The organism is Tardiphaga sp. 866_E4_N1_4 (genome assembly GCF_052076075.1).
Classification (GTDB): domain Bacteria; phylum Pseudomonadota; class Alphaproteobacteria; order Rhizobiales; family Xanthobacteraceae; genus Tardiphaga; species Tardiphaga robiniae.
In genome coordinates this window covers 2645614-2701612 of sequence record NZ_CP197242.1, presented here as the reverse complement: position 1 = coordinate 2701612, position 55999 = coordinate 2645614, and the positions used below count along the sequence as shown (strand labels likewise).

Annotated in this window: 55 protein-coding genes and 2 pseudogenes (1 of these 57 cut by a window edge); 33 read left to right on the top strand and 24 right to left on the bottom strand. The window is 58.1% G+C overall.

The window, feature by feature from the left end:
- Window positions 1-43: 43 nt before the first annotated feature.
- The 3 genes from AB8B20_RS13280 (at window position 44) to AB8B20_RS13270 (ending at window position 4353) form a co-directional block, all read left to right on the top strand.
- The gene (locus AB8B20_RS13280; RefSeq protein ID WP_439072840.1) at window positions 44-1849 is read left to right on the top strand and encodes a serine aminopeptidase domain-containing protein; all 1806 of its coding nucleotides are present in this window, start codon (window positions 44-46) and stop codon (window positions 1847-1849) included.
- A gap of 121 nt (window positions 1850-1970) precedes the next feature.
- Complete coding sequence (locus tag AB8B20_RS13275; RefSeq protein WP_439072839.1) at window positions 1971-3152, top strand: acyltransferase family protein; 1182 nt, start codon at window positions 1971-1973, stop codon at window positions 3150-3152.
- A gap of 319 nt (window positions 3153-3471) precedes the next feature.
- Window positions 3472-4353 (top strand): FkbM family methyltransferase, encoded by an 882-nt coding sequence (locus tag AB8B20_RS13270; protein WP_439072838.1) that lies wholly within the window; start codon window positions 3472-3474, stop codon window positions 4351-4353.
- Between the two features lie 223 nt (window positions 4354-4576).
- Here the strand turns inward: AB8B20_RS13270 and AB8B20_RS13265 are convergent, their stop codons facing one another.
- Together AB8B20_RS13265 and AB8B20_RS13260 are read right to left on the bottom strand one after the other, a co-directional pair.
- Entirely contained in the window at window positions 4577-7042 is a 2466-nt protein-coding gene (locus tag AB8B20_RS13265; RefSeq protein WP_439072837.1) for an autotransporter family protein, read from the bottom strand.
- Between the two features lie 554 nt (window positions 7043-7596).
- Window positions 7597-7941, bottom strand: coding sequence for a hypothetical protein (locus AB8B20_RS13260; RefSeq protein ID WP_439072836.1), 345 nt, complete (start codon window positions 7939-7941; stop codon window positions 7597-7599).
- Window positions 7942-8739: 798 nt separating this feature from the next.
- Between AB8B20_RS13260 and AB8B20_RS13255 the strand changes: the two genes are divergently transcribed.
- On the top strand, window positions 8740-8985 hold the full coding sequence (locus AB8B20_RS13255) for a ribbon-helix-helix domain-containing protein (protein WP_439072835.1): 246 nt from the start codon (window positions 8740-8742) through the stop codon (window positions 8983-8985).
- Between the two features lie 367 nt (window positions 8986-9352).
- Here AB8B20_RS13255 and arr read toward each other — a convergent pair whose 3' ends face one another.
- Together arr and AB8B20_RS13245 are read right to left on the bottom strand one after the other, a co-directional pair.
- Window positions 9353-9766 (bottom strand): NAD(+)--rifampin ADP-ribosyltransferase, encoded by a 414-nt coding sequence (arr, locus tag AB8B20_RS13250; protein WP_439072834.1) that lies wholly within the window; start codon window positions 9764-9766, stop codon window positions 9353-9355.
- A 77-nt stretch (window positions 9767-9843) separates the two neighbouring features.
- The gene (locus AB8B20_RS13245) at window positions 9844-10770 is read right to left on the bottom strand and encodes a YiiG family protein (protein ID WP_439072833.1); all 927 of its coding nucleotides are present in this window, start codon (window positions 10768-10770) and stop codon (window positions 9844-9846) included.
- 298 nt (window positions 10771-11068) lie between these two features.
- On the opposite strand from AB8B20_RS13245, the gene AB8B20_RS13240 reads away from it, so the two are divergent.
- The 9 genes and pseudogenes from AB8B20_RS13240 (at window position 11069) to AB8B20_RS13200 (ending at window position 20617) form a co-directional block, all read left to right on the top strand.
- A complete protein-coding gene (locus AB8B20_RS13240) occupies window positions 11069-12283 on the top strand; it encodes a GGDEF domain-containing protein (RefSeq protein WP_439073073.1) in 1215 nt (404 codons plus the stop codon).
- Between the two features lie 401 nt (window positions 12284-12684).
- Window positions 12685-12864: pseudogene (locus tag AB8B20_RS13235) on the top strand (PilZ domain-containing protein); the annotation flags it as partial.
- Between the two features lie 249 nt (window positions 12865-13113).
- Window positions 13114-15657, top strand: coding sequence for an excinuclease ABC subunit UvrA (gene uvrA / locus AB8B20_RS13230; RefSeq protein ID WP_439072832.1), 2544 nt, complete (start codon window positions 13114-13116; stop codon window positions 15655-15657).
- 265 nt (window positions 15658-15922) lie between these two features.
- A complete protein-coding gene (locus tag AB8B20_RS13225) occupies window positions 15923-16330 on the top strand; it encodes a BLUF domain-containing protein (RefSeq protein WP_120286829.1) in 408 nt (135 codons plus the stop codon).
- Window positions 16331-16991: 661 nt separating this feature from the next.
- Complete coding sequence (locus AB8B20_RS13220) at window positions 16992-17240, top strand: hypothetical protein (RefSeq protein WP_120286827.1); 249 nt, start codon at window positions 16992-16994, stop codon at window positions 17238-17240.
- Complete coding sequence (locus AB8B20_RS13215; protein ID WP_120286826.1) at window positions 17240-17854, top strand: cell envelope biogenesis protein TolA; 615 nt, start codon at window positions 17240-17242, stop codon at window positions 17852-17854. Before AB8B20_RS13220 ends, AB8B20_RS13215 begins: the two co-directional genes overlap by 1 nt.
- Window positions 17855-18100: 246 nt before the next feature.
- Window positions 18101-18658: an alpha-ketoglutarate-dependent dioxygenase AlkB gene (locus tag AB8B20_RS13210; RefSeq protein WP_120286825.1), complete on the top strand. Its 558-nt coding sequence runs from the start codon at window positions 18101-18103 to the stop codon at window positions 18656-18658.
- Window positions 18659-18686: 28 nt separating this feature from the next.
- Window positions 18687-19931, top strand: a complete 1245-nt coding sequence (locus AB8B20_RS13205; protein ID WP_120286824.1) for a DUF763 domain-containing protein — start codon at window positions 18687-18689, stop codon at window positions 19929-19931.
- A complete protein-coding gene (locus AB8B20_RS13200) occupies window positions 19928-20617 on the top strand; it encodes an alpha/beta hydrolase family protein (protein WP_439072831.1) in 690 nt (229 codons plus the stop codon). The genes AB8B20_RS13205 and AB8B20_RS13200 overlap by 4 nt, the downstream gene beginning before the upstream one ends.
- A 31-nt stretch (window positions 20618-20648) precedes the next feature.
- On the opposite strand, the gene rpoH is transcribed toward AB8B20_RS13200, so the two are convergent.
- Window positions 20649-21530 (bottom strand): RNA polymerase sigma factor RpoH, encoded by an 882-nt coding sequence (rpoH, locus tag AB8B20_RS13195; protein WP_439059641.1) that lies wholly within the window; start codon window positions 21528-21530, stop codon window positions 20649-20651.
- Between the two features lie 111 nt (window positions 21531-21641).
- A complete protein-coding gene (locus AB8B20_RS13190; RefSeq protein WP_231081045.1) occupies window positions 21642-22094 on the bottom strand; it encodes an Hsp20 family protein in 453 nt (150 codons plus the stop codon).
- A gap of 661 nt (window positions 22095-22755) precedes the next feature.
- On the opposite strand from AB8B20_RS13190, the gene AB8B20_RS13185 reads away from it, so the two are divergent.
- Together AB8B20_RS13185 and AB8B20_RS13180 are read left to right on the top strand one after the other, a co-directional pair.
- Window positions 22756-25938 carry a GAF domain-containing protein gene (locus AB8B20_RS13185; RefSeq protein WP_439064763.1) on the top strand — a complete coding sequence of 1061 codons (3183 nt, stop codon included), beginning with the start codon at window positions 22756-22758 and terminating at the stop codon, window positions 25936-25938.
- Between the two features lie 353 nt (window positions 25939-26291).
- On the top strand, window positions 26292-26630 hold the full coding sequence (locus AB8B20_RS13180; RefSeq protein ID WP_439064762.1) for an integration host factor subunit beta: 339 nt from the start codon (window positions 26292-26294) through the stop codon (window positions 26628-26630).
- 388 nt (window positions 26631-27018) lie between these two features.
- Here the strand turns inward: AB8B20_RS13180 and AB8B20_RS13175 are convergent, their stop codons facing one another.
- The 6 genes from AB8B20_RS13175 to AB8B20_RS13150 form a co-directional block, all read right to left on the bottom strand.
- Window positions 27019-27369, bottom strand: a complete 351-nt coding sequence (locus AB8B20_RS13175) for a hypothetical protein (RefSeq protein ID WP_068738777.1) — start codon at window positions 27367-27369, stop codon at window positions 27019-27021.
- A gap of 69 nt (window positions 27370-27438) precedes the next feature.
- Window positions 27439-27663 (bottom strand): hypothetical protein, encoded by a 225-nt coding sequence (locus AB8B20_RS13170; RefSeq protein ID WP_068738776.1) that lies wholly within the window; start codon window positions 27661-27663, stop codon window positions 27439-27441.
- Between the two features lie 48 nt (window positions 27664-27711).
- On the bottom strand, window positions 27712-27951 hold the full coding sequence (locus tag AB8B20_RS13165; RefSeq protein ID WP_139069979.1) for a hypothetical protein: 240 nt from the start codon (window positions 27949-27951) through the stop codon (window positions 27712-27714).
- A gap of 378 nt (window positions 27952-28329) precedes the next feature.
- A complete protein-coding gene (locus AB8B20_RS13160; RefSeq protein ID WP_439072830.1) occupies window positions 28330-28980 on the bottom strand; it encodes an outer membrane protein in 651 nt (216 codons plus the stop codon).
- A gap of 520 nt (window positions 28981-29500) precedes the next feature.
- Complete coding sequence (locus AB8B20_RS13155) at window positions 29501-29758, bottom strand: hypothetical protein (protein ID WP_120286816.1); 258 nt, start codon at window positions 29756-29758, stop codon at window positions 29501-29503.
- Window positions 29759-30060: 302 nt separating this feature from the next.
- Window positions 30061-30381 (bottom strand): hypothetical protein, encoded by a 321-nt coding sequence (locus AB8B20_RS13150; protein WP_120286815.1) that lies wholly within the window; start codon window positions 30379-30381, stop codon window positions 30061-30063.
- A gap of 1155 nt (window positions 30382-31536) precedes the next feature.
- On the opposite strand from AB8B20_RS13150, the pseudogene AB8B20_RS13145 reads away from it, so the two are divergent.
- A pseudogene (locus tag AB8B20_RS13145) lies at window positions 31537-31715 on the top strand (RlpA-like double-psi beta-barrel domain-containing protein); the annotation flags it as partial.
- Window positions 31716-32976: 1261 nt separating this feature from the next.
- Here AB8B20_RS13145 and AB8B20_RS13140 read toward each other — a convergent pair.
- Window positions 32977-33270 carry a hypothetical protein gene (locus tag AB8B20_RS13140; RefSeq protein ID WP_439072829.1) on the bottom strand — a complete coding sequence of 98 codons (294 nt, stop codon included), beginning with the start codon at window positions 33268-33270 and terminating at the stop codon, window positions 32977-32979.
- A gap of 736 nt (window positions 33271-34006) precedes the next feature.
- Here AB8B20_RS13140 and AB8B20_RS13135 point away from each other — a divergent pair.
- Window positions 34007-34183 (top strand): hypothetical protein, encoded by a 177-nt coding sequence (locus AB8B20_RS13135; protein ID WP_199711949.1) that lies wholly within the window; start codon window positions 34007-34009, stop codon window positions 34181-34183.
- Here AB8B20_RS13135 and AB8B20_RS13130 read toward each other — a convergent pair.
- Complete coding sequence (locus tag AB8B20_RS13130; RefSeq protein WP_439073072.1) at window positions 34143-34301, bottom strand: hypothetical protein; 159 nt, start codon at window positions 34299-34301, stop codon at window positions 34143-34145. The genes AB8B20_RS13135 and AB8B20_RS13130 overlap by 41 nt on opposite strands.
- Between AB8B20_RS13130 and AB8B20_RS13125 the strand changes: the two genes are divergently transcribed.
- The 3 genes from AB8B20_RS13125 to AB8B20_RS13115 all read left to right on the top strand — a co-directional run bounded on the left by AB8B20_RS13125 (window position 34227) and on the right by AB8B20_RS13115 (window position 36431).
- A complete protein-coding gene (locus AB8B20_RS13125; protein WP_439073086.1) occupies window positions 34227-34511 on the top strand; it encodes a hypothetical protein in 285 nt (94 codons plus the stop codon). The genes AB8B20_RS13130 and AB8B20_RS13125 overlap by 75 nt on opposite strands.
- Before the next feature lie 811 nt (window positions 34512-35322).
- Window positions 35323-36018, top strand: a complete 696-nt coding sequence (locus AB8B20_RS13120) for a helix-turn-helix transcriptional regulator (RefSeq protein ID WP_439072828.1) — start codon at window positions 35323-35325, stop codon at window positions 36016-36018.
- A 107-nt stretch (window positions 36019-36125) separates the two neighbouring features.
- Window positions 36126-36431: a ribbon-helix-helix domain-containing protein gene (locus AB8B20_RS13115; protein ID WP_439072827.1), complete on the top strand. Its 306-nt coding sequence runs from the start codon at window positions 36126-36128 to the stop codon at window positions 36429-36431.
- A 9-nt stretch (window positions 36432-36440) separates the two neighbouring features.
- Here AB8B20_RS13115 and AB8B20_RS13110 read toward each other — a convergent pair whose 3' ends face one another.
- Window positions 36441-36626, bottom strand: a complete 186-nt coding sequence (locus tag AB8B20_RS13110) for a hypothetical protein (protein ID WP_068738891.1) — start codon at window positions 36624-36626, stop codon at window positions 36441-36443.
- Between the two features lie 1325 nt (window positions 36627-37951).
- On the opposite strand from AB8B20_RS13110, the gene AB8B20_RS13105 reads away from it, so the two are divergent.
- From AB8B20_RS13105 to AB8B20_RS13085, 5 genes are all read left to right on the top strand, one after another.
- The gene (locus AB8B20_RS13105; RefSeq protein ID WP_120286842.1) at window positions 37952-38179 is read left to right on the top strand and encodes a hypothetical protein; all 228 of its coding nucleotides are present in this window, start codon (window positions 37952-37954) and stop codon (window positions 38177-38179) included.
- On the top strand, window positions 38133-38534 hold the full coding sequence (locus AB8B20_RS13100; protein ID WP_439068591.1) for a hypothetical protein: 402 nt from the start codon (window positions 38133-38135) through the stop codon (window positions 38532-38534). The genes AB8B20_RS13105 and AB8B20_RS13100 overlap by 47 nt, the downstream gene beginning before the upstream one ends.
- A gap of 59 nt (window positions 38535-38593) precedes the next feature.
- Window positions 38594-38857, top strand: coding sequence for a hypothetical protein (locus AB8B20_RS13095; protein ID WP_147421558.1), 264 nt, complete (start codon window positions 38594-38596; stop codon window positions 38855-38857).
- 385 nt (window positions 38858-39242) lie between these two features.
- A complete protein-coding gene (locus tag AB8B20_RS13090) occupies window positions 39243-39452 on the top strand; it encodes a hypothetical protein (protein WP_120286841.1) in 210 nt (69 codons plus the stop codon).
- A 73-nt stretch (window positions 39453-39525) separates the two neighbouring features.
- Window positions 39526-39729, top strand: coding sequence for a cold-shock protein (locus AB8B20_RS13085; RefSeq protein WP_068738889.1), 204 nt, complete (start codon window positions 39526-39528; stop codon window positions 39727-39729).
- Window positions 39730-39793: 64 nt separating this feature from the next.
- Here AB8B20_RS13085 and AB8B20_RS13080 read toward each other — a convergent pair whose 3' ends face one another.
- The gene (locus tag AB8B20_RS13080) at window positions 39794-39946 is read right to left on the bottom strand and encodes a hypothetical protein (RefSeq protein WP_158596709.1); all 153 of its coding nucleotides are present in this window, start codon (window positions 39944-39946) and stop codon (window positions 39794-39796) included.
- 542 nt (window positions 39947-40488) lie between these two features.
- On the opposite strand from AB8B20_RS13080, the gene AB8B20_RS13075 reads away from it, so the two are divergent.
- A complete protein-coding gene (locus AB8B20_RS13075) occupies window positions 40489-41631 on the top strand; it encodes an AI-2E family transporter (protein ID WP_068738762.1) in 1143 nt (380 codons plus the stop codon).
- A gap of 655 nt (window positions 41632-42286) precedes the next feature.
- Here AB8B20_RS13075 and AB8B20_RS13070 read toward each other — a convergent pair.
- A complete protein-coding gene (locus AB8B20_RS13070) occupies window positions 42287-43150 on the bottom strand; it encodes a hypothetical protein (protein ID WP_120286805.1) in 864 nt (287 codons plus the stop codon).
- Window positions 43151-43835: 685 nt separating this feature from the next.
- On the opposite strand from AB8B20_RS13070, the gene AB8B20_RS13065 reads away from it, so the two are divergent.
- Window positions 43836-44045, top strand: coding sequence for a hypothetical protein (locus AB8B20_RS13065; RefSeq protein ID WP_120286804.1), 210 nt, complete (start codon window positions 43836-43838; stop codon window positions 44043-44045).
- Between the two features lie 307 nt (window positions 44046-44352).
- Here AB8B20_RS13065 and AB8B20_RS13060 read toward each other — a convergent pair whose 3' ends face one another.
- The 3 genes from AB8B20_RS13060 to AB8B20_RS13050 all read right to left on the bottom strand — a co-directional run bounded on the left by AB8B20_RS13060 (window position 44353) and on the right by AB8B20_RS13050 (window position 46857).
- On the bottom strand, window positions 44353-44814 hold the full coding sequence (locus AB8B20_RS13060; protein WP_068738758.1) for a low affinity iron permease family protein: 462 nt from the start codon (window positions 44812-44814) through the stop codon (window positions 44353-44355).
- A 703-nt stretch (window positions 44815-45517) separates the two neighbouring features.
- The gene (locus AB8B20_RS13055) at window positions 45518-45757 is read right to left on the bottom strand and encodes a hypothetical protein (protein ID WP_081422159.1); all 240 of its coding nucleotides are present in this window, start codon (window positions 45755-45757) and stop codon (window positions 45518-45520) included.
- Between the two features lie 167 nt (window positions 45758-45924).
- Entirely contained in the window at window positions 45925-46857 is a 933-nt protein-coding gene (locus tag AB8B20_RS13050; RefSeq protein WP_439068589.1) for a DUF1236 domain-containing protein, read from the bottom strand.
- Window positions 46858-47012: 155 nt separating this feature from the next.
- Between AB8B20_RS13050 and AB8B20_RS13045 the strand changes: the two genes are divergently transcribed.
- The gene (locus AB8B20_RS13045; protein ID WP_276511283.1) at window positions 47013-47147 is read left to right on the top strand and encodes a hypothetical protein; all 135 of its coding nucleotides are present in this window, start codon (window positions 47013-47015) and stop codon (window positions 47145-47147) included.
- 245 nt (window positions 47148-47392) lie between these two features.
- On the opposite strand, the gene AB8B20_RS13040 is transcribed toward AB8B20_RS13045, so the two are convergent.
- Window positions 47393-48025 (bottom strand): response regulator transcription factor, encoded by a 633-nt coding sequence (locus AB8B20_RS13040; protein WP_081422136.1) that lies wholly within the window; start codon window positions 48023-48025, stop codon window positions 47393-47395.
- A 71-nt stretch (window positions 48026-48096) separates the two neighbouring features.
- Between AB8B20_RS13040 and AB8B20_RS13035 the strand changes: the two genes are divergently transcribed.
- Entirely contained in the window at window positions 48097-49437 is a 1341-nt protein-coding gene (locus AB8B20_RS13035) for an ATP-binding protein (RefSeq protein ID WP_158596707.1), read from the top strand.
- Here the strand turns inward: AB8B20_RS13035 and AB8B20_RS13030 are convergent.
- From AB8B20_RS13030 to AB8B20_RS13020, 3 genes are all read right to left on the bottom strand, one after another.
- The gene (locus AB8B20_RS13030; protein WP_139069975.1) at window positions 49434-49622 is read right to left on the bottom strand and encodes a hypothetical protein; all 189 of its coding nucleotides are present in this window, start codon (window positions 49620-49622) and stop codon (window positions 49434-49436) included. The two genes, AB8B20_RS13035 and AB8B20_RS13030, sit on opposite strands and share 4 nt — an antisense overlap.
- A 360-nt stretch (window positions 49623-49982) precedes the next feature.
- A complete protein-coding gene (locus tag AB8B20_RS13025; RefSeq protein WP_068738747.1) occupies window positions 49983-50387 on the bottom strand; it encodes a DUF1236 domain-containing protein in 405 nt (134 codons plus the stop codon).
- 1149 nt (window positions 50388-51536) lie between these two features.
- Complete coding sequence (locus tag AB8B20_RS13020; RefSeq protein WP_068738743.1) at window positions 51537-51776, bottom strand: hypothetical protein; 240 nt, start codon at window positions 51774-51776, stop codon at window positions 51537-51539.
- Window positions 51777-52039: 263 nt separating this feature from the next.
- On the opposite strand from AB8B20_RS13020, the gene AB8B20_RS13015 reads away from it, so the two are divergent.
- From AB8B20_RS13015 to mdoH, 4 genes are all read left to right on the top strand, one after another.
- On the top strand, window positions 52040-52354 hold the full coding sequence (locus tag AB8B20_RS13015; RefSeq protein ID WP_068738741.1) for a hypothetical protein: 315 nt from the start codon (window positions 52040-52042) through the stop codon (window positions 52352-52354).
- Between the two features lie 15 nt (window positions 52355-52369).
- On the top strand, window positions 52370-52981 hold the full coding sequence (locus AB8B20_RS13010) for a hypothetical protein (protein WP_068738739.1): 612 nt from the start codon (window positions 52370-52372) through the stop codon (window positions 52979-52981).
- A 581-nt stretch (window positions 52982-53562) separates the two neighbouring features.
- Entirely contained in the window at window positions 53563-55026 is a 1464-nt protein-coding gene (locus AB8B20_RS13005) for a glucan biosynthesis protein G (protein WP_231081050.1), read from the top strand.
- Window positions 55027-55040: 14 nt separating this feature from the next.
- A protein-coding gene (gene mdoH / locus AB8B20_RS13000) for a glucans biosynthesis glucosyltransferase MdoH (protein WP_439073071.1) crosses the window boundary here: on the top strand, window positions 55041-55999 show its 5' end (the start). It continues 1201 nt past the right edge of the window; 959 of the gene's 2160 nt are visible here — the first part of the coding sequence; it begins with the start codon at window positions 55041-55043; its stop codon lies off the right edge, out of view.

Genomic DNA, 55999 nt, shown 5'->3' with positions numbered 1-55999 from the left:
GCCATTCGGTTGACGAACGGAAAGCTGTGATAGTCTCAAGATCATGACATCCCGATATGGCGCACCTGTAACGTTTGATACTTTCGGCGGCTTCTATCACGCCGGCAGCGCTGATCGATGCGGACGCAAGGCGGTGTTGTTGCTCGCGCCGATCGGATATGAGGAATTGTGTGCCCGCGCCACATGGGGGGCTTTGGCCGAGTATATTGCCGCCGCAGGTCATGCATGCCTCAGATTCGATTATCCCGGCACAGCAGATGCTATCGATCTCGTTGGTGAACCCGAAGGCCTCTCCGACTGGTTTGTTGCTGCCCGTCGGTGCGTTGCATTCTTGCGGGAATACAATCCAGGCACTGAACTCGTTCTGGTTGGACAAGGGCTTGGCGCTAGTCTGGCCGCCCAACTCGGAGCCGAATTATCCGACGTTGCAGCAACGGTCCTGATGGCGCCGGTCGTCAAAGGCCGCGTCTATCTTCGTGAACTTCAGGCCTGGTCGCGCATGCTGACCGATCGGATTGGTATCGAACCGGACCCTTCCGACAATGGCTATAGCGTCGCTGGTATTCCTCTGGCGAGCGGGCGTGCCGAAGCCATCAAAACTATCGATCTCACTCGGAAAACTGAGCCTCCCGCCGCACGGGTCCTTTTGGTTGAGCGCAATCAAATGTCCCGCGACAGCTCAATCGGCAACCACCTGAAGACGCTCGGAGCCAATGTTTCGTCCATCGACTACGAGGGGTATGAAAATATCCTGCAAAATCCAAGTTTGGCTGGTCCACAGCTCGGCACGCTGACACGTATCGCGTCATGGATCGACAATCTCGGGCATTCTCCAACCACGGGCACCGACTGCCCTGCCAAAGTGGTAGGTCCCGCGCGGCCAATCGTCGGACCTCACTATGACGAGTTACCGGTTCGGTTTGGGCCAGACGAGCGGCTCTTCGGAGTCCTCTGTCGGCCACTCGGTCGAAGGCCTTCAGCTATCGCAGTGCTCGCCAATTCGGGGCGCGACTATCACATCGGCTGGGGGCGCGCGGCAGTAGAACAAGCTCGCGCCCTCGCGGAGCGCGGGATCGCTTCGTTGAGAATGGACGCCGGCGGTATAGGCGACAGTGCGGCGTCGGCAGGCGCGCCGGCCGAAGTACTTTATTCGGAAGAGCAAACTGCTGACCTGCGTCACGCGATCGACTATGTAGAGAAGCTCGATGCCGGCCCGATCGCCTTGGTCGGACGCTGCAGTGGTGCTTACGCCGCATTCCAGGCTGCGGTGCAAGATGTGCGCGTTCGCAATGTCATCGCCATCAATATCATGCGTTTTGTCTGGGACCCACGGGAAACCGTCGCTGAAGCCTTGTTATCGGCCCATCGCACCATCGGCGGGTCTGTTGCGATGTTGTTTAGCAAGCGAAGCCTGAGACGACTACTGTCAGGCAATTTGCGCGTCAAAGCTCCGGTTATCTTTTTCTCCAAACGCCTTGTTCGAACTGTCTCATTGATAGTGAGCCACATCCCGGGCCGGGCCGGTCAGAAGCTTTACAGCGAGGGTCATCGCCGTTTCCAAATTCTCGAAAGTCGCGGCGTTCGTCTGGCGATGTTATTTTCGGAAGGAGATCACGCACTGGGCGAATTCCGCACGTATATGGGAAGAAGGGGCGCGCGGCTACGCCGCTATCCGAAGGCCTCGGTTTCGATAATCCCTGATGCCGACCACGATTTCACCCACTCGGCAGCGCGCGCGCGACTAACGAACGCCTTGTGCGGTGCGCTTGCGGCGCCTTCGTCACCGCCATCCCGCGAACAGCACCGTCAGGCTTTCAAGTTCCCCTCGAGATCTCTCTTGCGCCACTAATGTTTCTCGAATGCTTCGCAGTATCCTCGGCTCGAGGATCGTCATGGAAACGTGTCCATGTCGTTTGTCTACGTTCAATTGACGAAGCTTAACCCTATCGAACTTGTGGAGGAGGGCCATTATGTCTGACCCAGAGGTCAGCTCAAAACGGCTGGCACAATTTCCGGCGTTTGACGGCTTTCGTGGCGTGGCAGTGCTCGTTGTCGTCTTCAGCCACTTACCGCAAGTGGTTGACAGTGACATGTATAACATGGCCTGGAAGCTCAATCAGGCGCCCCGGGCAGCTTATGTGGTGCTGGACATTTTCTTCGCCGTCAGTGGCTTCTTTATTACCCGGCTATTGCTGCGGGAACGCGCCAAGACCGGCCGCATTTCGTTCTTTAATTTTTACGCTCGCCGCGCACTGCGAATTGTTCCGGTCTATTATATTACCGTGGGCTCTTGCTACTTCGTTTTTCATTTTGGGCCGTGGGATACGCTCAGTCTGCTGACCTACACATTTAATTTTTACCACCCATTTCATCCTGCGCCGCATCCGCTTGAACAAACCTGGTCGCTCTCCGTCGAGGAGCAGTTTTATTTCTTTTGGCCGCTATTGGTCCTGTTGGTGCCGCAGCGCCTGTTGAGCGTTGTTACAGGGCGTGTGGTTCCCGCTCTTGCAATCGTCAGTGGCCTCGTGATCGCTACAGGTTATGGTGGCCGGGATAACGTTTTGTCCGGCGATCTCGTTTACATGTCGATCTTTACACGCATGCTGTCACTATCGCTTGGCGGTTGGTTGGCAGTTCGCGAGTTTGAAAAACGCTCGCTGCGTGGACGGCATTGCGTGCTGTTTCTGGCGGTCGCGATCTTGCTACTGATTGCCGATCGGGTAGGCCGGAGCACTGACATCATCACCTCCCAAGCGGCGTATTGGACATTGGCTCTGGCGGCCTACGCGATGATCAGTGTATCGTTCGTCAGTACGATGGTTTTCGACGATGGTGTCGTGAAGCGTGGGCTGACCACGTTTCTGTCGATGCCGATCTTGCGCGGCTTCGGCCACATCTCCTACGCGATGTACGTTGTCCATCTCCCGGTGTTGTTCTTTTTGGGCCTGAACGATGGTGCGCTAAGCGGCAATAAAGCGCCACTGGCGCAGGTTGTCCTCGCCTTCGCCATTACCCTTGCACTTTCTGTTCTCTCGTATTTTGCTCTCGAGAGCCCGCTATCATCCTTCAAGGAAAACTTTGGCGGAGCGCCGGGCCAGCCTGCGGAGAGCCCCGTCGTCGAAGCGTTACCCACAGGGGCGCCGTCACATTGAAGACTGCGTCCCTGTCTTCGCGCCTGATACAGCAGACTGTCCGCGATCGTTGGGAGGCTCTAGGTGAGAGATGGCGGTCTCCTAGAGACCGTTTACGTTAATCTGAACTCCCCGCGATTGCCGTAGACAAGTACCGATAATAGCTGTTCGGTCCTCGTTGGCGGCTGAGGCAAATGCTGCGGAACTGACGATTAGATTAAAGTTGGAAATACTTCGGGAGTTTTACGGCTTCCGAGGGAGGGGCGTCGCCATTTGCTCCCTCAATATCCTGCACTGCAGTCCATGTTTGGTATCAGGCAATCTTCAGAAGGCATGCTTTATGGGAAATCTGGCCGATCTCTACCATCTTTCACGCTTCGCAAACCGCCATCCGCTGGCGCGCGAGAATAAACGTCGTACGTTCTTAAGGTTCATGCGATGGCAGGTTGCCAGCCGCGCCATTCAGCAGCCCATCGTTTTGCCCTTCGTCGGGGATTCCCGGCTTATTATCTCCAAACAGATGCCAGGTGCTGCGGTGAACTATTACTTCGGCTTGCCTGAGGTCGAAGAAGTCTCGCTCGCGCTTCACTTCCTGGGGGAAGGCGATCTGTTGGGGGACGTCGGCGCCAATATCGGCGCACTTTCGATTGCCGCAAGCAGCGTAGCAAAAGCGCGCGTGATCGCTATGGAGCCGGTGCCGTCGACATTCAAAGCTCTGCGCGACAATGTGGCGATCAATGAGGTGTCGAACCTGGTGACCACGCTCAACATGGGGGCGGGAAGGGAGGCTTCCGATCTGAATTTCTCCACCGACCGCGGGGGAAACGACCGGATCGTCTTGGATGGCTCGGGGCTATCAATTCCCGTCCGGGCACTTGACGACGTGTTCCCGGAGATTCCGAACATGCTGGTTATCGATGTGGAGGGATTTGAACCCGCGGTAATCGCGGGAGCGAAACGGCTTCTTGCTGATCCCAAGCTTGAGATCATCATCGTTGAGACGCTCGGGCTGGCCTCCGACTACAATCTCGACGATCGCGCAATGCACAACACGATTCTCAGCAACGGTTTTGTCACAGCGAAATACGATGGATTTACGCGCGTACTCGAACCGACAACGGGTATGGATAAGTTCAATACAATCTATGTGCGGGACGTGGCGAGGATAAGTGAGAAGGTCCGCAAGGCAAATGCGTTCCGGGTTGGCGATCGCCTTATCTGAAGGTCGCCTGGATCCGGTGCCGACCCCGGTCGTTGACGGTGCGGCATCGCCCTTCACGGATTGCTGACGACGAACACGGCGATTCCAGTCCCTAGGACGACGCTCGTGAATTGAAAGCGATTTTCGCACAAGCATTCCGGTTCAAGGCGACACTGCGAGCTGGATCCAACGATCCGACAGAAAGCTAGTATCCAGGCATAAGTTACGTGGACAGCGCGCCCGTTCACCAAGTGGCGCGGAAGCCGCCAGTGCCCTTGTAGCTGCGGTTCGCCGCCGCGTCTTCAAGGCTCGCGCTATAGGAGACTTCGCCGAACACGGCGTAGCGGCCGTTGGCCCAGCTATAGGTGCCGCCGCCGCCGATGCTGCCCCACAGCCGGTCTTGCGCACTGGCGAAGCCGGTGCCGGCGACATCGACACGGGTGCCGTCGAGGAACTCGTAGCCCAGGTTGCCGATGCCATAGATATCTGAGCGCACGATGCCCGCGCCGTCGTTCCAGGTCTTCTGGTGGTTGAGCGCAAGTCCGGCGCGGCCGAGCAGGCTGTCGCCGTCGCGCAGCGACACGGGTGCGCCGAAACGATCGGTGAAGCGATCGAACTCCGCCTTCGAATAGGACAGCTGCGCCTGCGGCGTCAGCGACCAGCCGTTGCCGACAAAGAACCGCTTGCCGGTTTCAGCGCTGAAGGCATAGCCCACCCCTTCATTGCCGTGGGTCAGGCTGCCGGCCAGCACCGAGGACAGATCGCTGCGGTAGAACATCGATTGCGCCTGGCCGTCGACATAGAAGCCGTTGTCGCCGAACCAGGTCAGCGTGCCGCCGACACCCGAACCTTCGACGCGGATCCGGCCGTTGCCGAAGGCCGAGGCGACATTGGCAGTCGTCAGACCATATTGCCCGGTGAGACCGACGATCAGCCTTCCGCGCTCGTTTTCCATCAGGAGACCGTCGAGGCCGGCCTGCACTTTCAACTGATCGGCTTTATAGGTCGAGCCTGTGGTGGTGGAGGGCTGCAAATTGGATTGGCCGCCTTCGATGCGGCCCCAGAACGCCGTGGGCGCTGAAGAGCCGTCGCCTGGTGCCGCCGCGACACCTGCGCGCGCCATGGCATCGCTGCCGCCCCAATAGCGATTGCCGACGCGCTGCTGCATGGTCGGCAGCTCGTTCATGCCGAGCAGCACCTGTGCATAATTCTCGTAAAGTGGAACGCCGGGCTGATACAGCGGGCCCGCAGTCGCTTCTGGACCCGATGCAGACGGCGGATTGATCAGGCTGGAGCGCAGATACCAGTCGCCGTCGGTCGTCGTGCTGACGCCGTTCTTCTGCAGCGTATAGGCATAGGCGCCGCCGACCACGGCCTGCTGGCCCTGAACGACGTAATTGCCGAGCAGTGAGAACGCGCCGTTCGACGCGCCGCCGACATCGATGATCTTGATGCCTTCGACGGTTTGAGCGCCGCTGCCGCCGACATTGATCACCCGCACATTGGTGCTGCCTGCGGTATTGCCGGTGACGACAAGCCGATCGGTCGGCGAGGAATCGCCGCCGAGCGCCGTCTCAATCTGCAACGTTCCGCCATTGCCGGTGTAGTTGCCCGCGACGGTGAGCGTTCCGATAGAGTTACCGGGCGCCACGATGCCTGCGTTCGACGTGTCGCAGACCGTGCCGGTGCCTTGCAGCGTGCCGCCGGCCAGCACGGTCATGGCGCCGCAGACGCTGCCGTTGACGCTGAGCGTGCCGCCGCTCACCGTAGTGCCACCGGTATAGGTGTTGACGCCCGAAAGGATCTGCATGCCGCTGCTAAGCGTTAGTCCGCCGGTGCCGGAAATGACGCCGGAGAACAGATCATTTGCATTGGTGATCGCCAGGTTCTTGGTGCCCAGCGCGACGGCACCGCTTCCCGCCAGGCTCTGGATGTTTGTGACAGCCGCAGTGATACCCGTGACATCGAACGTCGAATTGGCCACGACGCGGCTCGAATTGCTGATGGCGCCCGCGCCGGTCAGCGCAAGCGTACCGGCCTGGATCACCGTCTGGCCGGCATAAGTGCTGCTTGCGGCGAGGTTCAAAATGCCGGTACCGGTCTTGGTCAACCCACCGACACCCGTGAAGGCCGATGCCGCATCGGTGCCGACCGTGAATGTGCCGGTGTCGATCGTCAGCCCGCCCGCGACGATGTTGAGGTTCGTGCCGGAAAATCCACTGATGAAGGTTGCGTTGGTGGCCGTCGCTTTCAAAAAGCCATTGTCGAAATTGGCCTGCGCCGCGCCAGTTCCCCTTCGCAGGAAGCTGGTCTCCAGCGTACCGCCGCCGGTGACATTGAGCGTGCCCGAGCCTAGGGTGTTGTTTCCCAGCCGCAGACCGTTTTGGGCGGCAACCCGTGCGCCATTCTGAATATTGAGTGTGCCTGTCCCGCTGGCGCCCACGTTAAAGACGACCCCGGATAGAATCCACTGCGAGCCGGCTCCGGTCACGGTGGCGATGCCGGCGCTTCCTCCAGTCGATCCGATCGCAAAAATAGTCGAGGTGCTGGTAAGCGTGCTGCCGTTCTGAATCGTCAGATTGGCCGAGGTCCCGTTTTGACCGACAACTATGCTACGTGTCGCGCCGGTTGCCGGACCGTTGACGCCGAGGACAGTTGGATTTGGCGACGACGGATCGATGGTGGCAAAGGTGGCGGCGGTCGGCGCCACTCCACTGTTCCAGTTCGCTCCGTCGGTCCAGTCGCTGCTCGCATTTCCTTGCCATGTCTGGGCCGATGCCGATCCCGCAAACAGAGGCGTCAGCGCCGTAGCCGACACGCTCGCGAGCAACAAGTGGAGCCAGAGCGCCCTGCGGCTGGCAGGTGGAGGTCGCCGCGCGCGATCCAGAATCTTCCGGCGGAAGTCATCTGACTGTCGTCCGATTGTTACATCGCTCACGCATTCGCGCATGACGCTAATTCCAATCGCATGGGTCCGCAGCGTTCAAGGATGCGAATCTTGAAGCATGCAATCCGGGAAGAACAGTTGCGACGGTAAATGAGCTAAATCAATCCGACAATAACTGGATCTTGTTCAGGGCGAACTAACACGCAGCCTGTGTCGCTCGCGCAACGAAAGACGCTTAACAAAGCCTTTCGAGAGAGAACAAGGGCGTCAAACCTGCTTCTGCAGCTATCAGACTGCCAGTGGGGGCAATCGATGACATCACATCACCATAGAAGGCGTGTCACGCGACGCCGTCCAGCGTCACTCCGCCGGAAGCCTTAATGCCGCATTTCTTCGCGCGGTCGACTGTTGATGTCACTGGTGGCCGCCTCGAAGGCGCCAGTGCTGCTGGTCCTGAAGGAGGTATCGACGCCATAAATCTCGCGCAGCCTTCTTTGCACCGAAGCGACCGCGCGAGTGACGGTGGGCAGTTCAGATGGACCGGCACGGCTGACGTCTTTGGTGGGCCTCTGAAGATTCGCTATGCGCCAATTCTCTGAAAAACGATCATCCAATATAAGTTCAATCTCAACGCCGCTAACGTCCTCGCACCCGTAGCACGAGCGGAGCTCAACCAGCACTGCATGTTCGAGCGCGCCCTTGGGCAGAAGCTTTTTTGCCATTCCCGTATTCCGTATTCCTACGTCGCCGCGGAATTAAGCCGACGCGCAACTGCGTCAGCTGGTACCAGGCGTCGAAAATGATGGTGATTTTGGTCTTTTTTTGGCGGCGGGGGCGCCTCCAATTTGCGACTGTTTCGGGCGTCGCTCCATAAGAACGCCGAGCAGCTACGGATCATCAGGAACAATTTAGTCCAACGTGAGCCGGATGAGTGCGCCACGTGAACGCGTCCTCCGCGAGATGCGACAGATGAAGAACAGGAGCATTACAATGCAGGGCTGGCGCAAAGTTCGTCGCGGGGGGCGTTCCCGAGATCGTTTAACTCGTTGCCCGCTGAGCCGCGCGATAGGGCGCGGGCTCGAGCTCGCCCGGACGAGCTTTTGCCGCCGCGTTCTTAGGTCGATGATTCTCGGTGCAGCAATAACTGGCCTGATTGGGCCGCCCGCTGTCACAGCCGAACTTAGCTGCGCGCGCTATGCTGTCTTTAACAAGCTTCCGAGCAGCTTTCAGGAAATCGCGAGCGGCGATCTTGTCGGCGGTCCCGAGATATTTGTTTTATCGAACGGCCATTGCACCTGCGATAACGGCCCCGCGGTCTCACGCCGTTATAACCGACCGGCTCCTCTGGGCGAAACCTGGTCATGTCGCCATGCATCCGGCGACGAGCTCGAGGTCAGACAGCGGTAGCTGCACCTGGCCCATAGCATTAACTCGAGGTGCTAACGCCTGAATAAATCGTTCATGACGCATTCAGGGTCGCTGACCTACATCCGTCCGCAGAATGGGCGGGAGAAAAGTAAGTGGAAGGCCTCAGCGGTTCGGCGGCTGGAATTCGGAAGCGATCAGTTGTGATAGGCGGCCACAAGACGAGCGTCAGTCTAGAGGATGAATTCTGGGACTCGATCAAGGAGATCGCTGCTGAACGCGAGCAGTCAACATCAGATCTCATCAGCGCTCTAGCCGAGGGCCGCGATAGAACTAACCTCTCGTCGGCTCTTCGCATTTTCACGCTAAATCACTACAAGCAGATGCGAGGAATTCGGTGAACGAGCGTTAGACATCGGGACTTGACGCCGCCCTTAACCTCGCGAGATATCATTGATCGTTCTGGTTCTCTGATAATACATTTATCCGCATCCAATCCATGTCGGAACGTCTAGCGCAAGTAGAACAGGCCAGTCGCCACGTCGCATTTGCTGGCATCTCTGAAAGCGCCGCTCTGGCCAACGAGGCTTTGAAATTCTGCGGCAGGGCACTGGTCGCCGAAACAATACTTCCACTAGCCAGTCGGCAATCCGACTGTTCGCCCTCGCACATTTCCAAGACGACCGTCCTCAATAGAACCGTCCGATGCATCCAACCGCGCTCGTGCAAATCCCGCCCATCGTCTTGATCGCGATGGTCGCGGTTAAATCAATCGATGATAGTGGCTCCTTCCGCCTTCAAACGAGATAGGCCGTCCTTCATTTGCTTAAGCTTCTCTGGAGAGTGCCCGGCCCACTTGGTGACTTCGCCAAGAACCCGTAAAGGATCGCGGGAGCGATAAGATAACGTTGGATTGCCGGCAAATTTTTTGTTCGTAACGTTCGGATCGTCATCCCACGGCCCTGTTGGTTCAACGACGTAAATGCGCGGCGGTTCGCTGCCAAAGGCCAGTTCCGCTCCCCAGATCGCTGCGTCGAGCGTTGCGGAAAAATAAATCCAAGACAGCGGTGCGGCATCGGTGAAGTTGGAACGACAGCCCACCACGATAAGGTCGCCAGGCTGCAGGTTTGCGCGCGTTCCATGGAAGAACGATTGTGAAAAAACACTGGCTGTAACCGACATGGCTTGCGCGTCTGCCTCGTGATGCGAAAGGTTCAATCGGCGAATAGTGAATGGCCGCCTAGCTTTCTATGGGTCGGCTATATCCGGGTGCCACGGTTGTACGCCTCGATTAGCTGGTTGTAGTCCCGTAGAAGACGTTTTGGGGAACCTTCGACCATCCAAGCGCTACCCGGGCTCATCATCATTTTCTGGCCGGAAGTATAAGGCACCTTGTCACGAATCCGGCGCATCAATTGTTTCGCGGTAACCAGAACCGACTTTGCGCTGCTGGCGAACATTGAGCCGACCTTCTCACCGTCCGCGGCGGAGGTCTCCTCCAGCGCCTTCATGTTCGCTTCATATTCGCTCACTGCTTTGGTGATCGCCTCAACGTCCGGCTTGTCGTTATCCTGCAGGCGGAGCATACGCTTGGCATCGATCATGATCGCTTCGACATAGTAGCGAGTCTTCTTGCCTTCCTTGGCCTCGATCGCAATCAGTTCCTCGGCCTTACGTCGATCGTTGATAGCCTCGACGCCGGCGCGCAGCTTCTTGTCGGCATCAGCGAACGCATCCCATGCCGTGACAAGACGAGGGTGCAGCGCGCGACCTTTGGCCATCTTGTCGTCCTTGTAATTCTCCTGCGTGTAATAGTCGTCGGCTTCTTTCAGCAGCGGGCCGAGCGCCGTCGCAGCACTGACATACGCTGACGCCGCAGCCTCCAGTGCACTATCGCGCGGCTCCAGCGTATTGGCCGCTGCGACGTTCTTTGCGCAATCTGCGGTGTCATAGATGGTATAAGTCCCGTAGATGATACGCTCCTTGCCGGTCGGCCCGGACTTCGGCGCCCAGCTGAAATAGCGCGACCGCGAGTCATAGGCACGCGCCGAGAGCCGATTGATGCAACCGACATAGGCGTTGAGCTTTTCGGTCGCAGGAGAAGTTTGCGCCGCTGCGCGCTCGGTGCCGGCTGGTGTCATGGCAAGTGTCGCAGCAGCAATGGCGAACGCGCGAAAAGAAATCATCAACGGGGTCTCCAGCGCCTTGAGGCGATATGCTTTGTGATCGCGCCCACCATAGTGGAGACGTATAATTGCAGCCAGCACTTGCCGCGCTTGGCGCTATGACCCGTAAAGGCATCGATCTGGTGCTCCCCATGAGCTAGCTACGGTAGTCGACCCGTTGAGCAACCATTCGATCGGTTCCCGGAAGTCGATTCGCTTTTGAGGCATTTTCGATCAGATTTGACAGTGTTCATTGTCTACGAAGCATCCCCAAGCCGTGCGTCGCAACGGCTGGGGCCTATTGGAAAGTTTGAACGAGATGAATGGGGTCATCGTCAAGACTACGCTTCAACTGATCACGCCCGGAATATTGTTCGTCTTCGGGGTTGCCTTCGTCTGCGCGTGGCTCGTGGAGAAAAAGCGTAACTACCTGCTTTTGCTGGCCAGCGCGTGCGTCCTGTTTGCTCTCGGCGCGATGTCGCAGATCCTGAGTTTGCCTCCCAGCGTGGGCGTCAATGCCATTGTGTCGGGCGCGCTCTACACGTCGGCGGTGATCTCCGCAGTGGAGGGCATCCTGGTGCGTTCGGGGAAGGGGCTCGGTCCGGTCATCGATATGGCGATCCTTGCCGGCTTCGTTTGTCTGCTCGCCTACTTCTTCTATGTCGATCGTAATCTCATCGCCCGGGTCTACATCCAGAATTTCGGCTATGGCTTGCTGATGCTGCTCGCAGCTGGGCGGCTCACCGCGTTGGCGCGCGGGCCGTATGTCGATCGGGCTCTGTTCTGGGTCCTGTTGCTGTTCGGATTGCATTTTTTTCCCCGCACCTTGCTCACGGTCGGATTTTCCGCGCCGATCGACAAGATCACGTTCGGCAATTCGATGTTCTGGCAGGCACTCCAGCTTGCGCTCGCCGTGCTCGGCGCTGGCCTGGCGCTGGCCGTCCTCGCCGCGGCGGTGTCCGACATGATCGACGATCTCCGCCGCGAACGCGATTTCGATTTGTTGACCGGCATTCTGAACCGGCGCGGCTTTCAAGACCGGGTGTCTGCCCATCTGCTCAAACACGGATCGGGCCGTGCTGCGTTCGCCTTGTGCGACATCGACAACTTCAAGAGCATCAACGACACCCTCGGTCATGACGTCGGAGACGATGTCCTGGAAGAGGTGGGACGCATAATGCGCAACGCGTCGCGCAAACGCGACATCGTCGGGCGACTGGGCGGCGAGGAATTTGCGGTGTTCCTTCCGGATACAGAGGAACAGGAAGCGGTTGATTATGCCGAACGGTTGAGGACAGCCTTCGAGCAGAACAGCTTTTCTGTCCTGGGGGGAGCGAGGCAGGTCACCGCGAGCTTCGGCGTTGGGAAGCTGCAACCGGGAGATAACTGGCCGAGCCTGTACAAACGGATTGATGGGCGACTTTACGAAGCGAAGCGGACGGGCCGAAACCGCACGATTTCGTCAGCGTCACCGAGCGCTGTGATCGATGCACGCGCTCGAGCAGAACGTTTGCGATTGGACCGGGCAACGTAGTCAGGATTGGCTCGCACCGGAATTCGAACCAGGATCAGAGGGAGGCCACGCAGTTTTCGGCATGCCTGCCAAGGAGCCAGCTAGGCACGATCCGCTCCGAATCGCATAACTTACGATATGGAATGGTCGCTTCCGGCGCAAAGCCGCCGTTCATAGGGCTCGCTGTCGGGGAGCGAGGACTTCTATTTCACCACGCGATAGGCCGCTCCGGCCAAACCCGTCTGGTGGCTCGCGTCGCCTAATTTTTAAATGGAGAAGCTCCGCCGGGTCTGACGTTTATGTTTCCCCGTCCGTATTTGGGTTAGTGGTGCTCAATATCCTGAGGAGATAGAGCCTCCAGTGCTCCTAAGACCGCTACCAGTTTCGGCAGCGTTCGTTTCGAGCGCGGTGTCTACGTCCAAATGACGGCGATCGATGGTTCGTGGCGCCGCTCATGCGTCATGAGGGATGTATCGACATACGGAGCCACGCTGACGACTAAGGCGTCGATCGAAGGCCTTAACCTCTGCGAATTCTTCCTCCTATTATCCACTACCGGCCTCGCTTTTCGCAGGTGCGAATTAGCTGGCGTCAAAGGCGATGTTTTCGAAACGGGCGAAGAAGAAGCCTCAGTCGGTTAAAGCGGAATGGCGCCAGCAACCGGTCGACCACGATGGCCACGCCCGACTAATTGCAAAGGCTTGAATAAGGATCAACTCCGTGGCGATGAAGTATGTAGTCGCTATGACAAACAATGCTACCGGCCGGAAGCTCCGTGTGGGGAACGGAACTGGTCCGCCAAAGTTTCATCTGCGGTTGATATCACACGCCAATTTGCGCGGAAGGGCAAGATGCACGCAGGAACAGGTGGTTCGTACGGTGCCGACTCGGCCGTCGATGAGGGCTTCGTGCGGGTTCGCGGAGCTCGCGAGCACAATCTGAAGAGTATCGACGTCGACATTCCCCGCAATGCACTTGTCGTTTTTACAGGGGTGTCGGGATCGGGCAAGTCCTCGCTGGCCTTCGGCACGCTCTATGCCGAGGCGCAGCGGCGTTATCTTGAGTCGGTGTCCCCTTACGCGAGAAGATTGTTCAATCAGATGTCCATTCCTGAGGTGGACGAAATCGAAGGTCTGCCACCAGCCGTGGCTTTACAGCAGCAACGCGGATCTCCGACGACACGCTCGTCGGTCGGCAGCGTGACGACGTTGTCGAACCTGCTGCGCATGCTGTATTCGCGCGCCGGCGACTACCCGCGTGGACAACCACTGCTCTATGCCGAGTCATTTTCGCCCAACACTCCCGAAGGAGCTTGTCCTCACTGTCACGGAATCGGTCGGATCCACGATATTACCGAGGCCTCGATGGTCCCCGATGACAAGCTCACCATACGGGAGCGAGCCGTGGCGGCTTGGCCGAGCGCCTGGCAGGGACAAAATCTGAGGGACATCCTGGTAACTCTCGGTCATGACGTAGACACGCCCTGGCGCAAACTGCCGAAGAAGACCCGCGACTGGATACTCTTTACCGAGGAACAGCCCACCGTCCCGGTATATGCAGGCTACACGCCAGCTGAGGTGAGGCGAGCCCTCAAACGCAAGGAAGAGCCGAGTTATCACGGCACCTTCACCGGCGCGCGCAAATACGTCTTGCAGACGTTCGCAACAACGCAGAGCGCGATGATGAAGAGGCGGGTTTCGCAATTCATGCTGAGCGGCCGTTGCCCGGTATGTCGGGGAAAACGGCTTAAGCCCGAAGCCCTCTCGGTCAAATTCGCAGGCTTGGATATTGCGGAACTGTCTGAGCTTCCTTTAAGGGGCGTTCGCGAGTTGATCGTGCCGTATCTCGAAGGCAAAGCTCATACGCCCAAAGACCATCCGGAAAAAGCTCTCGTGGTCCAGCGCATCCTGGAAGATCTGAACGGGAGATTGGCGGTTCTGCTCGATCTCGGCCTGGGATATCTCGCCCTCGAGCGCAGCACGCCGACACTGTCCCCCGGCGAATTGCAGCGGCTCCGGCTGGCGACCCAAGTCAGGTCGAACCTGTTTGGCGTGGTGTATGTTCTGGATGAGCCCTCCGCTGGGCTTCATCCAGCCGACACCGAAGCTCTCCTGCGAGCGCTGGACCGGCTCAAGGCAGCAGGCAATTCGCTTTTCGTCGTCGAACATGAATTGGATGTCGTCCGCCACGCGGACTGGATAGTCGATGTCGGCCCCGCCGCGGGCGTTCACGGGGGCGAGGTGCTTTACAGCGGTATCCCTAAAGGACTTGCCGGCGTCGAGGCGTCTCAAACAAGGCGCCATCTGTTCGGAAACGCGACGGCCATCGACCGCACGCGCCGTCTCCCGCGAGGTCAGCTACAACTTCGCGGTGTCACCCGCAACAATCTCAACGACCTCGACGTCGACATTCCTGTCGGTGTGTTTACCGCGGTGACCGGCATCTCGGGGTCGGGCAAGTCCAGCTTGATCACTCAATTTCTGGTCGAGAAGGTTGGGGAAATATTGGGGCACAAGAGCGGCGAAGAGGACCGGGGCGCTCCGGACGAAGGAGACCTTCTGGAAACCGCCATTCAAACGCTTGGCGGCAACATCGTCGGGGGCATGGAGCACGTAAAACGTCTCGTTGTCGTCGATCAAAAGCCGATCGGGCGCACCCCGCGGTCGAATCTCGCCACCTATACAGGGCTTTTCGATCACGTCAGAAAGCTGTTCGCGGCCACGAAGCAGGCCAAGACACGGCACTATGATGCCGGCCGCTTTTCTTTCAATGTCGCCAAAGGACGTTGCGAAACCTGTCAGGGGGAAGGCTTCGTCACCGTCGAATTGCTTTTCCTCCCGTCAGTCTACGCGCCATGTCCGACCTGTCATGGGTCGCGCTACAACGCGAAGACGTTGGAAATCAAGATCCGGGACAAATCCATTGCCGACGTGTTGGGCATGACGGTGGACGATGCGCTCGCGTTTTTCGAGAAAGATGCGCTACTCGCACGTTCGCTCGGTGTCATTCGAGAGGTCGGCCTCGGTTATATCAAACTCGGTCAGTCCGCAACGGAACTCAGTGGCGGCGAAGCCCAACGGATCAAGCTCGCTACCGAATTGCAACGAGCTCAGCGGGGGTCGGCACTATATGTACTGGATGAGCCGACGACTGGATTGCATCCCTCAGACATCGAAAAGCTAATGCTGCAGCTTCAAGGCCTGGTGGATGCCGGTAACACGGTGGTCGTCGTCGAACACGATATGGCAGTGGTCGCCGAAAGTGATTGGGTAATCGATATGGGCCCCGGCGCAGGCAATGAGGGCGGATCCGTCGTGACCGCTGGCGAACCGCAACATGTTGCGCGCAACGCCGAAAGCCGCACGGCCAAATTTCTGGAAGCCTCAATCGGTTAGAGACCCGATCAACTTACTCCCGTCTTTCTGAAGAAGCCGGCGCCAGACATGGCTTATCGCAACGTCACCGGGATCGTACCGTAAAATGGGGTGATGCGGGCATTGAAGCCGCCGTGGTCATGGACAAGTCGGCGGGCCAACCGTCAAACTTGATGACACCTGTTCCGGTGAGCTCAGGGGCGCGGCCGGTCAGGGGAGGCGTGATCGTCTACGGCACGATTGAACTCTCTTTGGAACCCGGCGTTGACGGGTATGGAGGTCGTTCGTGTTTCGAATTTTGTATCTTAGCACTGCAAATGAGCCATTTTCATCCGGGGATCTTTCCGAGCTACTGCAAAAGGCAAGGGCCCGGAATGATGCGGCGCATATAACAGGCATGCTTGTCCATTCGGACGGCGACTTTCTTCAGGTGCTTGAGGGAGAGCCGGATAATGTAATCGAAGTTTACAGCCGCATCAGCGTCGATCCGCGGCATCGAGATATCAGCTTGCTCCAGCGCGGCCTTGCATATGGTGATCGACTGTTTCCGAACTGGGCAATGGGCTTCAAGCGGGTGCCGGATCAGACATTAGTTAACGAGGCCGTTGGGTTGAACGGCCGTGTGAAATTGCGATATCTAGATGCTATGTCGGCTCTGGATTTCCTGTTGGCGTGCAGCCAAAACCAGACCTAAACAATCCCTCAGATGGGCGCCCTGAACTTGAGATGGACCTCCAACCTGATGTCTGGCACCTGAGGGGAAGCGCCGAAGCCGCGTGCGTCTCCACGAATGATGGTCCCGGCGAAGCTCAGCGTCGCCTCGTCCAGCCCGAACAGGGACGGGATTTCGTTGGCGTGACGCGATGTCCGCACAGTCGCTTCGAACTTCCCGTCTCGTTGCGAGTAAGCGCCTTTGTACAGCAGAGAAGAATCGCCCCCAAGCAAAACGCCGTCACAGAGCACGACGACGCCGGCACCTCCGGACCCACCGAGACCGGCATTGAACGCAATGCTATAGAGCCCATTTTGTAGCAACGACCTACGCCCTTTGGCCGCGGTGGATAGCTACTTGCAATCGCTCAACTCGCTGTCTGGTTCCATCGACCCGAGGCTTTAGAACACGCCTTCGAAAGTCCGGCGACCGCCGGTATCGCCGATTGGTGGCGGAAGCTCTGACGCAAGGCATGGTGAATGCCTTTCCGACCGAGAAGGAACTCAAGAATAGCTTAGCTGTTTTCAAGCCGTGCCCGACGATGACAACATTCTCGAATGTCAAAACACCGAAACGGCATGTCTGATTTCCGGTCAACGCCAAATCCCATTCTCGGGACGAAATTCCCTAGAGAGACGCGACTATGTCGAAGAACACGAACGACGCCGAGACTCTATCCATATGGGCGACGGATATCCTCCTTGAGGCCCACGCCATCGCGCCCTGTCCGGATCACGGCTATCTGCGCCTTCGTCACAGCCACCATGCCGTGGATTATGCAAGATCGATCGCCGAACATCGAAAGTTCTCCGGTAAGAACAAGGAGCAACGGGTGAAAGCCATCGAGAAAGTACTCGATGGCCTAGCGGACACCTGTCCGGCCTGCGAGTGATGGCCCGGAAGCTCAAGACCTACCAGACATCGATCGGCTTTTTCGACCTGGCCGTTGCCGCGCCGTCCATGAAGGCCGCGCTCGAGATCTGGGGCGCCGACAGCAACCTGTTTCACCAGGGCTTCGCCGAGGAGACCGACGACCCTGCAATCGTCTCGGCAACAATCGCGCATCCCGGCATCGTTTTGCGGAGAGCAGTCGGCACCAATGGCGCGTTCAAGGAGACGAGCGAACTTCCGAAAGGCCTTGCGGCCGGCAAGAAAGTGTCAATTCCGCGGAAGCGGGTGGCTCCTCAGGCCAAAGCGACCAAAGTCGACAACGCGGAAGCACGTAGAGCCGCGGCCATCTTCGACAAACAGCAGCGGAAACGCGAAGCCGACCAGCGCAAGGAAGAGCGAGCCAGGATCAAGGAGCGAGACCGGAAAGCAGCGCAGGTTGCAAGCGCACAAGTAGCCTTTGATGCCGCTGAACAGGAGCACGACGCGAGAGATGCCGCGATACAGGCGGAACGCGACGAAATCGACAATCGCACGGAGGCCGAACGACGGCGCTGGGAGCAGCAACGGGAGAAGCTGGGCGCCGCGCTACGTCGGGCCAAGAAGGGCGGCGACTGAGGCGGGAATTGGAACGGAACTCAGATTGTTCGGTTTCGTAACCATGCAGCCTCGCAACATGGATACAATCTTCATTGCAACGGCTTTTCCACTGGCGCTTATTCTCCTCGCGATCGCGTACGCCCCGTTCTTATTTGGTTGGTTATGATGTGCGGGATCCCCCTGACCTTTGACTTTGCGCTGCGGCTCCATAAGTGGGTCGTAGATCCACAGCCTTGGTAGAATCCACTGTCCGACCAATTCAGTTTGTTTGCGGAAAACACGCCAGGTCCCGATGGACTCCGGTATGCCGAAGACTTCGTTTCGGCAGCGGAAGCGCTCGACCTTATAGCCCAAGTGGCCGACTTGCCCCTCCAGCCGTTTCAGTTCGGCCAGTATGAGGGCAAGCGTCGCGTAGCCTCCTTCGGGTTCAGCTACGACTATACGGCACGCCACCTCGTTGAAGCCGAGCCAATTCCTCAATGGCTCTCCGATGTCTCACATCGCGTCGAGACTTTCGGTGGACCCAGTACGCGAATACAGCAAGTCCTCTGCACCGAATACGACGTCGGCGTCGGGATCGGTTGGCACAGGGACAAGCCGCACTTCGACCGGATCTTCGGCCTGTCGCTGGGCGCGATATGCAAGTTCGGATTTCGCAGGCCCGCTTCGACCAAGTTCGAGCGTTTCACCCTCGAAGCGAAGTCTCGTTCGATCTACATGATGTCCGGCGAGGCGCGGTCGGTATGGGAACACAGCATTCCGGCCGTCGAAGCCAAACGCTACTCCATCACCTTCCGGACGATGGTCGAGCGTAGCCCCTAAATGGCAAAGAATCGGATATCGAGGACGAATGGCGAAACGGACCGGCAGCGCCGATCTTCCTTTGCATGGTGGACGGGTTCCGCCATGGCTGGCCTCGCGCATGTCAGCGCTCGGTGCCATCGTCACCCAGGCGATCGTCCACCATTACGGTCGCGACGAATTTTTGCGGCGGCTGTCCCATCCGTTCTGGTTTCAATCCTTCGGTGCCGTGATGGGAATGGACTGGCATTCGTCCGGGATCACGACCAGCGTCATCGGTGCTCTCAAGCGCGGCCTAGGTCCGCTGCAGGACGAACTCGGCATCCACGTCTGCGGAGGTCGGGGCCAGCATTCGCGGAAAACTCCTGACGAACTTCACGCGCTCGGCGACCGCATCGGATTCGACGGGGCCGCCCTGACGCGCGCGAGCCGTCTCGTCGCCAAGGTCGATAGCGCAGCGGTCCAGGATGGCTTCGATCTCTACCTGCACGGCTTCTTCGTCACCGACGAGGGCAAATGGACGGTGGTCCAGCAGGGCATGAACGGCGACAAGAAACAGGCCCGTCGCTATCATTGGCATTCCGAGAACCTGACGAGTTTCGTCGATGAACCGCACAGCGCCATCGATGGTCCGTTTCAAGGAAACGTCGTCAATCTGACGGATGGGCGCGCCGCGCCTTCCCGAACAGCGCAACTGGACCTGCTGATGGCTTTGGGGCCCGACGGCATCGTCGACGAGTTCGCGGCGCTGACTGGCAGCGCGCCTGCCCAGCCCCTCCTGCCGCATCTCGTCATGCCGGCGCATCACGATGTCCGCTCGAGCGATGTGTTCACCCGGCGCCTTCATGGCACGCTCGCCGCGGCTTCCGAGCGCGGGCCGCTCGACTTTCCCGAGCTACTGCTCACGCCGGGCGTCGGCGCACGGACGGTCCGCTCGCTTGCGATGGTGGCCGAGGTCGTCCATGGCGCGCCGTACCGCTTCCGCGACCCGGCGCGGTTTTCACTCGCCCATGGAGGCAAGGATCGTCACCCGTACCCGGTGCCGATCAAGGTCTACGACGAGACCATCCGCGTGCTGAAGACAGCCGTCCAGAACGCCAAGCTCGGCCGAGACGAGGAGATGCAGACTCTGAAACGGCTCGACGACCAGGCTCGCCGCCTCGAACAAACGGCAAGCGGTCCGTCCTTCGAGGATTTCGTGGATGGCGAATTACAGGCATCCTCCGCGCTCGGCGGTCGCTCGGTCTTCGGCTTGGAGGAGGAGCGATTCGGCGAGCGCTCGACAGCGAAATGAACACCCGGCTGCCGCGCGTAACGCCCCTGACGCTGAAGAGCAAGGACGCGCTCGCGCTTTCAGCCCTCCTGATGAAGCCGCGGAACGCGCAAGCCTGTTTCGTCTTCGCCCACGGTGCAGGCGCAGGCATGACGCACCCGTTCATGGAAGATGTCGCTGCAAAGCTTTATGGCCATGGCATCGCGACCTTGCGCTTCCAGTTCCCGTTCATGGAGAAGGGCAGCAAACGCCCCGACACTCCGGCTGTTGCGCATGCGGCCATACGATTGGCCGCGGCGGACGCCCGCCGTCGATGCCGCGGCATGCCTATTATCGCGGGTGGCAAGTCATTCGGCGGGCGCATGACCTCGCAGGCGCAAGCAGAAGATCCGATCGAAGATGTGCGCGGGCTGGCCTTTGTCGGTTTCCCCCTACATCCGACCGGTAAACCTTCGATCACAAGGGCCGAACACCTTGCAGGCATTCGGATCCCCATGCTCTTCATCCAGGGAACGCGTGATAAGTTGGCGGAGCCCGTGCTCCTTCGCCAAGTTTGCAAGGGACTGAGATCGAGGGCAACCTCTCACCTAATCGATGGCGCCGATCACGGCTTTCATATCCCGGCCCGCAGCGGACGGACCGACCAGGACGTAGTGGCGGAAATTGCGCTCACCATCTCCCAATGGGTGGAGCGCTTGGAAAGCTAATGTCGCCCCCGTCGAGCCCGCTCGGATCGAATTACTTCGCGCCCATGTCTCCGGCCAGCAAAGCTGCATACGCGCGGGCCTTTTCGAGTGCCCTGACTTCCACCTGCCGCACACGTTCGCGTGACACGCCCAGTTCTGCGGCCAGGTCGTCAAGTGTAAGAGGGGTATCCGACAGCCATCGTGCTTCGATGATACGCTGCTCTCTCGGTTTCAGATGGGCGAGCGCTTGCCCGAGGATCTGCCGCCTCCAGTTAAGTTCGCTGCGTTCCGCGACGTCGTCTTCAAAATTCGACGTTGGGTCGGCCAAGCGCTCCTGCCACTCAGCGCCTTCTTCTTCGTCCACTCGTGAAGCCGCATTGAGCGACATGTCTCCGAGGAACCGCCGGTTCATCTCAATGACCTCGCGTTCAGGCACATTCAAGCGGCGCGCTATCGTTGCTACGTGGTCGGGCTGCATATCGCCTTCTTCGAGCGCTGCGATCTTGCTCTTCAAGCGACGCAGGTTAAAGAACAGCCGCTTTTGGGTGGACTTGGCGCTAATCTGGACGATCGACCACGACCGCAGGATGTAATCTTGGATCGTTGCCTTGATCCACCAGGTGGCGTAGGTCGCAAGCTTGAAACCTTTAGACGGATCAAATCGCTTCACGGCTTGCATCAGGCCGATGTTGCCTTCCGAAATGACATCAGCGATGGGCAGCCCATAGCCGCGATAGCGCATCGCCAATTTGGCGACCAGCCGGAGATGGCTGGTCACAAGATGATAGGCAGCGTTCCTGTCGCCGTGTTCGCGTAAGCGCCTGGCGTAGGCGAGCTCCTCTTCAGGTTTGAGGAGAGGAAACTGCTTGATCGCGGTGAGATAGTTTGTAAGGCCTTCTCCAGCGGCCAAGGCTGGAAGTGCGAACTGGGTCATCCCTGCCTCCTGTCGATTTCGCGAGTGATCAACGCGCCATGCCAAATGTCGCGCAAATCCGCGACGGCCGAAGCCATCGCGGAACGATTGCACGAAGTGATCGAATAGGCGTCAGGCCGCCTTGGCTTCAAGTTGCTCGACGTTTGAGCGCGGACCTGCGTTGATGGCGATCTTTCGCGGCTTCATGGCCTCGGGAATCTCGCGGATCAGGTTGATCTGCAGAAGGCCGTTCTCGAAAGTCGCGCTGGTTACCTGGACATGGTCGGCGAGGTTGAATTGCCGCTTGAACGCGCGACCAGAAATGCCCTGAAACAGGAAGTCGCGCTTCTGTTCGCCTTTGCGGCCCTCGACCGTCAGAACGTTCTGCTCTGCCGTCAAGCTGATCTCGTCCGGCGAAAAACCCGCCAGAGCAAGCGAGATGAGGTATCGGTCATCCCCGACACGTTCGATATTGTATGGGGGGAAACTGTCCTCGTTCGCGCGCTGAGCGGCATCCACGAGGTCAAACAGGCGGTCGAAGCCAATGCTTGAGCGCCAAAGCGGAGCAAAGTCGTAAGTCTTCATAGCCAAATCCTCCAATGAGCAAGATGGGTATGAGCGGGCGCCGGACACCCCCGGCGTCCGCCTCACGCTGGACCCAACCTCTGGCGTCCAGCGCACCTAAAATAAAAAAAATTGGCGGAAAGTTTCAAGGGGGGTGGGGCAAATTTTTTTGGCTTCCGCGCGGGCGAATTCTTGACCGCCCAGTCGACCGCTCTACATCGCTGATCGCCGTCTCAAACAGAAAGGAGTGAAGGAGGCGACCACTAAGCTTACGTCGATCCATGACGCCTAGTAAGGGGCGATTAGCCGATCGCGGTCGAGACGACTGATCCCGCCAGATGCGGCGGGCTCCTAGCGCCGACGGGGGCGTTTCACCACTGGCTTTCCTTCTTCGACGGCAATGCCATCCGATGCCCAAGCGGTATGAACGCATTCCTTGTCTGGGATGAACGGACTCCTCAACTCTCTGACAGCCGCAAACCCTATCAGCTGAATATTTGGCAATCGCGGCGGTCAGCTAACCTGGCCAAACGGATAATTGGAACCTGACGGCCGGCAACGAATTGACCAAATTCCGAATTTTATTGAATTTATGGGGTCACGTGAGCCTTTTTCTCAGTCCCGTTCGAAACGCTTCGAGTCGTCGCGACCTTGTACAGCTGCCGCCAGCTGAGGCCTTCGCATGACGGCAATGATGGCTTCGGGGCTGCGCAGTGATGTGCTATCCGCATTGGGCGATCATATCCGCCAGATATCAGACCCTGACGATCTTGCGTACTCCGCCGCGGAGACCTTGGGGCGGGCTCTCGGTGTCAGCCGCGCGGGTTACGGCACGATCGACCTTTCCGCTGAAACCATTACGATAAGCCGGGACTGGAATGCGCCGGGCATAAAAAGCCTGGCTGGGGTTCTGCAATTCCGGGATTACGGCAGCTACATTGAGGACTTGAAGCGCGGCGTAACCGTGGTGTTCGCCGACGCCGAAAAAGATGGTCGGGTAGGACATCAGGCGAAGGCCCTTGAGCTTATTTCGGCACGCGCCTTGGTGAACATGCCCATCCTTGAGCCAAACGGCGTGGTGGCATTGCTCTATCTCAACAATGCCGAAGCACGAGAATGGTCAGACGCCGAACTTGACCTCATGCGGGAGGTCGCTGACCGGACCCGGACTGCGGTAGAACGGCGTAGGGCAGAGGCAACTATTCGGGCGAATGAAGCCCGTCTTGTCTTTCTGGATGACCTCGGCAAAGAAACTGCGAAGTGCCGGAGGGCCGACGAGATTCTATCAGTCACGACCCGGATGCTAGGCCAGCACCTCAACGTGTCTAACTGCGCCTATGCCGACATGGATGAAGATCAGGATGGCTTTACTATTCGCGGCGACTGGGCAGCACCTGGCGCGAAACACATCTTAGGTCACTACAGCCTTGCTGACTTCGGCAGAAAAGCTGTTCAGGAGCTGGGTAACGGCCGACCGCTGATCATCAATGACAATCTTGAAGAATTGGAGCCGGAAGAAGCCCGAACCTTCCAAGATATTGGGATCGGATCCACTATTTGCATGCCCTTCGTGAAAGAGGACCGCTTAACGGCATTGATGGCAATACATCATCAGGCCGCCCATCGCTGGGCGGCTGGCGAGCTGGCCCTGCTTGCGGAGGTTACCGAAAGGTCGTGGGCTCATATCGAGCGAGTCCGTTCAGAAGAAGCCGCGCGAGAAGCCGCAGAGCGCCTCAGCCTAGCTAACAACGCAGCCGGTATCGGAACGTGGGACTTTGACCCGGTAAATAACGTCCTTCGCTGGGACGCGAGATGCAAAGCTCTGTTTGGCCTTTCATCCGAAGCCGAGATTTCATATGAAAAATCGTTTCTTGCGGGGCTGCATCCTGACGATCGCGAACGCGTTCATCGCGCGGTGACCAACGCCTTGGACCCCTCCTCCTCGGCTGCATATCGCATCGAGTATCGGACGATTGGAATCGAGGACCGGATCGAACGATGGCTCGCCGCAACGGGTGACGCAATATTCGTCAATCACAACGCAGTGCGCTTTGTTGGCACTGTCATCGATATCACGGCGCGCAAGAAATCCGAACGACATCTCAGGATCTTGAATGACACGGGGGCAACCGTCGCCAGGGAACGCAATCTCGAGACCATCGTCCAGACCGTTACGGATGCCGGCCTGGAGCTCTGCGGTGCGGAATTTGGCGCGTTCTTCTACAATGTTCTCTCGCCCGAGGGCGAGAGCTACATGCTCTACGCGCTCTCCGGCGCGCCCCGGTCTGCATTCGCGAATTTTCCGATGCCGCGGAATACAGCAGTGTTTGAGCCGACGTTTCTTGGCACGGCGGTTGTACGATCAGAAAACATCCTCGCCGACCCGCGATACGGCAAGAACGCTCCCCGCAAAGGAATGCCCGAAGGCCACCTTCCGGTGCGCTCGTACCTTGCGGTACCGGTCATCTCACGCACCGGTGACGTTTTGGGAGGGCTGTTCTTCGGCCATCAGGAAACCGGCAAGTTCCAAGAAGAGCATGAGGCTGCTCTCTTGGGAATTGCGGGACACGCGGCGACGGCCATCGACAATGCGAGGCTGTTTGCGGCTGTCGAAAGGGAGCTCGCCGAGCGGAAACGGGCCGAGGCGGAGCTGCAGGCGCTCAATATCGATCTCGAGCAACGTGTGGCCACGGAGATTGCCGAACGTTCGAAGGCGGAGGAGCAGCTGCGACAGGCCCAAAAGATGGAGGCGGTTGGCCAATTGACTGGCGGGATAGCTCACGACTTTAACAACATGCTCGCCGTGATCATCGGAGGCTTGAATCTAGCCCGCCGGAAGCTGGCAAAGGGTGACATTGACATCACCCGCTTCATTGACGGAGCCTTGGACGGCGCTAACCGGGCCGCTACCTTAACCCAGCGCTTGCTGGCTTTCTCCCGCCTGCAGCCCTTAGCTCCAGAAGTCATCGTAGTGAATCGTATGATCGCGGGTATGAGCGAGCTTCTCGATCGGTCGCTGGGCGAGACCATTGCAATCGAGACAGTGCTCGCAGCGGGGGTGTGGAACGTCCAAGCCGATCCGGCTCAACTTGAGAGCGCTTTACTCAACCTCGCGGTCAATGCGCGGGACGCGATGCCTCAAGGAGGAAAACTCACGATCGAAACGATGAACGCGTCTGTGGATGCGGCGTATGCCCGACAATACTCAATTGAACCGGGACAGTTCGTTCTCATCGCAGTGACCGACAGCGGTACCGGTATCAACAGCGATGTGCTGAGCAAAGTTTTTGATCCGTTCTACACGACCAAAGAAGTCGGAAAAGGCACGGGCCTTGGCCTTAGTCAAGTATACGGCTTCGTGCGTCAGTCGGGCGGTCATGTGAAGATTTATTCGGAACCTGATGTTGGCACCACCGTAAAAATCTACCTGCCGCGTTTCTACGGCGAGGTTACGACCGATGCTTCGACTGGCGCGGTGCGCGCAGACGTGGGGCAGCATCAAGAGCTGGTCCTGGTGGTTGAGGACGAAGAACGCGTGCGAGCGATCTCTGTCGAGACGCTTCGAGAACTTGGCTATTCGGTCATAGAAGCTGCAAGCGCGCGAGAAGCCATTCACCTCATTGAGAACGGCTCACGGCCCGATTTGGTTTTCACGGACGTTGTGATGCCCGAAATGACAGGCAGTGAGCTCGCAAAAGTCCTCCAACCGCTGTTGCCCGACGCCAAGATTTTGTTCACCACGGGCTATACGCGAAACGCCATAGTCCATAATGGCGTTCTGGATGCGGGTACGCATCTCATCTCAAAGCCTTATACAATCAACGATCTTGCAGAAAAGGTCAGGGCGTTGCTTGACGGCCTCTAAAACCAAAGCTGCGGCGCCTTAAGCTGAACGAAAACAACAGATACAGGAGCTCTGGCAGCCGACGTATTCCCCTCGATCGACGCGATCAATTGACGCTCCTCGGCTAATGCCCATCGGCCAGATCGAAGGTGCACGGAAGCCTCAATATCGGGAACAGACAGGAAATCGATTGGGATATCGCACTTGGATTATGAAAACAGAAGTGGTTGATTTGGTTCCGCTCCAAGATTGATGAGTGCAGATCAACAGGTCTCGCCGCGTCAGGTTTTTCGACGATTCCCCAATTTATTGCATCTTGACAGTGCAAGTCAGATCGAGGAAATGCGGCCTCCCGCCAAATTTCCGACGTCACGATGGTCAAATCCGAACTTGTTCAACGCATCGCTAAACATAACCCGCGCCTCTACCAGCGGGACCTTGAGAACATCGTGAACGCGATTCTCGATGAGATCGTCGCTGCGCTGGCACGCGGTGATCGGGCTGAGCTTCGCGGTTTCGGCGCATTCTCGGTAAGGCATCGCCCCGCTCGTGCAGGCCGCAACCCACGTACTGGAAAACATGTTACCGTGCACCAAAAGAGCCTTCCGTTCTTCAAGGCCGGAAAGGAAATGCGCGAGCGCCTGAATCGCGAAAATGCTGCGCCGGAAATGAGCGCTGCCTCAAGACCGGCCGCCGGTTTTTCGGGGAGCTAAACCAGCTTTGTCTAATCGTAGGGGAAAGTCTGAAAGCATTTTAGGCGCAATCGCCAAGGACCGGCGCTCTCCTCACGCGCAGATTTTTTCCTGTCTGGGGAAAATGCATACTGCGTATCACAAAACGAGTAGGCGGAAACCTCAACGACATCCGCCACTTGAGCTATTTTTCGGACGGCGAGGTACGCATCACAGATACGCATCTGCGTACTGCGTACCGTAGGGTAAAGGTCTGGCGCCGGATGCCTTAGCGGCGCGTGCCTTTAATGAAGTTTTTAAGACGAGCTTCGAAAAAGGCCGTTCCGATACAGAAGCTACAGCTCACGAGATGTCTTTTGCTGTTTTCTATCGGACGCGTCCGTTTCTCCGCATTCCGCGCGCACGATGCCTATTGATCGTGAACGTTTAGCCACAACTGGATTGCTCGCGCGGCACGCATCCACTCGCTGGAGCTTTGGGGGACGCTTCGGCTGTGCTGATATCCAGCCAGATCGCGGATCGCAGTCAAAGCTACTCGTTCAGCCTCGGCCATCGCGGGAGAGGTGTTCGTGGTAACCTGCTCGGTGGCCAGGCCGTTCAGCAAAATGCGGGCTTCCTGCTCGGTGCTGATCGCGGCGACCTTCAGGATCGATCTGCAGTAACGGGCCTTGATCAGGCTTTGGTCGTCGCTCATTCGAGAGCGCTCGGCGGCTTGGGCATGTGGCAGCGTAGGAAGGTCAAACTGGTTGGTCTTGTTCAAGATGCAGCCTTGGTCGATGGGACCGTAGAACAGGCAATCGCCGGCTTAGTTCCCGCCCGTGAAGGGAGATCAAACTTCTTTCAGGAGGTAGCGAGCGCGGAGTTGTTTCTCTATTCGCACCACAGTCTTTGCCAGATCGGGATAGTGCCGGCGTTCGGTGGCATTCGTCAGCGCGGACCAATTGCCGTTACCGATTGGAATAATCGCAATCCCGGCATTGGGAAAGTTGGAGCCTGCAAGCTTCTCGTGAAAGAGCCAGATCAGCTCGTTGGCGGTCGCTTTCTTTTTAAGCATGGAGGTCAGACTTCAGGACGAGGTGGGAGTCTGACTTCCTGTAAGGGATCACTCCGGGGCGCGCAATTCATATTGATGGCGCAGTTTGTTTACTGTCATTTCCAGCGCGCTATGCAAAGCACCTGGATCAATTCGGCCTTCTGTGAAGGCATACAGAGTCCAATTCGTATCGGCTCGAAGGTCACTGTATTGGACGTCGACTGCCTTCAGCGTCTCGCAACCTGGGCGTTTTCTCATCTCCGCGAGGGCTTCGCGCTCCAGCTCCTTTTTAGAAAGTATCACTTTCATCGATTGGCTCCGGCGAGTTTTCCAGAAAACAGCCGCTGTGGCGGATCGTTCCCGGTCGCGAAGGTTCAGCAATGAATGATCACTCTGTCGCCATGTTTCACGCCGCCCTTAAGGTGGTCATCAAACGTGCAATCATCGTGCTCGATGCGCTCGGCGACTCCGAGATGAGGTGTCAGAACCAGGGGCAGGTCTGGATAGGGCGATCAACGATGTGCGCTGGCTGAGGGTATATTAACTGACAACTCTCACCTTGATTGAAGAAATGCGCCCGCCACGGAGATGTCCGCGGCGGCCGTAATTGTTCTGATTGTCTCGCCAATCGTCTGGCAAATAGAAAAGGCCGGCATTCATTTGCCGGCCTCTCACTGACGTCAGTGTTTAGAAGGTGCCGGTGCCGAAGTTGCCCAGATTGAAGCGGTAGTTCAGGCCCGCTTTGATCGTGTGCTCGTCGTTTCGGAAGCCGCCGATAGCAAACGTCGGAGTGACGAAACTGGTCGTCCCGAAATCGTAGTACTGATATTCCACCTTGCCCGACCAATTCTGGCTGAACAGATATTCGAGACCGCCGCCAACTGTGTAGCCATCCCGGCCACCATCGCCGGTGAAGCCGTTGGTGAAGCGCGAGTCGGCCCAGGCGTAACCGCCCTTTACGTAAAGAAGGGACGGGCCCCATGTGTAACCGAGACGGCCGGTAACCGAACCGAGACCGCGGTTTGCAAAGCTGCTGCTGGTGTCGATGAAGCTGTAGTTCGCTTCCAGACCAAACACCCAGTTAGGCGCGAACTGCGTGTCCCAACCGATCTGACCGCCGCCCATGAAGCGACCGTCGTCACCGCCGCCGAGAACGTTGTTCGAATTGCCGCGGAAGGCGCCGCCGACGTGACCGCCGATATAGAAGCTGGTCCAATTGTAGATTATCGCGGGCGCCGTTGCGGGCGCCTTGGTATAGGGACGTGCAGCCATGTCGGCAGCCGAGGCCGACGTTGCAGCGAAAAGTAGCGCGGCCGTTGCGAGTAAATACTTTTTCATGTGTCGCTCCATTTTGAATCTGTAGCGAGATCGTATGAACTAATACGCCCCACTACCGTCTCTCAAAAGGCACACACGGGGACGATCGCGCCGAAGTTGTGAGCGGCAGGCGGGAACAAATTAAAGCGTGCGGCACCCGCTACCGTCTGGTTCCATACGCAGGAAGAGCGACGTTGAGCATCCAGCTGATCAAGCAAGCCTTGATGGAACATGCCGGCGTGACAGGCCTGATCATGGGCACGGATCGAGGCGGGACACCGCCGGTATCCAGACTTCGGTATTGAAGCTGTCCGCCCGCTGCACCCGGAGCGAGGCGGGTTTCGCATTCAATGGGCGAGTGATGTCGCTGCGGAGCATTTTTCTAACCCGTACTCTCGTTCTTCTGTCTATCGTCCTCGATTTTCGCGCTGCAGCGATCATGTCCTGTTGTTGCGAGTGTCGGCGATCCGCACCTGGATGCACTCGAAGTCCGTTTCTTCGGAATGTGGGCAACAAGCTCTACTGACCAATGGCAATCTGACTATTCGTTACGTTCGACCAGAGACGGGCTATCGCCTCGGAGAAGAGCTCGTGCTTCTTGGACCAGTTCGTTGGCGATCTGTTCGTTGATCAGAAAATCGTAGTGCCCATCTCGGGTGACTAACGTCAGAGTACCAAGGAGCGGGGAATCGTGTATCGACATCACGCCCACATCGAGGGCCAGCAGCGCTTCGAGGTCATCCTCGGCGGGCATGTTGAGTGGTTTGTCATGCAGGGAAGCCGCGGGTTTCTTTGTCATGCTTTGAGCTTACCCGAGCGCAGTACGACATTTGGAAAGTCGATGAGATCTGGCAAGCTGGGTGTCAGCATGCGGGACACTCATCACTCAGCCCATCGAGCACGCTCTCGACCGCCGCGATCCGCTCCTTTTTGCCCGAGAATGTTCGGTGTTCTGCCAGCGACAGAGCGTAGTCCACAGCGTGATGGCTGTGTCGCAAGCGCATATAGCCGTGGTGGGGCATTGAGCGATCGCGTGCGCTTCCATCAGTAGATCTGCGGCCCACATCTCGAGTTCATGCTCAGTCTTTCTCTTGGGCATGGTTAGGCCTTCTTGGTTCGTTTCGGCTTTGGAGGAGGCTGCTGCGGGATAGATCGAAATATTACGTCGCCGATGACGTGCCGCTCGGTCGTCTCGATGCTATCCGCTGCGAACGAGACGCGATCACGCCAATCCCGTCCCATGGGATCTGCTCTCGTCGCAATGGCGCGAGCCACCCCCTCGGTCTCGGCGGGGACGATGGCAATCTGTCTGCTCTTCTCAAGCAGATTCAATGCAGGCGTTAACCGCCACAATCGATTGGTTTCGGGGACCAAAACGGGCGGAGCGGCGATCTCGGTGACGGGCTCGTCTTCGTCGGACATAAGGGGAAAACGACAACCAGCGCGCCATGTTCCTTGGAGAGATGGGGAGCAGCCGGGCGTGCGCTTGCTACCGGGATCGATGATCTGCGTAACCCGCAATCACGGCCCCTACGGCGATGCCGATAATGATGCCAGCGGTCACGTTCCTGATGGCAATGCCGAGGACAGCTCCAAGGCACACCCCTAACGCAATGCCTAGCCCCATCCTCGAAGGATGTTGTTTCATCGGATTCCAAACCAGTTGGGATAAGATAGCTTAGGGAATCGGCGCGCTGTAAGTCCAGATGTTTAGGGCCCCGGTCGGGTCTCTTCGTGGAAAAGGCAAACGCGGGGTCGAACCGGAGCGCAAATCTAACATCAGGCCTTGTGCGCCATCACCGCCACAAAGGAAGCGCCGTCCTCGAAGAACAAATCCTTCATCATCGAGGAGAAGGCCCCGAGATCGTGCGCCGCTATTGGGACTGGCATCACGTTCGCCTTGACAGGTTTTTGGAGAGCCGAATTCGTCCGAGCGCGCACGCTTAAAGAGGCGGCCCAGCGCCCGTTTGGACTCAGGCGCCGAGCCTAACCAACAGCCGCTGAGGAAAGCTGCCGGCTTCGTAAAAAATCAACGCAAACCTAATTCGTTCCTCGGGGAAGATCGGCCCGACGGCGGATGGGATCGACCGCCGGGCCGCCTCACTGAACTCGGTGCGGAATGATCCCGAGCCCGGTGATGGAAATTTAGAGAGGCCCGGCGGCGGTCGAGTTGGGTGCAAGGGTACGCCGCCGAGCCCGGAAGGCAGCCCACGACAGAAACTGCCGACCGCGGAAAAAATTGGCAAAAACGGATTTAGTTCCAACCAAGCCCGGCAGCGAAATGGCCCGACGCTCAACCGAATCCATGAGCGCCGGGCCTGGCCTAAGCGTGGCTTCTAGGGTCACGCCGACCATCGACCTCTAGCATCGCAACCCAAGGAAACTCATTGATCCGCCTGTTCTCCGCGTGCGTTTTGCTGTGCGCATTTTTTTCAATTCGCCGGCGTTTGCCCAGAATTTTCTCGAAGGCGTTGTCTCGATTGGCGTCAAGTTGACCAAGGAAGAAACGTGCGTCGCCAGCCAGTACGGCGTTGGGGATGGCTACCACGGCGGTAGGACGGCTTCGGGCGAACGATGGCCGCGCACAAGAGCCGGCGCTTCGGTAGCCACGTCACGGTCACGAACAAGAACAACGGCAGATCGGTGCGGGTCCGCATCACGGACCGGCCCGTTCATCGAGGGGCTGCATCGACCCGTCTCGAGCAGCAGCCAACGCAATCGGCATGGGCGGGATCGCGCGCGTAACCGTTCAGTAGCCCACGAGGCCCGAGAGGGCGACCCGGATGACCCGGTCTTGTTTACGGAGCGATTCTCAGCCGGCGAGAAACTAAGCGACTTGAGACAGAAATCCGGTTATCATTGACGTCGCCGGCTGCGGGCGGGGAGAATACCGTTTCGACGTCGAAGCTCGTGTACATGCGGCGAAGAGCTAAGGTCCATGAAGCATGGAGGCCCTGCGATGTGGATAACATTAATGGCTTGCTTCGCTTGTTTTCTGATCGGCGGATATGCGGGCCTCTGCCTTGGTTACTACTCGGGTACGGAAGTGGTCCGGCAAGAGGTGCGAGAGTTGTTGGACAGACGGTGGCCGATCGCAGAAGGTCAGTCGGCAGTCATTCAGGACAACGGCGGCGCCTTCTCCGCAAACTGAACGACGGCCTGTCGTCAGGCGTGCCCCCATTTAAGTACACTCCGGCGCGTTCCTCAACTCTCCGCGCTCGTTCCTGGTATTTCACCGCCAGAGCATTTAGCCGGTCGGACACTGATCGATACCCGCCGAATTTCGCAAACTCTTCGCACCTTCGAGATATCGCTCTCAGTCGTGCAGCCGTTGCGATCGCTTCTCGTTGGGGCGTCGTCAGAGCCATCGACGCACTCGGCACAGCGCTACTAATCGATCCACAATCTCGAAAGTGGTCTTTTGCGCAATTCGATGCGCTCTCCACCTTTGGCAGACGTGAGTCTGGCCCTCAGCAAGCAAGACCGAAAATATGATTGAACCGCCATGTTGCGGCGCATAATCTTTTTTTGCCGGGAAGGTAGCGTCGGTATGGAGGATGGAAATGCCGCACGAATATCGGGTGTGGACCGATGATGATATTGCAAAGTTACGAGATCCGGCTGGCAGCCGATCTCCTGACGATATTTCCAGAGAGTTGGGACGGACGCGAGCGGCAACTGTGTGCAAAGCTCACCTGCTTGGTATTTCAATGCGTAGGCCTGCAAATGCAGGACTTCCACGAAATTGGTATAAGCAGCCGCAGGAACGTTCACCTAGACTTTAGTTTACTATGGCCGGACTTATCCTGAGGGACAGCTGGCCATTTTTATTCCACGAGCCGAAGGCGCCCGTAGCCCTTGCGCAGCCGCTCCTGTGCAGCGCTCACGTCTTCGTGGTCAAGTATTTCGAGCATGCGTTGTAAGACGAATTGCGGGCTCCGCGGTCCCGGCCACATGAGCTGTGTAAGACGGCCCGAGCGTCATCCATGGCGTCGTTGATGGTGTCGATGTCGCGCATCATTGATCCCTCACGAGCTTGTAGCGGTTGCGCCACTTCGGATCCTTGTCGACGGAGTGGTAAACCGGCGTGCCTCCTGGAAAGAGTGCTTGCAACATGCCGAGGCGTGCGAACTCGATCGGCCCGTCGTACTCGGCGGCCTGTATCAACACGTGCATTGCGTCCTGCCACGGTGGGGCGTCGTGCATCTGCTTCGGCAGGCGGGTGATGTATTCGCCGGCATCCTGCAGGGTGGCCAGTTTACCGCCAGCGGGGAGGGCAATGGGGTCTGGAAAACGCGTCGACCATGGCATAACTCAAATCCGCAACTGAACGGCAGATTCAAACGTCCTGTTGCGGATTAGTTCCGGTCAAGCGCTCAGGCTTCTCCCACAGACTATCGGTGTCGAAGGTCTTCGATAGCGCCTTTGGCTCGCAGGTCCGCCCTTACCTTGCGGACGCTTGGCAGCGAAATCCCCAGATCGCACGCCTTCCTTTTGACTGACGTAATGGGCCGGCCGAGCGCCGCTGCGGCACGTAGAGCAGACGCTCCGCTGTCGACTAGCTCTTTCAGCTTGGCGACGTCTTCCGTATCCCATGGTTTCGCAAGCAGGCGCCTTGTCACGGTTATTTCTCCAGCGGTCGCAGCTCGCCGTTCAACCAGCCCTCGGCCTGGATCACTGGATCTGGCCCAACAGCGGCATGGATCAAGCTGCACTTTGGACATTCGTAGGCATGGATGACCATGCCCTTGTCCGCCGGAGTAGACCGCAGCCAAGCAGTGACAGATCCGCATTTCGGACAGATCGGCGTTTGGGTCTGTGGCATAGCGGTGACAAATTATCAGAAATGGTCAGTCTGAAAAGTGAATTGCGCTTGAGATCAATCGAGCAGCGGGGGTACCTCGCAATAATTCGGCCCGACGTCATCGGGGGCAATGTCGTCGGGCCTCACCGGATTATCGACCTTGGAGAGATGGTGTCCGGCTGCTCCAACAAGCAACGTCAGGGAACATCGTTCCTTAAAGGGCGCGCCGCGATATAATGTGGGATGAAACCAACGAAGTCGCTCAGGAAGCAGGCTAAGAAAGCCGAGGCTGTAGCTCTGCGCTCGGAAGACACCGAGCACGCTGAACGCATGCACAATCTAGCCGAAGCGTTCCGAGCTCAAGCTGAGGCGCTGAAACCTAAAAAGAAAGGGAAAGCGAAGAACAGCAGCGGAGATTAGTCGGCCAGCTTCTGGCAATGATTACGTCACTCTTCGGGTCGGCGTGAAAGTTCGTCCTCTTGCCGTTCTTGATGCCTTCAACTTCCCATCGGCCATCGTCGGCCTCGAGCTTGGAAATCAGCGAGTAGCCGGACTGCAGCACCTTCGCAATCACTTGCTCCACTGGCATGCCAAAGCGTGCGAGACCTTACCTCGTTGCCTTGACAGTCACGAAAACCGATGCGTCATCGCCAAGCGGATTCTGCACCGCGTCAATGAGGGAGAGCGGACCATCGTCGGCATGGCAGTTGCCTCGCTCAATGATTACTACGGCACTCCTTGGGTCTAGCTCCTCGATCGCGGTAAGTCGTGGCTCTTTGATCTTAAAGCAAGAAACTATTCTACTTTGGCTGAATTGTCTGACGCATACGTTGGTACGCGCGGCCATCTAACCCGTTCCCGGCATATGCGCTTAAGTACTTCGCTCGGTTCGCGGCAGAAGCGTAATGCTCATAGTCGTACTAGAAAAATGCCAGCAGCCGCGACGGCGATGATCCAGGCAACCAGCACAGCGATTGGCGCGATCCTTGAGGTGGGCATTAGAATTCTGCATGAGCGGAGCTCACAGAAACGCAAGTACGTTTGCGCTGGAGGCCTTTGAGGGAGCCGACGACCCTCAGCACCTTGCCGTAACTACAGCTGTTGTTCTGGACATAGACGACAGCAAAGGGGGGCAGGGTGTGGGGCTCACGGGCAAGGATGGGCTGAGCCGACGCGTCCGCGTCAAACAACAATGCGATACCGAAAATGAGCATACGCATAACACATCCCATCATCCAATAACCGCGTACAATACTTCTATTGAGATTTAGTTCGCTTTGCGAAAACGTCGCACCGCCCGTGGCACAGGGGGTAGCCACAATGGGGTACGAGTGTGCATGAGCCTTCTAGCCCGACGCCTAGCGCAGAAGGGAGCAAGGTTCTGCATCGCTCTTCCTATTTTTCTGTGTCAGTCGGAGCACTAGATTGCGAGGCTTCGGGGAGGTGTGCAGTCGGATTACTCCGTGCGGAGCATTTACACGGCTCGTTGACGTCGGAATGCTCTTGGCTCGATCAAGCCTTATCATTCAAACGACGTAATAGGCAAAGGGAAAGACGCAATGTTGAACTTGACCCAGAGTGCCGCATTGCCTGCCGCAATTGCATCCCTTCATCCATGCAGGGAATCAATCTTCAACATTTCCAATCGCGCATCCCTCGTCAGGTCGGATGCTGATCCAGACAAGAAGCCTGACCTAGCTGGACAACGTGACGTACTACACGCGGTCCTGGCGCGAATTGGCTGCGGGCAAGTTCTACTCAAACGAGGCGGTTTGCTTGACCTGAGCGCAATCGGTCGTGCGATATTGGAACGCGAATGTGGCGCCGCGAGCGGGGAAACACTCTATCGCGCCGTCAAGCAACTCGTGAATCGCGCGGGAGCGCAAATTCCCGTTGGCTCGACATCATGGCTCGCGACTTCCTTCAGGGAAGGCGTCACCAGGCTTGTAAGCCAGATGATCAATGTCTGGACCGATGAAACCAGCACCATCATTCTGCTCGATCTTGACGCTCATCCAGAGCCGACGCCTGAGGCGCTGCGGCGCTTGTTCGGCCTTACAGCCGCGGAAAGCCAGCTTGCAGTCGAATTGGCGCGTGGTCATAATTTGCTTGATATTTCTCGCTCCCGGCGTCTGAGCCGGACGACAATCCGCTCACACCTGGCCTCTCTGTTCGTCAAAACTCAAACAAGGCGGCAGGCGGAGCTGGTTGCATTACTCGGGCGTGTCGCCGTCCTCCCGTCTCATGGCAATTGAGGTCGGCGATAGGCAGCCAGAAAGCCGGAGTGCGGTGCGATCGATGGAGAGATGTTGGAGCTGAAGGGCGTAGCTCCGCTTTGCGCGCACTAAGGGGATCAATCGCTATGGCTAACCTGGGGAAACCTATAAAGCCACGAAAGCAAACTTTCACCCGAACTAACGGGACGTCAACGAGCGTTAGCCTCGAGGATGCCTTTTGGGACGCGTTGACAGAGATTGCGAGCGAAGAAGGTATCTCTCGGTTAACACTGACTAGGCGGATAGATCGCGACCGAGTCCACTCTAACCTTACGTCAGCGATCCGAGTTTCTGTTGTGGAGCGTTTTATTGCCAAATACCGCTCGGCAACTGGCGCCGATGCGGATAGGCAGCAAAAAGCCCGCTCCGGAGAGGGCGGGCTTTCTCGATAATTGCCGACATTATTTTTCCGGATGACCGGAGCCGGGCGGTGTCGTCTTCGGAGCCTTGCCATCTTCGACACGGCCTTCGTTGCGGAGGTCGCGACCTTGCTGGGCCTTCTTCTTGCTCTCCGCGTCCTTGCCGTGTTCGTTCAGCTCTTCCTTGACGAAGCCGGCACCTTCTTTGATTTTACCTTCCACGCTCATATTCATCTCCTGTGCTGTTAGCCATAAAAAACTCAGCTGGGGCAGTTTTGATCCGTCGCAAAAGCGATCTTCCGCGAGACGCCGGATAGGCACCGACGCCGAACCAGTCCGCAACTGTCACCGACACAGCCGAGCGCCCGGTGCAGGACCGGGGAGAAGCGATCACATTCACCGGCTCTTTCTGCTACCGCCGCCCTTGGAAACCAGGCCATCGCTTCCGCTGTCACCTGAAACAAAACGGCCCGAACTGCGTCATCGTCCCGGGAGCGACCATGACCGGGAAAGGACAAGCGATGTTACGGAAAACAGTAATCCTTGCAGTTGCTGTTGCCGCCATGAGCCTGCTTCCACTAACCGATGCTTCGGCTCGCGGCGGTTTCGGCGGCGGTGGGTTTCATGGTGGCGGCGGCTGGCACGGAGGTGGATGGCACGGAGGTGGATGGCATGGAGGTGGGTGGCGCGGCGGTGGATGGCGCGGCGGCTGGGGGGGACCGGCGTTCGTCGGCGCGGGATTTGGTCTGGGCCTGGCGAGCGCTGGCTGGGGCATTGGCGGTTGGGGTCCGGGTTGGCGTGACCCGTGTCTTCGTCATCGACAGGTTTGGACCCGTTGGGGTTGGCGGATTGTGCCCGTGAATGTTTGCTGGTGAATCCTGGTCGGCGCTGGGAATTTCGCCTGCTAGCGGCCGACTGCAATCACCACGTCGATTAAGCGCTGGGTATGACTGCTACCGCGCATGGTCTGAACTGAAACTTCGGAAACAGGCGGCTGCTGGTGCGCGGCCTCACTTCGCATCTTGGCTCGGAGTTTTGTCCCCAACCCGGCCGGCCGGAGCGACGCTGGCGCCGCTATTTCTCAAAGAAGGCGGCCCAGCGTTCGGATTGGCCATCACGCCCGTGTTGGTGCTGCTCAGCGAGTTCGTCGCAGCCGCGCCAACCGGCGACTGTCCGTAGGTTTGCGAGCTGGTTGAGGACGATGGCGCCGCGGTGACGCTGTTGATGTTGCCGGTCCCGATGTTGCCGGAGTTGGCAGCGCCCGTAGCTCCGCCGGCACCAGCGCCAGACGATCCTGCGCCGCCAGCTGAAGACGCGCTGCCACCCGCCGAGCCGCCGCTAGATCCTCCCCCGCCGCCACCTCCACCACCTTGGGCGAAAGCAGGCGCTGAAATTGCGACAATTGCCGAGATTAATATCGCGACGGCTGTGGATGACATGATCGAGCTCCCTGTTGAGCCGGTTCAAAGCGAATGTTGGAGAACAGTTCCGAGACTGTTTGGAACGATATGCCGGATCGCAAGCTTGTGCTGCTGCAGCGAGGAGATCACGACATGACTGACAAAACGCTACCACCTGCAGAGCCGGCCGAAGATTTGAAAGATGTCGTCATCGACGGCGTCAAAGACGCCGCCGACCGGGTCAGCACAGCGATCGACGAGGGTCGCAAGCCCGGCAGACCGTTAGACATTCTGGCAAAGGTCACACGGGACGCGCCATTGGGGACCCTCTTAGTTGCTTTTCTTTTCGGAGCAGCAATGGCGCGGCGGCGCCATTGCTAGACAGATGAGTTACGATCCTGCTCGCAATATTGTCGACGGTTTGTTGAAACTAAGCGCGCTGAGCGTCCAGATAGGTGTCTTGATGGCTGAGGCGCTCCTCGCTGCGGGTGGTTCCACCAAAACGTTGCCAGCCGATGACGTTCCAGATCCGCCGCCTTCCCCCGCTCAGATTGAAGCGATTGCGCTAGCGCTCGAGCGGGAGATCCTTGGCAACTACGAACTCGGCTTCCAGGCTATGCTTCGGCTGAACTTTCCCCGGGATCGACTTCGAGAAATCGCCGTCACAGCGCTGAATGCGGCGCGCGGCGCCGGCCGCACGACCACCGGTGCAACTGCAGGGAACGATGCTGAATAGGAGATGTTCCAACGTAGTCCCGTCCCGTTTGAACGGGAGCTCATAAGCTGGGAGCCAACATGTTTGCATCTACTCTCGTCGCAATGACCGAAGCTTCCCTTCTCGGCTTCGAAGCAAGCCGGGTCGTCGCATTGCGTATGCAAGTTTTTATGCTGGGCGGGACGGCCGCATGGAATGAGGCTGATCTGATGGTCCGTGAAAAGACGAAAGCCTTCAGTCAGGCGTTCCGTGATCTTGCGGCTGGGTCATCCCGATCAGACGTCTACTCTGACCTCAGAGCGATAGTGAAAGAAAATTACGATCGGCTCTCCGAGCGGCATTAAGCCCTATGAGCAATGCCGTGTTCCAGAAAACAAGTGCTCCGACGATAGTAGGCATCGTGAACTCACCACCTTTTGGTCAGGAGCGCGGAAGCCTCTCGGCTTCCGTTGCTTGGGCCGGGCGTCACTCCAGCAATTCTTGCCGATGCAAGAAGGCGTCGATCAGGACAACTGCATGGTAGCGGATGGCGAATACCACAGCCGGCCTGTGTCGCGAAACGCGCGGTCCAAACCATCGACCGCATCATCACCGCACTGCGGTCGGGATCCTTCTTTAAGGTTCCTCCGATAGCTTCATCTCAAGCGGCACTGTAATGCCTACTGCTAGCTGGTAGACGAAACGACAGAGCCGCCGGAGCGACCCGGCGGGTTTTCTTTGGAGGCGGCAGTGGCACCAGCAATCGAGCTTATCGTCAGCGCATACATCCAGGTTGGTGATCGGGCGGCGCTGGTCGGTCTGCTGGATCATCGAAAGCGCATCGCTAAGGACCTGCGAAGCCGGACCGGTTTCGATTTTCGCGTGCCGCTGGATGCTGTCGAGAATGAAATCGAGGTCATAGAGGCAGGCGTGGCCACATTCGATAACTCGCCGTCCTAGTCTCTCGTGCGTGCTCTTCTTGACTCTCGGTGGCTTCATGCGACGTTGTGCCGATAGCCGTAGGGAGAGCGATGTGGCGACTGGTACCGTAAAGTGGTTTAACGCGACCAAGGGCTTCGGCTTCATTCAGCCGGACACAGGTGGCAAGGACGTGTTTGTGCATATTTCGGCCGTGGAACGGGCGGGGCTGAGCACGCTCAACGAGGGTGCCAAGGTCAGCTACGAAGAGCAGGAAAACCGCGGAAAGACGTCGGCAGAAAACCTGCGCGTCGGCTGATTGCGGCGAACTGACTGAAATATCGATCCGCCGGTTTCCCAGTCCCCCGGCGGTTCTCCTTTGCTCAGAAGAAACCCGGGCTGAGATCCAAGCCGTAGGTCATTGCAAGGATCGATACGAACAGTCCGGCCGCCCCGAACCAGACAAGATGCATCCAAGGCGACGTTGTGGGTGCTGTGACGATCGAGGGCGTTGGCTGCTTCAGTGCGACTGGCATGATGGCCTCCTGTGTTGCTGGCCTTCATAGGTGCGGCGAGCTGTCGCAGAGGTTCAGTTCTATTTTGCTGACGAGACGATAGCGGCCGCGCACGAACAGCGGGACCGTCGACAACCACGAAGACGGCCCCGCCACGCGCTCGAACCCTAGCCTTGGGGGGCATCGGGCCGTTCGGCGAACCTCAGGATGGATTGGTTTTCAGGAGGTGTCGTCACAGCATTTTGCCGCATCGACGGCGTTACCGCGCATAGAGCGATTCGCTAATACCGTATTGCGTGCACTCATCGTGACTAAAAGGGAAAGCCCGAATCGAAGGGGTTTAGCAGATACGAGATGCAGCACGTAAATCTGCAAAAGAACGAAGCCGATACCGAGCGAAGTAGCTGAATTTTGCTGGGCAATTCATGTTGGCCTCGGAGCGATTCGAACGTCCGCCCCTCAGAATCGAAATCCGGTGCTCGTTCATGGCATTGCAACATTTTCCCGATTGGAACTGAACGACAGTCTTTTTTGTTCTTCCCCGATAAACGGGGGCGTGATGGATGGTAGAAAAGGCCGGAACGGAAGCGTTGCGCAAGCGACGGATGGTGCACATCGAACAAGCGTCACCCAAAGCAGAGCGAAAGCCGCTACCTTTAGGAGCTGACGCGCGTAGGAACTCCCGGGTCGTGCTTGCCCTGGTCCTTTTCGGCCTCGGGACATGGACCGCCTCAGCTTTTCTGCCGGCCCTGATATGGGCCACCATTCTCGCAGTTGCCCTGTGGCCGCTGTATCTTAAGTTTGCGGGGCGCTTTTCGTCAGGTCATTCAAGTCTGGCAGCGTTCATCTTCACCGCAATCGTGGCTTTGGTGCTGTTCACCCCACTGTCACTTGCCATCTACCAAATCGCGCAGCAAGGCGACGTTCTTGTGAGGTGGCTAAAGCAAGCCCGCGAGAGCGGTGTTGAGGTGCCGGATTGGGTCGCGCGTCTACCGCTCGTTGCGGAAACTCTGCAAACTTGGTGGCGCGCCAACCTCTCGGATCCAAAAGCTGCAGCGGCATGGCTTCAAACTGTTAACGCGGATAATGCGTCGGAGTTGTTTAAAACATTCGGCTCACAGCTGCTTCATCGTCTTTTTCTGTTGCTGTTCTCACTTCTGACCTTGTATTTCCTCCTCCGTAATGGTCGCGCTGTCACGAGCCGTTTCCTCGAGACGTGCGACCGCCTTATCGGCGATCCAGGAGAGGGACTCGTCGAGAAAATGGTCGAAGCGACGCGCGGCACGGTCAACGGCACAATTCTCGTCGCTGTGGGCGAAGGATTGCTTATTGGTGTCGGATTCTTGGTCGCCGGCGTACCGACCCCCGTGATGTTTACTATAATAACCATAGCATTCGCGATGTTACCGTTCGGAGCCTGGTTGGCTTTCACCGCGGCGGCATTAGTTTTGGTCTCCGGCGAAGGCAGTGGGTTTGCGGCCGCTGGGGTGTTTCTATGGGGTGCGATCGTTATGCTTGCTGGCGATCACTTCGTATGGCCCACTCTGGTCGGTGGTTCGGCGCGACTTCCCTTTCTTCTAGCATTTGTTGGTATCTTTGGAGGTATTGCTGCATTTGGCCTGTTCGGCTTATTCCTAGGGCCTGTCATTATGGCAGCACTACTGACCGTGTGGCGCGAGTGGATCTTCCGGCCAGTGCCGCAGTAACTTTGTGATCCTTCTTGAAGAGCTCCGCAAAATGAAAGATTTCCATATGAACAACGCTAGCTACTAACAACCGAGGAGGTGCCTTTGCCGTCACAACATCAGTAATGGTCCAAAGATCGTGGTCCGCGGGAGGGGCCCATACGGCAGAAATCATTTTTAAGTCAAGGCGTTCTGCGCTGGAGTTAATTAACCTCTAGCCAATCCCCGGCATTGATGTAGTTCACCTTCAGCGCCGCGAAGCTCGCGCGCAGGCAACGAAATAATGAGTTGAGCCGCGTCTAAGCAAGAATTACTCGATTAGAGGGTTCACCAGATCGCGCCCGTCAGCAGTGGCGAATCCACGCGGCAACGAAAGGCAACTCGTCGTCTTACAACACCCGACCGGCGAAACGGCCGGTCTTGGCGCAAGGCCATTGTGAGGTTGAGGGCCTTGCTGTGTGTGACCTCCAGCCCGCATGTGGCTCGCGTAGACGGCTTGCTTCAGGTTTCGCCCACAGGCGTCATACGCGCCATCGAACGGCTTGGCCTAATAAATCCAAGCGAAATCTAAAGCCCCCGTCGTCCGCCTTAGCCGCTGTTCAGTACAAGACTTGCGGCAGCCAAGGTTAGCGAGAAGATCGGCGCATTCAATTCGATCTACTACGTTCCACCTAACTCACGCGACCTCACGTCGATAGGCAGCTCCAGATCCGCGAGCACCCATCCAATGCGGCATCGCTGCACCGTCGCGGTGGCTGCCGCCGACGCTGCCGGCGGCCACCGCGATCACCGCGCCCAGCAATATGGCCGCCGCGACGGAGAAGGCCAGGATCACTGAACTCCGTCGAGATTTGGCTATCGACGCTTGAGAGGTTGCAATCGCGGCATCGACCCGTTTTTCCGCCTCTGCGCCGGCGAGACCGGTGTTCGCGGCAACGAGTTGAGCAAGATAAGATCGATCCTCGCTGCTCATTCCCGAGTGGCTCGACGAGGTCAAGAGAATTCTTCCCGCCTCCGCACGTTCCTGCAGAAGGTCTACGTTTGCGGCGCGACGCAAGGGCCTGAACAGGCGGTCGATCTCGTAGCTTAGCAAAGGCTCCGCAGCGCTGGTGCGTGCTGACGATGAGTTACTGTTCGGCCGCGTTAGTGTCGCGCTTCCAATGAAGGCCGCAAGCGCTACGCCGAGAACAACGGCAAGCGCCCACGCAGCGAGTCCATGTAGACCATCGCGCTGTTCAATTTCGGCGGTATCCAAAGCAGCCAGACCGACATTTGTCCGCCCTGCAATATAGCCTCCCACTCCGAAACTCAGCGCGGCTTGGAGAATGAGATAAAGTCCCGACAATATCCAAAGCGCAGCGGAGGCGTCCCGCCAAGTCGGAGCCGTCGATGAAACGCCAAGTCCGATCGTTACGCCAAAGGCCAGCAGAATTGACGAAAGCGCGGTCGCTATGAGGGCACCGAGGATTACGGGCGTCCAGCTCAAATACCTTGAGGGGACTTCAACGGAAGCTGCGCCAGGTTCAATCGATTCAACCATCTCAGCGCAACCCGAAGAATGACAACACGGCCAAGATGACGACGATTAATCCCACCAGATAAATCAAACCATTCATCGTTCTTCTCCTCGTTTTGTTACCGTCAGAGCCTGCAGTCCTCACCGCTGTATTCAAAAGCATCGCTCGGCCGTCTGCTGCATGAATCGACTTTTTTGCCCTGCGTTTTCAAACTCTCGAATATTGCTTATTGTTCCCGACGCGTTGAGGCTCGCGGCCTTAAGTGACGGTGGCTCTACCTGCCGCCAGGGGCTGCGGCGCATCCTCATCGCTCGCTTGTGTCTTCTCGGCCTCCAACGTATTCCCCAACCGGGAAAAAGATGATTGTGGCCGAAGGCGCCCGTCGGGATGGCCTTCGGGCGGTAAAAACGACCTCGCGTCCAAACGGCGAATAGGCCTGCTAGCTCCTTGATTGATCGTTCGCGGCGGTCCTTAGCCTCCAGCACCACGGCGGCGCTTCCGGGCCGTCGAGGAGCAAAACGATGAGCTACCATCTTTCAAATGGATGCCCAGTCCGGGCTGCGGGACAAAAATGTACTGATCTATTGAACGTCAATTTACGGCGACACACCGCGCGCTTCTCCGCTATGGCCGACGTTTCGGGAAGAACTGGCAACTTTCGCCGTCGTGCTGAGTTGGCACCGACTGTAAGCAATCGCCGGAGCGAGAATGGTTGACGAAGTGGCGGTGAGAAGGGCGGCAGAGACAGCATGGACGGTGTACAGGGCGGCGCATCCCGACGTCGATACACAGGACAGCCGCCGCTGCCTGCTGGAGCGCTATCTGCACAGGAGTGGTGAAACGCGAGAAAGCGATACCGAAGAACTCGCCAGCTTCGGCATAGCGCACCTGCGCCGGCTTCCCCAAGACGAATGTTGACGGGCATGAAAATGCTCGCTGGATGGGCTCAAGGAAGCACAAGGCCGAATTGGACACTGCTCGCGATTTCATTCCTCATTTCCGCGACCATCGTGACAGTCCTGCGGTTCGTGTTCGGAGGCTAGCCGATGCGGATTGACCAACTTGCTTCGTTGTAGGTTGCGGCGAACTTGACACCCCGGCCCGTGAACGGGTCGGCAGGATGCCGAGCGTCGTCTAGTCCTGAGCCGGCGCATGGACATGCCGACGACGAAAGTTACGATGAGGGGGATTGCGAAGCCAGGACGGAACCCGCATCATCCGTCCATCAGGACCCGGCGGCGTCCGCGGCTTCGCGAGCTTTCTCGCCCATGCGTTGCACAGTCCTTTCACCGACCTTCTCGGCAGCAGCGCGTGCCTCGCACTTGGTCCGGATATCCTCTAATTCCTCGTCGGTCAGATGCTCGATGCCGACGAATGAGTTATGAGCGGCACTCGTTCGGATGAGTTCGTCTAGCTTCACCTGAATGGCGGCGCTGTCTCGGTTCTGAGAGTTCTGGATGAGAAAGACCATCAAGAACGTCACAATCGTCGTCCCCGTGTTGATGACAAGCTGCCACGTGTCCGAGTAACCGAACAGAGGACCGGTCACGGCCCAGATGATCACGACGGCGGCTGCGACGATGAACGTCGTGGCTCGACCCGCGAGTTGAGAAGTCTTGTTAGCAAGGTCTCCAAAAAAGCGGGAAAATCCGCTGCGACGTTCGTTGTTTGACACTATTGAATCCATTTGCCGGTGCGACCTTCCACAACATGCCGTGCAAATTCAAGGCGATGGTAATTTATTGCTCGAGCGCTCGGGCACGCCAGGCGCGACATTTCTTGGCACCCATGGATAACGTGACGCTCAATAGCCCAACAATCATTACGCGCAAACGCTGTAGCAAGCTCACCAGGTCAAGGGTAGTTGCTCGGAATCCTCACGTTGCATCACTTGTGGCCTTGAAATGCGCCGGCTTGCATAGTGCGGCGTCTGGCGCATCTTACGCCGGCGGGGCGTTTCTGTGACTTGGCGGAACTCAGTTGGCTTGCGCTCGGCGGTGTTTGTAGAGGCGAGGATAGGTGTCGGCTTCGCCGGCTCGACAGCAGCCGGTTGTAGGTGAACTTGACGCGGAGCGGATCCGCCGCCTTCGCCGCGCAGGCATTCTTCGGAGTAGTATGGCCAGTTTTGCTTTTCGCACACGCTATCGGCAGCAGTTTGCGAAACCCGTGCGGCGTCTTGGTCCATAGGCGCTCTGCCTAATGCGATTAGCGCGTCAGAAGCTCCTGCGGGGGCATTAGGCACCGCGGAGCCCTGGGTCGCAAATGCTAACGTGATGGAACCAGCGAAAATTATTAAGCCAGCTGCACGTCGATCGAATGTCTTTAGAAAAGTCATGCGGATAACCTTGTCAGAAAAGGAGGAGGTGGCCCATGCGGGCCACTTCCTAGGATCAATCCCAACGATGACGGCGCTGCTTAATCACTACCACCCGGTCGCGATTGCGCCAGCCGCGGTGCCATCCATGATCGCGGCGATATTCCGCGCGAGGGCCGCGGTAGCCGCGGTCATAGTCGCGGGACATTCCGTGATCCTCGCCGATGCGAACGCGCACGTCCTGCGCACTTGCAAAGGTCGGGGTAGTTATGGTCGCCACGACGGCAGCGGCAAATGCGTAAGTTGATAACTTCATCTTCAAGCTCCCTTGTTCAACCGAGACGCCAACGGGATAAAGTGGCAATCGTTCCGCTGTAGCTGCATTGATCCGCACAAGGCCAAAAAAAACTGCCCGCGGATGTGGACCCGGGGCAGTAGAGTGAACGAGGAACGAGTGTCTAGCGCCACAAGGCGGCGCCGGGCCTAACCTTCGATGATGTAGACGATCTCATGCGTCTGCGGTCGAAGGATAACGTAACGACCATTGACCAGAATGAAGTCGTATCCGCGCCATTCTGGATAGATTTCGATCACTCGCGTTGGGAGCGGGTGCACGCGCACTGTAGACGGTACCGTCACGCCTACTGAGATGTTGAAGTTCACATTGCGAACTTCCTCGACCTTTTCTTGCCGGATCGCACTAGTGATCTGCGTGCGCTTTTCAGCAGGAAGGGCAACGGTTGCAGACGTCGCGGCATTGCCCGTCGTAGACGCGGAGCCGGCCTTGCCGTCGCCGGTCTTAGCGTCAGTGGCAGCCTTGGTATCAGTTGTCGACTTGGTGTCCGTCGCGGACTTCGCGCCCTTTGTGTCGGTGCGCTCTTGCGCAGAGGTCCCGGCTTTATCCGACGGAGCGACGGCAGGCTTATCCTGGGCGGTCGTTGCTGGTTTGGTAGGCGCGGCCTTCTGGTCGGAGGCGGCCTTGGCATCAGGTGCAGACCTGGAATCGGTCATCGACTTGCCGTCACTTGCCGTCCCCTTTGCAGCGGGCATGTTGGTCGAAGGAGCCTCGCCGGCCCGCGGTGCTGATGCGGCAGGTGCATCGCCGCCCTTTGATCCGCTCGCGCCGCCGCCCTGCGCCAGAGCGAAAGCAGTCGTGGCAATCAAGGCAATGGCCGCAGCCGATCCCATCAATCTCCTATTCATTTTATGACCTCCACTGTCGAGACCGCTCATTCGGTCTTGCGCAACAACAGCGAAAGCAGTTTCTTGGTTCCGTTCTTGGATGACGATTCCGGGTAAAAGAAGCAATACGGGCGGCGCCATATTCCAAAAAGATGCGCTGATGCCAGCTGTTGTCTTCGTAACGCCGAGCTCAGGAACCCATCGCAGCCCGGGAATTTGTGTCAACGGCCGCATGGTGCGGTCAAAGGAGAGCAATATGAAACGGATGATAATCGCCGGGGTCGCGGCCCTTTTGCTGACGGCGGGAAGTGGAGCGGCCGTGGCCGCTATGCCGCTAGCGCCGATGACAGCTTCGGGCGATGCGATCGAGATAAAGGGCGGCCACGGTCATGGTCATGGCCACATGCATCGTGGTGGACGCGGACATCATTACGGCTGGTCCCGCGGGCGCGGGCATCATTACGGCTGGAGCCGCGGCCGCGGTCATCGTCATCATTGGTGATAAGTCCGGCGGACGCGATTAAGCGTCCGCCACTCGTTCCGCGCCTGGCGCTGTTGTTGCGCTGCGCCCACGCACGCAATGCAGCAGCGTTTCCGCAATTTCGCGCGGATCCGGCGACAGGCGTCGCGCCTCCCTAAGACTGTGGCGGCACTTTCTCCCATGTCATAGGAACGCTAGCCACTTGTCGATCCACGTCCTTAGGCTTTAAGCCTGCGGCTGATGGGAGCTGTGCCGAAAGAAGCGGCCAAGACTTGATCGTGAAGAACTCTAATTTAAGCCCATCTCGACGGCTATACGGATAAGATCGGAGTGGTTCCGTGCGCCCAGCTTCTGCTTCAGTAGGGACGTGGTATTTGCTACCGTCTTGTAGGAGATGCCGAGCGCGTCGGCGACCTCAACGATCTTGTCGCCCCGGCCGAGGAGCCGAAGAATTTCCAGTTCCCGGGCCGACATGCTGGTGGCCGGATTTGCCCGGATAGCAGCGCCTGAGAACGTTACTGTCTTGGCGAGATGCGGAGAAATGAAGTTCTCACCCGCGGCCACTTTGCGTACTGCCTTGATGAGCAGGCGCGGATCGTCGCCCTTAGAGACATAGCCTTGGGCACCGAGCTCGATGGCTCGGACTACAAAGGCTGGATCGTCATTCATGCTGAACATGATAATACGCGCGTCGGGATCATCCTTGCGGATACGACGCATCAACTCGAAGCCGGAAAGATCCGGCAGATTGATGTCGATGATCGTCACGTCGGGTCGTTTAGATAGATAGGCGCGGTGCCCCGATTTCTCATCGACCGCCTCATCGATGGATATTGTAGGGTCCGACGCAAACAGCGAACGGCAGCCCGACACCACGACGGGGTGGTCATCGACAATCAGGAGCTTCACAGGCTGTGCCATCGGCGGGACAATCTCGCAATTATGCTATGCATATTGGATTTCAACGCTTTGACCAGAGGAATGGTGCCGGGTTGACCAATTTAATGATTCCAATGTGGACGACTTTGTCGCTGCGTGCACGCATTTGCGTGCTGCTGGGCGGCATGTTTCTGAGCGCCCTGATTGCCGGCCTCGCTTTGCTATGGATTTTCTCCTCGGATCAAATTTTGGAGGAAAACGAGCCATCGGCGCGGTCGGCGATCACCGTCGCGGCGGGTTTGAACGCCGCTCTCGCGGCCTCCACAAGACCCGACGCAATCCTCGCGGCGTTCGTCGATCAGCTCGGTTCGACACCTGCGGATGCGATCCGGTTTCGCCGTGATGGCGAGGTGCATGCACCGGAGCAGGGCAAGACGTCCGGCAGGGTCCCGGAATGGTTCGTGAAAGCGCTGTTCGTGCCTGACCTTGCGCAGCATATTCCCGTCCTGGTCCAAGGTCGCCGGGTCGGCGATCTTATTTTCGAACCAGATCTCTCTGCGCAGATCTACGAGAAATGGATCGGCTTTCTCTCGCTTCTCGGGTCACTCGTCGGCATGGCATTGCTTGCCGGCCTCTTGTCGTTTGTGACGATTGGCGCAGCGCTGCAGCCCTTACGCGATCTCGCTGAGGGGCTGGCACGGCTCCGCACTGGTGACTTCTCGAAGAAAGTCGATTGTTCCGGCCCCCCTGAAGTTCGGGAAAGCTGCTTGTCCGTGAACGAGCTTGCTTTGACTCTCGGTCGCCTCAGTTCAGAGAACCGAAGTCTATTACGAAAGATGATCTCCATCCAAGATGAGGAGCGACGTGACATCTCGCGTGAGTTGCACGATGAACTTGGTCCACTTCTGTTTGCTATCCGGGCTAACGTTACTGCTATGATCGACGACCGCGGCAGCGGCACCAACCGGTCTATGGGAGAGGAGCGCGTGCTGCAGGCGGTAGAGGCTTTGCAAATCGCCAACCGCCGCATTCTTGAGCGGCTGCGACCAATGCTCATCGAAGAGCTGGGTCTCGATGCTAGCATCCAAAAGCTTTTGCGTGACGTACACACGCAGGTGCCTGAAATGGCCGTGACATTCGAGATCGATCCCCGGATCGTCACGGCGGACAGTGTGGTCGCTCAGACCGTATACCGTTTGCTGCAGGAAGGCATCACCAACGTCCTGAAACATGCCGGTGCGTCTAAGATGAGCGTGAAGACCGAGGTGACGAACGAAGCTATTCTGGTCGAGGTTGCCGATAATGGTGCGAGGGCGCCCCTAGAGCCGAAATTCGGCCGGGGCCTGACGGGGATGCAGGAGCGCCTCCGCGCCTTAGAAGGAAAGTTTGACTACATCCGTGCCGACGGATGGACAACAATCCGGTGTAGCCTACCGCTGGCAGCGCCGGATTAGGTTGGACCGGCCGTCTTTGCCATCGGCGTGATCTCAAAACCGGCCAGCGAGAGAGCCGTGATCACTACCTTTGCAACGCAGGTCGCTTGCTCGCTCGTTATCGGCAATTTTTCTCCGTTGCGGTTCTCGATAGCACAAGTGCTAATAGCCTCGGCTATGATCGTCATTAGCTGGAAGTCATCCACCTCTAGCAACTCCTGAACAAAGCAACGACCTGCTTAAGTCTCTAGGAACGGCACGTTGAATAGACAGGGCTTGGGGCCTCCGATCTATTATTTGACGATGCGAAACGCCGCGTCCCGGGCACGTGGCGGGTCTTCCGGCTGACGATGATGCGCCATGCTGCGCAGTGAATCGGTGGGCCTCCAGCCCTTTGCGGAGGAGCTTTTTGTCGGAGAGCTGTCGCTTTCGCCGATGGCAAATAGAACTCCCAGCAGTACGGCGCCGACCCACACGAAATATTGAAATATGGGCAAGATGATCCTCCCACAAAGACGCGTCGAACTGGTCGAGGCGGCCCTTTCGGCCCGCCTCGAAAAGCGCGCTTAGTCGATCACTTCGACAATACGATGGGTGCCCGGGTCGACCAGTACGGTCCGATCGTTGACCACCGTGTAGCGATAGGCAGTGGAACCGTACTCTCGCGGAACTTCATAATAGGTGACGCCGCTGTCGGGCAATACGGCACCGACGCGTAGCTCGCGGTCATACCGGTATGACGGGTGACGACGCTCGGTGACGTAGCTGTGGAAGCGGGGACGGTTGGCCTCGGAAATGCCGCCTGCCGTGGCGCCGGCGGCAGCGCCAACGGCGGCACCGACAGGGCCGCCGACGGCGCCACCGACGATTGCGCCGCCGACGGCTCCGCCCGCCGCTCCATTCTGAGCGAGGGCAGGCGAGAAGTAGGCCAGCGAAGCGATTGCAATGGCAGCCGTGGAAATGAATTTCATGATCGTCCTCCTGGTGTGTTGGCGGAGTGAAAACTGCCAACGCTTAGGGTCGTTCCGTCGAATTGCCGCTTTATCCCGACATTTTCCATCGCCGTGTGGAAGGCGGGGAAACGGCTTCTAACCGAGTGATCGAGGACCGCGCGCCACGTTTGTACCCGTTAGTACATTGACTTATATGACCTATCATAACTATTGGATGTGATTCAGAAAGCGTGGTGCTGACTATTATGAGCCCTGGCGGAAATAGACGAGCGGGAAATCCTGGTATCTCGATTGCTGCCGAGGAGGAAGACAGCTGCATATAGAGCGCGGGGATTTGGACGCGCATCCGGCGTCGGAGGAATTGTTTGTCGACATCGCCGAGGCGGCTGACGCTCCATGCCGGGATTGACCGCTATGAGCTGGTGGAAGGTCAGATTTTCTGACGTTAGAAAATAGTGGGATCGATAGCCGACTAATGCATGACCGAACTATAAACAGAAATCCTAGGCGCGAAATGAACACAGACAATGGTGCGGACGAACACGTCATCTACCAAACGAGATTTCAGGGAAGGGTACTGGATTTCCGCGGGCGTCCCGTTTTCCTGAGATACGACTGCTGTGAGTTCGTCAAATGCCAGATACTGCTCGATGAGGGGACCACCAGCGTCGCTTTCACGTACTGCACGTTCGAAGATTGCAACATCGATGCAATCCAAGCCGACGAGCATCGAGGCGTGGTCGCTCGCGATAATATTTTCAAGCCGCCAATAGAAGATCGCAGGCTTAACTTAGAACGACGCTTAGCGTTGGCGCTCGCTGCGAGGGATGTGTCACGCGGACGGAGGTTCCCTTAATCGATCGATGTGCTCCTGAAATTGCAACAGAGGCGTGATGCCCACTCGATTAGCATTCGGCAACGGGACCCATTGAGTGATCGATTCATGCGTGTCCCGCTTTCCGCTACGCGCGAAGGCTGGCACTGCCATTCGCTAAGGCTCGAGCCGCGCCGACATGTGCTGCAAGCGCGAGACGTCGTGGAGCGCTGGACATGCGATTGCGCATCCTTGCGATTAGTCGCGTCGACTCTCGCTAATCGGAACCGCGATACCGTGACCGGTCGGCACAAGCACCCGTCACCGATCGAAGTGACGGGTGCTGACGCGCGTCAGTTCTCTGTGCAGACCTTCATGGTCTTCATGCCGGTTTCGGCTTCCGTTCTGGTCTTGAACGTTCCGTTGTCGACAATCGTCGTTGTCGTGGTCGTTGGCTTCTTATCAACGATTGTGCACTTCTTGGTGGTGGCATCGCGCACCACGTAGTAGTCGCTGGAAACCGTCGTCGTTTGAGCGAAGGCCGAGGTACAAGCGAAAGCAGCTAGGGTTCCGGCGAGATAAAGTGTTTTCATGGTGTATCCTCCAATTGCAAAATTTGCGAGACGCAAACGCGTCAATCAATCCGCGCAATTGCCGAAAGTTCCCGATCATGGTTTGGCGGTGAGTCAAGCAAAGGCACGCAAGCCGGCCATATGATCCGCCGTTACGGGAAAGAATGGCATAAGCAAGGGATGTCGCGCCGCTATCGTAGGTCCAGGCCTTTTTTCGGCAATCAATGGAACGCGTCAGCTAACAGCTTGTTGGAGGATCCCAAACACCAACCTATGAGGGACCTATGAAACGCGTTTCGACTATCTGTGTCGCCGCTCTCCTGATCTCGGGAGTAGCCCATGCCCAGAGCCCGGCGGCAAAAGATCGTCCGGGCAACAATGCCGTCAACAGCGAGCAGAAGAACTCCAATGCGCCGGTCGCCGGACGCAACTCCTTCACCGAGGGGCAGGCCAAGAGTGCCATCGAAAAGGCTGGGTACACGAACGTCACCGAACTGAAAAAAGACGACAACGGCGTATGGCGCGGCAAAGCGACCAAGGGGGGCTCGACCAGTGCGATCAGCGTCGATTTCCAGGGCAACGTCAACGCAGCAAAGTAATCGGAAGGTAATCTCATGACCGTGACCATTTCGCGTTTGTACGATTCGTATACGGAAGCGCAGAAAGCTGTCGGAAGCCTTGAGGCCGCCGGCGTTCCTCATGGGGACATCAGTATCGTGGCCAACAACTCCGAGGGCTGGTTCGATGGCAAGAAGGACCGCGACGGTGATGGCGTCGATGATCGCGCCGAAGCAGCCGGCACCGGTGCCGGAATCGGTGCAGGGATCGGCGGCGCTGCGGGCCTTCTAGCCGGACTAGGGCTGCTTGCAATTCCTGGCCTTGGACCAGTTGTCGCGGCAGGATGGCTTGCCGCCACGGCAGTCGGCGCTGCCGCCGGAGCAGCAACCGGCGGCATTGTTGGTGCTCTGACCGAGGCTGGCGTCTCCAAGGAAGATGCACCGCTTTACGCGGAAGGCGTTCGCCGCGGCGGCACGTTGGTCTCGGCAAAGGTCAACGAGGCCGATCGCGCGCGCCTCGAGGCGCTGATGAGCCCATCGTCAGTCAATCTCAATGATCGCCGTGTGGCCTGGGAGAAGTCGGGTTGGAGCGGGTATGACCCGGCAAGCCCGCCCTACGATGCGGGGCAGGTGCGCAAGGAGCGAGAATTGTACGGTCGTTCCCGATAACAACGATGGCCCGCTTCGGCGGGCCATTTTCTTCACCGGAGGTCAAGCTCAGCAGTCAGGGCGGAGTGGTGTGGCGTGTCAGGCGGCCGATGCGAGACACCGGGCTACGCGACGGGGAATTATGAACAACCGGCGGGATAAATTGGCAGCACTAATGCGGATCAATGCAGCATCGTCGAAGCGCTGCGTCCGTCGTTGAAAGCTGATCTTGAGGGTTTTTGTGAGTCATCCGGCAGGGGGCATCTTGGCTGCCGCATTGAATGGTGACTTAGCGGCCTCGCACGGCGTGAACCGAGTGATTGAACGTCTATCGGTAACCGGACAGCGCTATTTTTACTCGTTCTATGGTCAGTTCGTGCGCCGTCGACTGGCATTTGACACCGGCCAACCGCGGGTTGGGAAACGCCAGCGTTTAGTGAGGTAGAGTCGGGAAACACCGGCAATCAAGGCAAGCGCAGAGCGCTGAATGTTCCAGCTCGCGGAACTCGATGGTGCAGCGCGTGTTATTGCATATCACTCTGGCGTTTGGAGACACCTTGAACCGCAGACAACTTCTCGGCGCTTCGGCCGCTTTGCCATTGATGACGATTATCCCGCGCAGCGCCCGCGCAGCTCCCGGGCCTGTGCCGTTCGACGCCGCCGTGGTGCGGCAAATGGCGCGGGAAGCCGCCGCCAAGGCGTTCAAGGCGCCAGACAACAAGCTGCCAGACTCCCTCAAGGATCTGGACTACGACCGATACCGCGCGCTGCGCTTTAATCCGGAGAAGGCTTTGTGGCGCGGCGAGAAGCTGCCCTTCGAGGTGCAGTTCTTTCATCGAGGCTCGTTCTACACCAATCGCGTCGATATCTATGAAGTGGCCAATGGCCAGGCGACCCAAGTCCCTTATCAACCTGAGAATTTCTCCTTTGGCGCTACGCCGCCCCCGCCGGCCGGGGCTGACTTAGGCTTCGGCGGCTTCCGACTGCATGCCCCGATCAACAAGCCCGATTACTATGACGAGGTTTGCGTTTTTCTCGGCGCCAGCTATTTCCGCGCGGTGGCCAAAGGCCAAGTATACGGCTTGTCCGCGCGGGGCCTGTCCATCAACACCGGCGAGGCGGCCGGCGAGGAGTTCCCACAGTTCAAGTCCTTCTGGATCGAGAAGCCGGCGTCCAACGCCAACTCGATTGTAGTCCATGCGTTGCTCGACAGTGAAAGTGCCGCGGCCGCCTATCGGTTCACCATCCGGCCAGGCGATACGACCATTTTCGATGTAGAAATGGTCATTTATCCGCGGGTGGAAATAAAGAACACTGGCCTCGCGGCGATCACGAGCATGTTCTTCTTCGGCCCGAACGACCGCAAGGAAGTGGACGATTTCCGCCCTGCCGTGCACGATTCGGACGGTCTGGCAATTTTCAACGGGCGAGGCGAGCAGCTCTGGCGACCCCTGCATAACCCGCGCGATCTGCAGATCAGCTCTTTCGGAGACCGAAATCCGCGCGGCTTTGGACTGATGCAACGGCAGAAAGACTTCTCCGACTACCAGGATCTCGAATCAAGTTTCGAACGGCGCCCCAGTCTCTGGGTGGAGCCGATTGGCGATTGGGGCGAGGGATCGGTGCAACTGCTGGAAATTCCGACCAAGGAAGAGATTCACGACAATATCGGTACCTTTTGGCGTCCGAAAAACCCGCTTCCAGCAAAGGGCGAACTCGCGTTTACCTACCGCCTGCATTGGGGGCCCGATCAACCGAAGCCGTCGGCGCTGGCGATCTTTTCACGCAGCGGCATCGGTGCGCGCGGGGACGATACCAAGCTATTTGTGCTCGATCTGATTGGCGACAAGCTCAAATCCATCGATCCCACCAAGATCAAAGGTGTTGTCACGGCCGAAAAGGTTGAAATCCGCAATATCGTAACACAGCGGAATCCGCAAAACGGCGGCTGGCGCCTGAGTTTCGAAATGCCGGTCAAGAGTAAGGCGCCGGTCGAATTGCGCGCTTCTTTGATGCAGGACGATCAGGCGATCTCCGAAGTTTGGGTCTATCGATGGACACCGTGAATGTGAAGAACCCAATGCCGTTGGTTGCCGTGCCTGCGGCTGCGTTGCCGGCCGGCGCGGGCGAGGGGTTTCTACCGCCAGAGATGCCGCTGACGATGATATCGGATGGGCTCGCAGGGCCAGCTTCCTCCCAACGACGCGCGCAGTTCAGGCCCATGCCGACTGTTCTGCGGCGCGCTTACATCCTCCTCGGCACCGTGGCCCTGACCGCGGCCGGCGGTTACGAGATGTTCGAGGTGCTGAAGGTCGGCGGCGTGACCATCCTCGAAGGCATGGTCCTGGCGCTCTTCGTGCTGCTGTTCGCCTGGGTCGCGTTCTCGTTTATGTCGGCGCTGGCCGGCTTCGCCCTACTGTTGATGCGCGCACGGGATCCGCTCGCTATAGAACCGCTTACGCCACTTGCGATGATCTCAAGCCGCAACGCGATGCTGTTACCGACCTATAACGAAGATCCCCATCAGATCACGGCGCGGTTGCGGGCGATGTGGGAATCTATATCGGAGACCGGTTACGCCGCGCAGTTCGACTGGTACGTGCTGAGTGACAGCACTGACCCTGCAATCTGGGTGGCCGAGGAAAAAGCCATTTTGAAACTGCGCCGCGAGACTGCCAGCGATCGCATCTTTTATCGCCACAGGATGCGCAACACCGCGCGCAAATCGGGAAATATTGAGGATTGGGTCAAGCGGTTCGGCGCTGGGTATGATCACATGATCATCCTGGACGCCGACAGCCTCATGACTGGTGACACGATCGTGCGCCTGGTCGCCGGCATGGAGCAGCATCCCGGCGTCGGTCTGATCCAAACGCTGCCTATCGTTGTCAATGCGCGGTCGCTGTTCGCACGGATGCAGCAATTCGCTGGCAGGCTTTACGGCCCGGTAATCGCCTCCGGAATCGCTTGGTGGCACGGCTCGGAAGGCAATTACTGGGGACACAACGCTATCATCCGCGTGCGCGCCTTTGCAGAACA

Coding starts and splice junctions, on each gene's coding strand:
- AB8B20_RS13010 (WP_068738739.1), top strand. CDS start 52,370: ATGACCGTGACCATTTCGCGTTTGTACGATTCGTATACGGAAGCGCAG.
- AB8B20_RS13260 (WP_439072836.1), bottom strand. CDS start 7,941: ATGGCAAAAAAGCTTCTGCCCAAGGGCGCGCTCGAACATGCAGTGCTG.
- AB8B20_RS13270 (WP_439072838.1), top strand. CDS start 3,472: ATGGGAAATCTGGCCGATCTCTACCATCTTTCACGCTTCGCAAACCGC.
- arr (WP_439072834.1), bottom strand. CDS start 9,766: ATGTCGGTTACAGCCAGTGTTTTTTCACAATCGTTCTTCCATGGAACG.
- AB8B20_RS13115 (WP_439072827.1), top strand. CDS start 36,126: ATGGCTAACCTGGGGAAACCTATAAAGCCACGAAAGCAAACTTTCACC.
- AB8B20_RS13050 (WP_439068589.1), bottom strand. CDS start 46,857: ATGCGGCCGTTGACACAAATTCCCGGGCTGCGATGGGTTCCTGAGCTC.
- AB8B20_RS13275 (WP_439072839.1), top strand. CDS start 1,971: ATGTCTGACCCAGAGGTCAGCTCAAAACGGCTGGCACAATTTCCGGCG.
- AB8B20_RS13240 (WP_439073073.1), top strand. CDS start 11,069: ATGAATGGGGTCATCGTCAAGACTACGCTTCAACTGATCACGCCCGGA.
- AB8B20_RS13205 (WP_120286824.1), top strand. CDS start 18,687: ATGGCGAAACGGACCGGCAGCGCCGATCTTCCTTTGCATGGTGGACGG.
- AB8B20_RS13200 (WP_439072831.1), top strand. CDS start 19,928: ATGAACACCCGGCTGCCGCGCGTAACGCCCCTGACGCTGAAGAGCAAG.
- AB8B20_RS13065 (WP_120286804.1), top strand. CDS start 43,836: ATGGTTGACGAAGTGGCGGTGAGAAGGGCGGCAGAGACAGCATGGACG.
- AB8B20_RS13055 (WP_081422159.1), bottom strand. CDS start 45,757: ATGAAGTTATCAACTTACGCATTTGCCGCTGCCGTCGTGGCGACCATA.
- rpoH (WP_439059641.1), bottom strand. CDS start 21,530: ATGACCCAGTTCGCACTTCCAGCCTTGGCCGCTGGAGAAGGCCTTACA.
- AB8B20_RS13005 (WP_231081050.1), top strand. CDS start 53,563: ATGACGATTATCCCGCGCAGCGCCCGCGCAGCTCCCGGGCCTGTGCCG.
- AB8B20_RS13245 (WP_439072833.1), bottom strand. CDS start 10,770: ATGATTTCTTTTCGCGCGTTCGCCATTGCTGCTGCGACACTTGCCATG.
- AB8B20_RS13215 (WP_120286826.1), top strand. CDS start 17,240: ATGGCCCGGAAGCTCAAGACCTACCAGACATCGATCGGCTTTTTCGAC.
- AB8B20_RS13015 (WP_068738741.1), top strand. CDS start 52,040: ATGAAACGCGTTTCGACTATCTGTGTCGCCGCTCTCCTGATCTCGGGA.
- AB8B20_RS13150 (WP_120286815.1), bottom strand. CDS start 30,381: ATGTCCGACGAAGACGAGCCCGTCACCGAGATCGCCGCTCCGCCCGTT.
- AB8B20_RS13025 (WP_068738747.1), bottom strand. CDS start 50,387: ATGAAATTCATTTCCACGGCTGCCATTGCAATCGCTTCGCTGGCCTAC.
- AB8B20_RS13105 (WP_120286842.1), top strand. CDS start 37,952: ATGACTGACAAAACGCTACCACCTGCAGAGCCGGCCGAAGATTTGAAA.
- AB8B20_RS13140 (WP_439072829.1), bottom strand. CDS start 33,270: ATGCCATGGTCGACGCGTTTTCCAGACCCCATTGCCCTCCCCGCTGGC.
- AB8B20_RS13080 (WP_158596709.1), bottom strand. CDS start 39,946: ATGCCAGTCGCACTGAAGCAGCCAACGCCCTCGATCGTCACAGCACCC.
- AB8B20_RS13020 (WP_068738743.1), bottom strand. CDS start 51,776: ATGAAAACACTTTATCTCGCCGGAACCCTAGCTGCTTTCGCTTGTACC.
- AB8B20_RS13165 (WP_139069979.1), bottom strand. CDS start 27,951: ATGAAAGTGATACTTTCTAAAAAGGAGCTGGAGCGCGAAGCCCTCGCG.
- AB8B20_RS13280 (WP_439072840.1), top strand. CDS start 44: ATGACATCCCGATATGGCGCACCTGTAACGTTTGATACTTTCGGCGGC.
- AB8B20_RS13180 (WP_439064762.1), top strand. CDS start 26,292: ATGGTCAAATCCGAACTTGTTCAACGCATCGCTAAACATAACCCGCGC.
- AB8B20_RS13220 (WP_120286827.1), top strand. CDS start 16,992: ATGTCGAAGAACACGAACGACGCCGAGACTCTATCCATATGGGCGACG.
- AB8B20_RS13060 (WP_068738758.1), bottom strand. CDS start 44,814: ATGGATTCAATAGTGTCAAACAACGAACGTCGCAGCGGATTTTCCCGC.
- AB8B20_RS13120 (WP_439072828.1), top strand. CDS start 35,323: ATGTTGAACTTGACCCAGAGTGCCGCATTGCCTGCCGCAATTGCATCC.
- AB8B20_RS13155 (WP_120286816.1), bottom strand. CDS start 29,758: ATGACAAAGAAACCCGCGGCTTCCCTGCATGACAAACCACTCAACATG.
- AB8B20_RS13070 (WP_120286805.1), bottom strand. CDS start 43,150: ATGGTTGAATCGATTGAACCTGGCGCAGCTTCCGTTGAAGTCCCCTCA.
- AB8B20_RS13110 (WP_068738891.1), bottom strand. CDS start 36,626: ATGAGCGTGGAAGGTAAAATCAAAGAAGGTGCCGGCTTCGTCAAGGAA.
- AB8B20_RS13095 (WP_147421558.1), top strand. CDS start 38,594: ATGTTTGCATCTACTCTCGTCGCAATGACCGAAGCTTCCCTTCTCGGC.
- AB8B20_RS13160 (WP_439072830.1), bottom strand. CDS start 28,980: ATGAAAAAGTATTTACTCGCAACGGCCGCGCTACTTTTCGCTGCAACG.
- AB8B20_RS13170 (WP_068738776.1), bottom strand. CDS start 27,663: ATGCTTAAAAAGAAAGCGACCGCCAACGAGCTGATCTGGCTCTTTCAC.
- AB8B20_RS13135 (WP_199711949.1), top strand. CDS start 34,007: ATGAAACCAACGAAGTCGCTCAGGAAGCAGGCTAAGAAAGCCGAGGCT.
- AB8B20_RS13045 (WP_276511283.1), top strand. CDS start 47,013: ATGGTCATGGCCACATGCATCGTGGTGGACGCGGACATCATTACGGCT.
- AB8B20_RS13075 (WP_068738762.1), top strand. CDS start 40,489: ATGGTAGAAAAGGCCGGAACGGAAGCGTTGCGCAAGCGACGGATGGTG.
- AB8B20_RS13190 (WP_231081045.1), bottom strand. CDS start 22,094: ATGAAGACTTACGACTTTGCTCCGCTTTGGCGCTCAAGCATTGGCTTC.
- AB8B20_RS13040 (WP_081422136.1), bottom strand. CDS start 48,025: ATGGCACAGCCTGTGAAGCTCCTGATTGTCGATGACCACCCCGTCGTG.
- AB8B20_RS13185 (WP_439064763.1), top strand. CDS start 22,756: ATGACGGCAATGATGGCTTCGGGGCTGCGCAGTGATGTGCTATCCGCA.
- uvrA (WP_439072832.1), top strand. CDS start 13,114: ATGCACGCAGGAACAGGTGGTTCGTACGGTGCCGACTCGGCCGTCGAT.